The 57,671-nt window shown below is 44.5% G+C and carries 54 protein-coding genes (2 of these 54 only partly in view); 16 read left to right on the forward strand and 38 right to left on the reverse strand.

What is annotated here, in order from left to right; genetic code table 11:
- Positions 1–269 carry the 5' end (the start) of a DUF2705 family protein gene (locus PHILAsVB114_RS06575; protein ID WP_095698564.1) on the reverse strand. The gene continues 523 nt to the left of window position 1, outside the view, so the window shows 269 of its 792 coding nt (coding positions 1–269); it begins with the start codon at positions 267–269; its stop codon lies off the left edge, out of view.
- Positions 269–1,174, reverse strand: a complete 906-nt coding sequence (locus tag PHILAsVB114_RS06580; protein ID WP_095698565.1) for an ABC transporter ATP-binding protein — start codon at positions 1,172–1,174, stop codon at positions 269–271. The genes PHILAsVB114_RS06575 and PHILAsVB114_RS06580 overlap by 1 nt, the downstream gene beginning before the upstream one ends.
- A 35-nt stretch (positions 1,175–1,209) precedes the next feature.
- On the opposite strand from PHILAsVB114_RS06580, the gene metZ reads away from it, so the two are divergent.
- Positions 1,210–2,436: an O-succinylhomoserine sulfhydrylase gene (gene metZ / locus PHILAsVB114_RS06585; RefSeq protein ID WP_095698566.1), complete on the forward strand. Its 1,227-nt coding sequence runs from the start codon at positions 1,210–1,212 to the stop codon at positions 2,434–2,436.
- On the opposite strand, the gene PHILAsVB114_RS06590 is transcribed toward metZ, so the two are convergent.
- Positions 2,418–3,305: a heme o synthase gene (locus PHILAsVB114_RS06590; RefSeq protein ID WP_204246790.1), complete on the reverse strand. Its 888-nt coding sequence runs from the start codon at positions 3,303–3,305 to the stop codon at positions 2,418–2,420. The genes metZ and PHILAsVB114_RS06590 overlap by 19 nt on opposite strands.
- 89 nt (positions 3,306–3,394) lie before the next feature.
- Between PHILAsVB114_RS06590 and PHILAsVB114_RS06595 the strand changes: the two genes are divergently transcribed.
- On the forward strand, positions 3,395–3,736 hold the full coding sequence (locus PHILAsVB114_RS06595) for a hypothetical protein (RefSeq protein ID WP_095698568.1): 342 nt from the start codon (positions 3,395–3,397) through the stop codon (positions 3,734–3,736).
- 25 nt (positions 3,737–3,761) lie between these two features.
- Positions 3,762–4,232, forward strand: a complete 471-nt coding sequence (locus PHILAsVB114_RS06600) for a hypothetical protein (RefSeq protein WP_095698569.1) — start codon at positions 3,762–3,764, stop codon at positions 4,230–4,232.
- Here PHILAsVB114_RS06600 and PHILAsVB114_RS06605 read toward each other — a convergent pair whose 3' ends face one another.
- The 3 genes from PHILAsVB114_RS06605 to PHILAsVB114_RS06615 are packed head-to-tail and all read right to left on the reverse strand — an operon-like array spanning position 4,233 to position 7,720.
- Entirely contained in the window at positions 4,233–6,143 is a 1,911-nt protein-coding gene (locus PHILAsVB114_RS06605; RefSeq protein ID WP_204246791.1) for a primary-amine oxidase, read from the reverse strand.
- A gap of 13 nt (positions 6,144–6,156) precedes the next feature.
- Positions 6,157–7,338, reverse strand: a complete 1,182-nt coding sequence (dacB, locus tag PHILAsVB114_RS06610; protein ID WP_095698571.1) for a D-alanyl-D-alanine carboxypeptidase/D-alanyl-D-alanine endopeptidase — start codon at positions 7,336–7,338, stop codon at positions 6,157–6,159.
- Positions 7,339–7,351: 13 nt separating this feature from the next.
- The gene (locus tag PHILAsVB114_RS06615; protein ID WP_157906163.1) at positions 7,352–7,720 is read right to left on the reverse strand and encodes a hypothetical protein; all 369 of its coding nucleotides are present in this window, start codon (positions 7,718–7,720) and stop codon (positions 7,352–7,354) included.
- Positions 7,721–7,742: 22 nt separating this feature from the next.
- Here PHILAsVB114_RS06615 and PHILAsVB114_RS06620 point away from each other — a divergent pair, with 22 nt between their 5' ends.
- Positions 7,743–8,390, forward strand: a complete 648-nt coding sequence (locus PHILAsVB114_RS06620) for a TrmH family RNA methyltransferase (protein WP_204246792.1) — start codon at positions 7,743–7,745, stop codon at positions 8,388–8,390.
- A 4-nt stretch (positions 8,391–8,394) separates the two neighbouring features.
- Here the strand turns inward: PHILAsVB114_RS06620 and PHILAsVB114_RS06625 are convergent, their stop codons facing one another.
- Together PHILAsVB114_RS06625 and PHILAsVB114_RS06630 are read right to left on the reverse strand one after the other, a co-directional pair.
- Positions 8,395–9,348, reverse strand: a complete 954-nt coding sequence (locus tag PHILAsVB114_RS06625) for a tetratricopeptide repeat protein (protein WP_095698573.1) — start codon at positions 9,346–9,348, stop codon at positions 8,395–8,397.
- 53 nt (positions 9,349–9,401) lie between these two features.
- Entirely contained in the window at positions 9,402–10,784 is a 1,383-nt protein-coding gene (locus tag PHILAsVB114_RS06630) for a N,N-dimethylformamidase beta subunit family domain-containing protein (RefSeq protein ID WP_157906164.1), read from the reverse strand.
- Positions 10,785–10,879: 95 nt separating this feature from the next.
- On the opposite strand from PHILAsVB114_RS06630, the gene nicT reads away from it, so the two are divergent.
- Together nicT and PHILAsVB114_RS06640 are read left to right on the forward strand one after the other, a co-directional pair.
- The gene (nicT, locus tag PHILAsVB114_RS06635) at positions 10,880–12,067 is read left to right on the forward strand and encodes a Nickel transporter NicT (protein WP_095698575.1); all 1,188 of its coding nucleotides are present in this window, start codon (positions 10,880–10,882) and stop codon (positions 12,065–12,067) included.
- A gap of 183 nt (positions 12,068–12,250) precedes the next feature.
- Positions 12,251–14,326 carry a DEAD/DEAH box helicase gene (locus PHILAsVB114_RS06640; RefSeq protein WP_095698576.1) on the forward strand — a complete coding sequence of 692 codons (2,076 nt, stop codon included), beginning with the start codon at positions 12,251–12,253 and terminating at the stop codon, positions 14,324–14,326.
- Positions 14,327–14,378: 52 nt separating this feature from the next.
- On the opposite strand, the gene PHILAsVB114_RS06645 is transcribed toward PHILAsVB114_RS06640, so the two are convergent.
- Positions 14,379–15,299 (reverse strand): hypothetical protein, encoded by a 921-nt coding sequence (locus tag PHILAsVB114_RS06645; RefSeq protein ID WP_157906165.1) that lies wholly within the window; start codon positions 15,297–15,299, stop codon positions 14,379–14,381.
- A gap of 22 nt (positions 15,300–15,321) precedes the next feature.
- On the opposite strand from PHILAsVB114_RS06645, the gene PHILAsVB114_RS06650 reads away from it, so the two are divergent.
- Positions 15,322–16,947: a glycosyltransferase family 2 protein gene (locus tag PHILAsVB114_RS06650; RefSeq protein WP_095698578.1), complete on the forward strand. Its 1,626-nt coding sequence runs from the start codon at positions 15,322–15,324 to the stop codon at positions 16,945–16,947.
- A gap of 6 nt (positions 16,948–16,953) precedes the next feature.
- Here PHILAsVB114_RS06650 and PHILAsVB114_RS06655 read toward each other — a convergent pair whose 3' ends face one another.
- Genes PHILAsVB114_RS06655 through rfbF form a run of 6 tightly spaced genes read right to left on the reverse strand, consistent with a single transcriptional unit; the run spans position 16,954 to position 22,178 of the window.
- Entirely contained in the window at positions 16,954–17,907 is a 954-nt protein-coding gene (locus PHILAsVB114_RS06655) for a hypothetical protein (RefSeq protein WP_095698579.1), read from the reverse strand.
- A complete protein-coding gene (locus PHILAsVB114_RS06660; RefSeq protein ID WP_157906166.1) occupies positions 17,900–18,685 on the reverse strand; it encodes an NAD-dependent epimerase/dehydratase family protein in 786 nt (261 codons plus the stop codon). Before PHILAsVB114_RS06660 ends, PHILAsVB114_RS06655 begins: the two co-directional genes overlap by 8 nt.
- Positions 18,667–19,227, reverse strand: a complete 561-nt coding sequence (locus PHILAsVB114_RS06665) for a dTDP-4-dehydrorhamnose 3,5-epimerase family protein (RefSeq protein WP_095698581.1) — start codon at positions 19,225–19,227, stop codon at positions 18,667–18,669. The genes PHILAsVB114_RS06660 and PHILAsVB114_RS06665 overlap by 19 nt, the downstream gene beginning before the upstream one ends.
- Positions 19,191–20,417: a class I SAM-dependent methyltransferase gene (locus PHILAsVB114_RS06670; RefSeq protein WP_162287119.1), complete on the reverse strand. Its 1,227-nt coding sequence runs from the start codon at positions 20,415–20,417 to the stop codon at positions 19,191–19,193. The genes PHILAsVB114_RS06665 and PHILAsVB114_RS06670 overlap by 37 nt, the downstream gene beginning before the upstream one ends.
- Positions 20,410–21,402 (reverse strand): GDP-mannose 4,6-dehydratase, encoded by a 993-nt coding sequence (locus PHILAsVB114_RS06675; protein ID WP_204246793.1) that lies wholly within the window; start codon positions 21,400–21,402, stop codon positions 20,410–20,412. Before PHILAsVB114_RS06675 ends, PHILAsVB114_RS06670 begins: the two co-directional genes overlap by 8 nt.
- Positions 21,402–22,178, reverse strand: coding sequence for a glucose-1-phosphate cytidylyltransferase (rfbF, locus tag PHILAsVB114_RS06680; RefSeq protein WP_095698584.1), 777 nt, complete (start codon positions 22,176–22,178; stop codon positions 21,402–21,404). Before rfbF ends, PHILAsVB114_RS06675 begins: the two co-directional genes overlap by 1 nt.
- Positions 22,179–22,280: 102 nt before the next feature.
- On the opposite strand from rfbF, the gene PHILAsVB114_RS06685 reads away from it, so the two are divergent.
- Positions 22,281–23,267 (forward strand): class I SAM-dependent methyltransferase, encoded by a 987-nt coding sequence (locus PHILAsVB114_RS06685; RefSeq protein WP_204246794.1) that lies wholly within the window; start codon positions 22,281–22,283, stop codon positions 23,265–23,267.
- 22 nt (positions 23,268–23,289) lie between these two features.
- Here PHILAsVB114_RS06685 and PHILAsVB114_RS06690 read toward each other — a convergent pair whose 3' ends face one another.
- The 8 genes from PHILAsVB114_RS06690 to PHILAsVB114_RS06725 form a co-directional block, all read right to left on the reverse strand.
- Positions 23,290–23,937, reverse strand: a complete 648-nt coding sequence (locus tag PHILAsVB114_RS06690) for a VOC family protein (protein ID WP_095698585.1) — start codon at positions 23,935–23,937, stop codon at positions 23,290–23,292.
- A 61-nt stretch (positions 23,938–23,998) separates the two neighbouring features.
- Entirely contained in the window at positions 23,999–25,483 is a 1,485-nt protein-coding gene (locus tag PHILAsVB114_RS06695) for an alpha/beta hydrolase (protein ID WP_095698586.1), read from the reverse strand.
- On the reverse strand, positions 25,468–26,616 hold the full coding sequence (locus PHILAsVB114_RS06700) for a DNA polymerase III subunit delta' (RefSeq protein WP_095698587.1): 1,149 nt from the start codon (positions 26,614–26,616) through the stop codon (positions 25,468–25,470). Before PHILAsVB114_RS06700 ends, PHILAsVB114_RS06695 begins: the two co-directional genes overlap by 16 nt.
- Positions 26,613–28,676: a dTMP kinase gene (gene tmk / locus PHILAsVB114_RS06705; protein ID WP_095698588.1), complete on the reverse strand. Its 2,064-nt coding sequence runs from the start codon at positions 28,674–28,676 to the stop codon at positions 26,613–26,615. Before tmk ends, PHILAsVB114_RS06700 begins: the two co-directional genes overlap by 4 nt.
- Positions 28,677–28,789: 113 nt before the next feature.
- Positions 28,790–28,990: a type II toxin-antitoxin system RelE family toxin gene (locus PHILAsVB114_RS06710; protein ID WP_204246795.1), complete on the reverse strand. Its 201-nt coding sequence runs from the start codon at positions 28,988–28,990 to the stop codon at positions 28,790–28,792.
- The gene (locus PHILAsVB114_RS06715; protein WP_095698589.1) at positions 28,987–29,235 is read right to left on the reverse strand and encodes a type II toxin-antitoxin system Phd/YefM family antitoxin; all 249 of its coding nucleotides are present in this window, start codon (positions 29,233–29,235) and stop codon (positions 28,987–28,989) included. Before PHILAsVB114_RS06715 ends, PHILAsVB114_RS06710 begins: the two co-directional genes overlap by 4 nt.
- Positions 29,236–29,272: 37 nt before the next feature.
- A complete protein-coding gene (topA, locus tag PHILAsVB114_RS06720) occupies positions 29,273–31,999 on the reverse strand; it encodes a type I DNA topoisomerase (protein ID WP_095698590.1) in 2,727 nt (908 codons plus the stop codon).
- Positions 32,000–32,031: 32 nt separating this feature from the next.
- The gene (locus PHILAsVB114_RS06725) at positions 32,032–34,314 is read right to left on the reverse strand and encodes a sodium-translocating pyrophosphatase (RefSeq protein WP_095698591.1); all 2,283 of its coding nucleotides are present in this window, start codon (positions 34,312–34,314) and stop codon (positions 32,032–32,034) included.
- Positions 34,315–34,433: 119 nt separating this feature from the next.
- Between PHILAsVB114_RS06725 and PHILAsVB114_RS06730 the strand changes: the two genes are divergently transcribed.
- On the forward strand, positions 34,434–35,081 hold the full coding sequence (locus tag PHILAsVB114_RS06730; protein WP_095698592.1) for a DedA family protein: 648 nt from the start codon (positions 34,434–34,436) through the stop codon (positions 35,079–35,081).
- 1 nt (position 35,082) lies between these two features.
- On the opposite strand, the gene pyrE is transcribed toward PHILAsVB114_RS06730, so the two are convergent.
- On the reverse strand, positions 35,083–35,616 hold the full coding sequence (gene pyrE, locus PHILAsVB114_RS06735) for an orotate phosphoribosyltransferase (RefSeq protein ID WP_095698593.1): 534 nt from the start codon (positions 35,614–35,616) through the stop codon (positions 35,083–35,085).
- A 44-nt stretch (positions 35,617–35,660) separates the two neighbouring features.
- Here pyrE and PHILAsVB114_RS06740 point away from each other — a divergent pair, with 44 nt between their 5' ends.
- Both PHILAsVB114_RS06740 and PHILAsVB114_RS06745 read left to right on the forward strand, forming a co-directional pair.
- Positions 35,661–36,959, forward strand: a complete 1,299-nt coding sequence (locus PHILAsVB114_RS06740; RefSeq protein ID WP_095698594.1) for a DUF1800 domain-containing protein — start codon at positions 35,661–35,663, stop codon at positions 36,957–36,959.
- Between the two features lie 8 nt (positions 36,960–36,967).
- Positions 36,968–38,206: a DUF1501 domain-containing protein gene (locus PHILAsVB114_RS06745; protein WP_095698595.1), complete on the forward strand. Its 1,239-nt coding sequence runs from the start codon at positions 36,968–36,970 to the stop codon at positions 38,204–38,206.
- On the opposite strand, the gene PHILAsVB114_RS06750 is transcribed toward PHILAsVB114_RS06745, so the two are convergent.
- Genes PHILAsVB114_RS06750 through dnaK form a run of 4 tightly spaced genes read right to left on the reverse strand, consistent with a single transcriptional unit; the run spans position 38,203 to position 41,813 of the window.
- The gene (locus tag PHILAsVB114_RS06750; RefSeq protein WP_095698596.1) at positions 38,203–38,589 is read right to left on the reverse strand and encodes a heat shock protein transcriptional repressor HspR; all 387 of its coding nucleotides are present in this window, start codon (positions 38,587–38,589) and stop codon (positions 38,203–38,205) included. The two genes, PHILAsVB114_RS06745 and PHILAsVB114_RS06750, sit on opposite strands and share 4 nt — an antisense overlap.
- A complete protein-coding gene (locus PHILAsVB114_RS06755) occupies positions 38,586–39,506 on the reverse strand; it encodes a DnaJ C-terminal domain-containing protein (RefSeq protein ID WP_095698597.1) in 921 nt (306 codons plus the stop codon). The genes PHILAsVB114_RS06750 and PHILAsVB114_RS06755 overlap by 4 nt, the downstream gene beginning before the upstream one ends.
- Positions 39,507–39,516: 10 nt before the next feature.
- Positions 39,517–39,990 carry a nucleotide exchange factor GrpE gene (gene grpE / locus PHILAsVB114_RS06760; protein ID WP_095698598.1) on the reverse strand — a complete coding sequence of 158 codons (474 nt, stop codon included), beginning with the start codon at positions 39,988–39,990 and terminating at the stop codon, positions 39,517–39,519.
- The gene (dnaK, locus tag PHILAsVB114_RS06765; RefSeq protein ID WP_095698599.1) at positions 39,990–41,813 is read right to left on the reverse strand and encodes a molecular chaperone DnaK; all 1,824 of its coding nucleotides are present in this window, start codon (positions 41,811–41,813) and stop codon (positions 39,990–39,992) included. The genes grpE and dnaK overlap by 1 nt, the downstream gene beginning before the upstream one ends.
- A 145-nt stretch (positions 41,814–41,958) precedes the next feature.
- Between dnaK and PHILAsVB114_RS06770 the strand changes: the two genes are divergently transcribed.
- Positions 41,959–44,013: a (Fe-S)-binding protein gene (locus tag PHILAsVB114_RS06770; RefSeq protein ID WP_095698600.1), complete on the forward strand. Its 2,055-nt coding sequence runs from the start codon at positions 41,959–41,961 to the stop codon at positions 44,011–44,013.
- On the opposite strand, the gene PHILAsVB114_RS06775 is transcribed toward PHILAsVB114_RS06770, so the two are convergent.
- The 3 genes from PHILAsVB114_RS06775 to dcd are packed head-to-tail and all read right to left on the reverse strand — an operon-like array spanning position 44,010 to position 46,088.
- Positions 44,010–44,915, reverse strand: a complete 906-nt coding sequence (locus tag PHILAsVB114_RS06775) for a M48 family metalloprotease (RefSeq protein WP_095698601.1) — start codon at positions 44,913–44,915, stop codon at positions 44,010–44,012. The genes PHILAsVB114_RS06770 and PHILAsVB114_RS06775 overlap by 4 nt on opposite strands.
- A gap of 5 nt (positions 44,916–44,920) precedes the next feature.
- Positions 44,921–45,472: a LemA family protein gene (locus tag PHILAsVB114_RS06780; protein WP_095698602.1), complete on the reverse strand. Its 552-nt coding sequence runs from the start codon at positions 45,470–45,472 to the stop codon at positions 44,921–44,923.
- 37 nt (positions 45,473–45,509) lie between these two features.
- Positions 45,510–46,088 carry a dCTP deaminase gene (dcd, locus tag PHILAsVB114_RS06785; protein ID WP_095698603.1) on the reverse strand — a complete coding sequence of 193 codons (579 nt, stop codon included), beginning with the start codon at positions 46,086–46,088 and terminating at the stop codon, positions 45,510–45,512.
- Positions 46,089–46,157: 69 nt separating this feature from the next.
- On the opposite strand from dcd, the gene PHILAsVB114_RS06790 reads away from it, so the two are divergent.
- The 3 genes from PHILAsVB114_RS06790 to PHILAsVB114_RS06800 are packed head-to-tail and all read left to right on the forward strand — an operon-like array spanning position 46,158 to position 50,288.
- Positions 46,158–47,984 carry an acyl-CoA dehydrogenase gene (locus PHILAsVB114_RS06790; protein WP_095698604.1) on the forward strand — a complete coding sequence of 609 codons (1,827 nt, stop codon included), beginning with the start codon at positions 46,158–46,160 and terminating at the stop codon, positions 47,982–47,984.
- 21 nt (positions 47,985–48,005) lie between these two features.
- The gene (locus PHILAsVB114_RS06795; RefSeq protein WP_095698605.1) at positions 48,006–48,926 is read left to right on the forward strand and encodes an EamA family transporter; all 921 of its coding nucleotides are present in this window, start codon (positions 48,006–48,008) and stop codon (positions 48,924–48,926) included.
- Positions 48,927–48,956: 30 nt separating this feature from the next.
- On the forward strand, positions 48,957–50,288 hold the full coding sequence (locus PHILAsVB114_RS06800; protein WP_095698606.1) for a hypothetical protein: 1,332 nt from the start codon (positions 48,957–48,959) through the stop codon (positions 50,286–50,288).
- Here the strand turns inward: PHILAsVB114_RS06800 and dnaB are convergent, their stop codons facing one another.
- Together dnaB and PHILAsVB114_RS06810 are read right to left on the reverse strand one after the other, a co-directional pair.
- Complete coding sequence (gene dnaB, locus PHILAsVB114_RS06805; RefSeq protein ID WP_095698607.1) at positions 50,289–51,701, reverse strand: replicative DNA helicase; 1,413 nt, start codon at positions 51,699–51,701, stop codon at positions 50,289–50,291.
- A gap of 254 nt (positions 51,702–51,955) precedes the next feature.
- Positions 51,956–54,400 carry a GcvT family protein gene (locus tag PHILAsVB114_RS06810; protein ID WP_095698608.1) on the reverse strand — a complete coding sequence of 815 codons (2,445 nt, stop codon included), beginning with the start codon at positions 54,398–54,400 and terminating at the stop codon, positions 51,956–51,958.
- Between the two features lie 22 nt (positions 54,401–54,422).
- Here PHILAsVB114_RS06810 and PHILAsVB114_RS06815 point away from each other — a divergent pair, with 22 nt between their 5' ends.
- The gene (locus PHILAsVB114_RS06815) at positions 54,423–55,337 is read left to right on the forward strand and encodes a choline kinase family protein (RefSeq protein ID WP_204246797.1); all 915 of its coding nucleotides are present in this window, start codon (positions 54,423–54,425) and stop codon (positions 55,335–55,337) included.
- A gap of 45 nt (positions 55,338–55,382) precedes the next feature.
- Here PHILAsVB114_RS06815 and rplI read toward each other — a convergent pair whose 3' ends face one another.
- From rplI to PHILAsVB114_RS06840, 5 genes are all read right to left on the reverse strand, one after another.
- Positions 55,383–55,829 (reverse strand): 50S ribosomal protein L9, encoded by a 447-nt coding sequence (gene rplI / locus PHILAsVB114_RS06820; protein ID WP_095698610.1) that lies wholly within the window; start codon positions 55,827–55,829, stop codon positions 55,383–55,385.
- Between the two features lie 13 nt (positions 55,830–55,842).
- A complete protein-coding gene (gene rpsR / locus PHILAsVB114_RS06825; RefSeq protein ID WP_095698611.1) occupies positions 55,843–56,130 on the reverse strand; it encodes a 30S ribosomal protein S18 in 288 nt (95 codons plus the stop codon).
- 72 nt (positions 56,131–56,202) lie between these two features.
- Positions 56,203–56,715, reverse strand: a complete 513-nt coding sequence (locus tag PHILAsVB114_RS06830; protein ID WP_095698612.1) for a single-stranded DNA-binding protein — start codon at positions 56,713–56,715, stop codon at positions 56,203–56,205.
- Positions 56,716–56,797: 82 nt separating this feature from the next.
- Positions 56,798–57,082: a 30S ribosomal protein S6 gene (rpsF, locus tag PHILAsVB114_RS06835; RefSeq protein WP_095698613.1), complete on the reverse strand. Its 285-nt coding sequence runs from the start codon at positions 57,080–57,082 to the stop codon at positions 56,798–56,800.
- A gap of 139 nt (positions 57,083–57,221) precedes the next feature.
- On the reverse strand, positions 57,222–57,671 hold the end of the coding sequence (locus tag PHILAsVB114_RS06840) for a transglycosylase domain-containing protein (RefSeq protein ID WP_095698614.1). Its footprint extends 1,452 nt past the window's final position; the window shows 450 of its 1,902 coding nt (coding positions 1,453–1,902); its start codon lies off the right edge, out of view; the stop codon is at positions 57,222–57,224.

Below are 57,671 nucleotides of genomic sequence, written 5' to 3' on the forward strand. Positions count from 1 at the left end.
TCCTGCGCTGTCTGCGCCGCGAAAACACAGAGCGCAATGATTCCGAGTAGTCCTCCAACTGATGAGAAACCAGTGACTGAACCAGATGCTAGAACGAGTACTTCTCGCCCAATTTGTCGACCACGATCTCCGTTGCCATCTGGATCATCAATTAACAAGAACAGGAACGAAGTAATCAGCGCAGAGAAAAATAGCGCTGCGCCCAATGTGCCAAGAACCAAAGTAGGGCGACGAAGTTTGCGTAATTCGGCCAACACAACGCGGAACATTATTTCTCCCCCGTCATTTCAAAGAAAGTCTCTTCAAGGTTTGGTAATTGCGGAGTGAGTTGCGCCAAAGTTATCCCTGCATCAAATGCTGCGCGGTTAAGCGTTGCTGCCCAATCTGCATCGGCCTGCACATGCACTTCGCTATTTCTAATCGTTGCGCTGTGACCCATTGATGTTGCAATCCCAAGAATCTTTTCCAGATCTCCAGGGTTTTGTCCCTTAACAATGAGAACATTTTGTTGAGCAAGTAATAACTCTTCAATCTTTCCTGCAAATACAACTTCACCTTTGCGAAGCATGACTAAGTAATCGCTGATGATTTCAAGCTCAGATAACAGGTGGGATGAAACAAATACTGTTGTTCCTGTATCCGCCAATGAGCGCAACAACGCGCGCACTTCTTGAATACCTTCTGGATCAAGACCATTTGTCGGCTCATCCAACATAAGTAGTTTTGGATTTGGCAGTAAAGCCGCGGCAATACCTAAGCGTTGTTTCATGCCGAGTGAATAAGTCTTGTATTTAGATTTTGCGCGATCTCCAAGTCCAACTTGATCAAGCAAGGTTTGCACGCGCTCAATTGGAAATCCACCAAGTGTTGCTAAAACCTTCAAGTTCTCCGCACCTGTGAGTGCTGGATAAAAGGCTGGTCCTTCAATCATTGCGCCAACTTGTGAAAGATATTTTTCTGGTTCATCAATGGAAGCATCTAGTACTTGCCCGCTGCCACCGGTATGGGAAATCAAACCAAGCAACATTCGCATCGTTGTTGTTTTGCCCGAACCATTTGGTCCCACGAATCCGCAGACAGTTCCGAGTGGAACATCAAAGTTGATATGCGAAACAGCCATGCGATCGCCATATTTCTTGCTCAGATCGCGTACTGATATCGCCATAGTGGACATGTCCCCACTATCTCACAGGCGATTACACTTAATCCATGTCAAAGCGCCCCTGGGGATACCAACCCCGATCCGAGCGTCCAGATCCCAATTGGACTCTTGATCCACAAACACAAGCAGTGCGTGCAGGTCTTGCACGTTCTGGTTTTGGTGAAACATCTGAAGCGCTATACCTCACAAGTGGTTTTACTTATTCAAATGCAGAAGAAGCAGAAGAAGCTTTTATCGATGAAACAGATCATTTTGTTTATGGACGTTTTGGAAATCCAACAGTTGCAATGTTTGAACAAAGACTTGCAGCCCTTGAAGGCGCAGAGTTTTGCGTAGCAACTGGTTCTGGAATGTCAGCGATGTTCGCATCCGTTGCGTGCCTTGTTAAGGCCGGAGATCGCGTTGTCGCATCGGCTTCAATGTTTAGTTCGTGCCATGTTGTTCTCACAGAGATTTTGCCTAAGTGGGGCGTCACTGTAGAACTCGTTAAGGGCAATGACCCAAGTGCGTGGGCAAAGGCACTGAGTACTCCAACCAAGGCAGTATTTCTTGAAACACCAAGTAATCCGATGCTCGACATCGTAGATATCAAGATGGTCAGCGATCTTGCTCATAAAGTTGGCGCAACCGTGATCGTCGATAACGTTATGGCATCCCCTGTCTATCAAAAACCATTACAACTTGGCGCCGATGTGGTTATGTATTCAGCCACCAAGCACATTGACGGACAAGGCAGAGTTTTAGCTGGCGCAGTTCTTGGTTCATTTGCATATATGCAAGAACACTTCTTGCCATTTTTCCGCCACACTGGACCAACTATTAGTGCATTTAATGCGTGGATACTTCTTAAATCCCTTGAAACAATGCAGATGCGTGTTGAAAAGATGAATGCAAGCGCGCAAGAGATCGCAGAATTTCTTGAAACCCGCAAGGAAGTTAAGTCTGTGCGCTATCCAGGACTTAAATCCCACCCTGACTACGCCCTGACTCAAAAGCAGACAGGTGGCGCTGGCGGCACAAATATTTGCATCGAATTAAATGGCAACAAAAAAGATGCTTTCGCATTCGTTAATCGCCTTGTTCTCATTGATATTTCAAATAATCACGGCGACAGCAAGACACTTATTACTCACCCGGCATCAACCACCCACAAGCGTTTAAGTCCAGAGGTTCAGGCAGAAATGGGCATTACTCCATCGGTATTGCGTTTATCTGTCGGCCTAGAAGCAAGTGTGGATTTAATTAAAGATTTAACTCAAGCTTTTAAAAGCTGAGCAACCACTAGCAATACAGATAACAAACTTAAATACGTAATAGACCACTGGAAAATCTTTCCTGCAACCTTTGTGTAATCAGGGGTTCTCTCGCGAAGTTGAATTAACTGCCCCGCAAATACAAGTCCTAATCCAATAGTTAGAATAAGTGCCCACAACTGCAGATCTGCAAAACGAATCAACGCAATGGATGAAACAATCATCGCAACGGTGTGTAGCCACATTTCGCGGTGCACACGATTGCGAGTGGCAACCACAGGCAACATCGGAACATTTGCGGCTGCATAATCATCTTTATATTTAATTGCCAACGCCCAAAAATGTGGTGGGGTCCAGAAGAAAATAACCATAAAGAAAGCAACTGCTGTCCAGGAAAGTGAATTAGTAACTGCAGCCCACCCAATAAAGACCGGCATACATCCCGCAGCACCACCCCAAACAATATTTTGCGCAGTGCGACGCTTGAGTCCCATCGTATAAACAACAACGTAGAAAACAATCGCAATGAGAGTTAATAACGTTGCAAGGGGAGTTGTGAAAACCCAAAAGACAACTAAAGAAAGAATTGCAACAATCGTTGCAAAGATAGTTGCCTGCACTTTGTTCAAAACACCAGTAACCAATGGACGCTTAGAAGTACGCGCCATCAACTTATCGATATCACTTTCAATGATCATGTTGTATGCATTCGCTGCCCCTGCAGCCAAAGTGCCACCAATAATTGATGCAGCGGTCACAACTAATCCAGGAAGTTTTCCTTCAGCTAAAACGAGTGCTGGCACTGTTGTGACGAGTAATAACTCAACAACACGTAATTTCATTAAATCTAAATAGCCGCGTCCTTGTTCGGCAGCGGTAAATGTGCTCACTGTCATAGATTACCCGCCATTATTTTTCTCGCTTCACAGACCCTTCTAAGGAATGAGTAATACATTTCACTTAACGAAAGGTGCACACGATGGAACCCATGAAAAAGCCTGAATGGTTCGAACTCGCAGAAAGTGATGGCCCAAAGCCACGACCAGTCCTTAAAAGCGGTTTTAGAACACTTGCTCTTTCAATCCCTTTATTGGCAATAAGTGTTGGTGTTGTTGCAGCTCAAACAAGCAACGAATCCCCAGCGATCGCAGAAACAGAAAGTGTTGCTATAGCCTCTGCCGCTCCATCGATCACATCAAATGTTGCACAGCCTAAAGCTTCCATTGGCACACCACCGCTTCCACCTACTGGTGGAGACGATGATGATGACGAGTTTGAAGATGAAGACGAGGATGAGGACGACGAAGGTGATGACGACTAACTAGTCCCTCCACTACTATTTCGGTGTGAACTTTCCAAAAAAATCTATTTCCTTTGCCTTATCTCTTGGACTAATTCTGGCAGCAACATCAGCCCTGCCTGCAAATGCTTTTTCTCAAGGAAAAGTTACACCCGCTAAAAAACTTAAAATGAACAAAAAATCATGTTCTTTAATTTTAGCTAGAACAATAGTTTTTAATGATACACGCGTTGGTATAGACCCTGTCGATTATCCAAAACTACGTGCGGTTTATATGGCTTATGCAAAGTATGTAGATTCTTTTTATTACAAGACATTTGGTCAGGTCGCTTCATCTATGGGTTCATTAAGAGATGAAGTATGGCAAGTTGCGGATCGAAGTGGAGATTTAAATCGCGTCACAAAGACGTCAATGGATCCTTTTGAGATAGAAGATTTAACTTACGCCTTGAACAACAGTTTATCGATGATTGAATTCCACGCTGGAGAATTTACAAACGCTTGCGAGCTTCTTTAGTTAGTGTCCGCAATTGCAGTTGCTGCCACAACTGCAAACAGCTTTATTAGGTGCAACATCCATTGCAGGTGTGCGCTTAAAAAATCCCATTGGTTTTAAGGTAAAGCCCAGTCTTTCAACTGGCATTACTGGCCAATCTTCAATACGTGGAATGTGATTAAGACCAAAGACGTACCACATAACAACATCTGTGTTTTCAATAGATCTATTCGCTTGTGTCCATCGTGGTAAACCATCTCCACCTGGATGTTGGAATGGATAATCACCGGCTGGATATCTCTCTTCTTCAGTGTTCTTAGTTACCCAAAGATGTTGATACATAAATCCTGCACGCTTACCCAAAACAGATTCTGGAAGCGTTAATGGATAAGAGTTTCCGCCAGTAATAAGTTTGTAACCAACTGGTTTACCCATATGGTTTTTCTTATTTGGATTAACAATCTTCCAGTAACGAGACTTCATTAAGTCATACAAGCGCTGCGCACTCTTCTCATCTTTAAACACTGTTTCACTTGTTTCAAATGCTCCACCGTGTGGATTCTTAGGTCCCATTGGGTGCGCGAATGAATCAACTTCTATAACGCTGTTATTTGGTCCATCAACATCTAAATCAAGACGCGCGCAGAAAACATGTTGGTGATACGGAGCAAATAAACCAGGTTCGATTTCTGTGGCAGAAGGATGAACTGCGTGTGGGGTATCACCGAGAGTTAAAACAATTCCAGTCAGCTTGGCTTCGAATTCGATATTTCCATCTTGGTAGAAATACCAGTAGTAACCATATTCATAATTATTGATCGTAACAATTGATGAAAGCACAAAGCGACGACTGCGGCGCACTTCTGGATGTCCATCAATATCAACGTGCTTCCATAGAATTCCAAAGTCTTCTTCGTGCATACAAATAGCGTTTTTAATCTCGCGTACTTTGCCATCGCCTTCGGTGACGGCTGCATCTAAGTACGTAATTTCACCTAAGCAATCGCAACCTAGAGTAAGTGAGTTCGTAAAGTTTCCAAGGCCGTATTCACCCGTATCAAATGCATTCTTTCTGTAAGAACCTTGGCTTGGATCTCCGTATGGAATAACTAGTTCTGCAATAGATAAGCGGTGCCCGATTTTGCGCTCTGTGCCATTGTCATTAAAGCGAATGTCGTGCACAACTAAACCTTCACGCTGATCAAAGCCCACACGAAAGTTCCAGCGTTCCCAATCAATGCGCCAACCATTAACGCTAAAAGAAGGTCCTTCTGGTTGGTGAATTGATAATTCTTTTAAGTGAACAAGTGACTCCTGTTGTGATTCGCGGTATGGACCAGCTGTTTGTGGAATTGGTGTCTGTTCATCATCTTCAATACCAACAACTTCAAACTTATCAATATCTACAATTGCATGCAGACCATTAATTGGGTGAGCGTAGAAGTTTCCATCTTTATCGCGCTTGTGCCACATAGGTGTCCAGATAACACGGCGACCATCATCGATGTAATCAGGAATCTTGGCACCAATAGGCCAAGTTTCCATGTGAACATCATCAGTATTATTTATTCCACGCTTTTTCAGCGCATCAATGACTCTTTGATCTTTGCGCGCTATTTCAATTGCGCGATTAGATTCAATCGCTAGCACAGGAGCCTTTGCACCAGGAATGTCTTTGTAACTCTTTACTTCACCACTGGTTGAGATAACACCTTCTGAGACCATCGCTTTTTCTTGATCCCAGATTGTGATGCGAGCATTTCGAATAAAGGCATCGCCAATTTTCCAATTATTTAAAAACTCTTTTGAGGGCTCATCTAGTTGCAGCATCGCGATTAAATGGCGATGATCTAATTTCCATGCAGCGCGTGCGGCCTTAACGAGTGATTCTTGCTCTGCCGCCGATAGCGGATCAAGCGGATGGGCAGACACACAAACCAACTCTCTATGTTGTAGTAACCGGCAACAACTCTGGAAAAATTGGCGCTGCAATTTTTCCAAGAATTCGATCTAACGTGTCCCGAGCTCGCTCGGAGGCGCTATATCTGCGCGGAATCTTATCTGCGATTGCCACAAAAATGTATTGTCGGTCTTCGGAGTCAACGTAGCCGGCCAAACTCACCGTTCCTGAAAGGGTGCCAGTCTTGCCACGAACGAGGCCCACGGCTTGTGGGGCAGTTGTTAAGAAGCGCTTTTGCAAAGTTCCTGATACGCCACCTATAGGTAGGCCCTCATAGACCGATACATACTTCGGATCATTTCTAATCTTCATTAACAAATCAGCGATGGCTTTTGCTGTCACGCGATTTTGTTTTGATAAACCACTGCCATCGGCTACTTCTATTTTGTCTGGATCAATTCCAAAATTTGTCAGCACGGTGTGAAAAGTATCTGCAACGCCTTGTGTATTAAACGTTTCTCCAGATGTGATCGCAGCTAATCGTGCAAGGCGTTCTGCTAATACGTTATCGCTCCAGAGCAGCGTCCACTTCACCATTGTTTCAAGCGTTGGCGAAGCCGAAAGAACTAAAGGCTCAGCAGATTGCAACAGCGCATCTTCTGCCGTGATTTTTTCAGCAGTTGTGCGAATGCCGCGCTTTTTTAAGAATGCTTGCAAATTTGCCAAGTCCTGTGGAAATAAACCTGTATATAAAATCTTTAAGCGCTTTGCATTGCTCTGAGTTAATTCGTTGTAACGATTGATTGTATTAAAACCCAACCGTGGCAGAGATGTGCGTCCCATCTTCTCTGCTTGAGATTGAATCATTGAGATCCACGGATCGTATTCGCCGTTGATCACAATTGTGCCTGGATCAACACCCTTATAAATATTTGTATTAAAAACCTTCTGCGAATCTATATAACTCAGTACCGATGTTGCAGAGAGTAATTTAATTACGGAAGCCGGCTTGCGCGCTTGTGTTGAGTTACGTTCGAAGATGATTTCACCTGTCATTGCATCCACCACGATCATGGAGGGATCAGCTAAGAACTTTGAATCAGAAAGGTTCTGAAAAACTTTAGGGATTGCACTGGGGGCTAGTTTTTCTAACGCCTGCGCAGGGGTCGCAGAAATTACTAGCGCAAGGGCTAGTAAGAAGCCCAGTGGGCGCAAGCGTTTAATCATTTTTAGTGAGTAGTTACCAGGTGTATGCAATAACAATATTTGCAACAGTAAGGACCAGCAGGGTTGCCCAAGTCTTAGTTGTAAATACTGATTTCTTGTTCTGGCGATAGCCGATAAGCAAAATAATGAGAACTATTCCTAGTTTGACTGCAATCTTTGTGTTGTCATACAAAGGCCATTCAGCGGCATTTTCTTCATTGAGTGGGTACTGAACTCCCACCATTACTAGTCCTGCGATAAGTGCTGTGGCTGCGCTGTGAAGCACACCAGCATTGAATTTACGAGGCTTTTTAGATACCTGAAGGAGTAATAAAACTAATACTCCAAGAATTCCAAGCATGTGAAGGATGTATGCGACTGTATGAATAATTGAGAGGTCCATGGATTCAGTTTAGAGTGCAGACATGGAAAGACCAATGCCGCCAGCCACTATTGGACCAGGTGAATTTTTTCCTGTCATAGGTGTTGGCCCTCATGAGAAGCCTTGGCCCACCGGTGATCAATTCGATCCAGAGCTTCTTGAAAATGGCGACCGCAGAAATGTTTTAGATCATTATCGTTATTGGAAAGTCGAATCAATTGTTGCTGACTTAGATACTAAGCGTCACAAATTACATATTGCAATTGAAAATTGGCAACACGATTTAAATATTGGCTCCATCGTTCGCACAGCCAATGCCTTTAACGTCACCGCAGTTCACATCGTTGGAAAACGCGATTGGAACAAGCGCGGCGCCATGGTGACCGATAGATATCTCTCTGTCATTCATCATCCAACGATTGCTGATTTCCAAAAGTGGTGCCAAGAAAATAACGTGCCAATTATCGGAATAGATAACGTGCCAGGATCTAAGCAACTCGAATCAGCGCAGTTGCCAGAAACATGCGTACTTTTATTTGGTCAAGAAGGCTCCGGAATGTCTGAAGAGGGCATTGCTGTGTGCCCAGTTATTTATGAGATCAACCAATACGGATCAACAAGGTCTATGAACGCATCGGCCGCCGGCGCCATTGCGATGTATCACTGGGCTTTGCAGCACCTGCCACGATAGTTTTTTAAGCGCGCTCTTCTTCGCTATTTGTATCTTCAATCATCGCATCTTTAACAGACGCTAAACGGCGCTGGATCTCATCGGCCTCTTTATCGCGACCAAGGGTGCGCATAACTGCTGCCATACGAGATTCGATATCGACGATAAATTCGAAGTCCTTTGGGTCCTCCTCCGTTGCTGTCTGCAAGACAGTGTCTAAAGAATCTAACCCTTCTTCTAATTTGCCGAGTAACACTTGAGCTTTTCCGTATTCAAATAAAGCAAAGGTTTCGCGCAAGTGATCGTGGGCTGTTTCAAAGACATCCAGAGCCTTGCGCGCTGATTCAAGGGCGGCGTCGCCATCTGCGAGCTCGACGTAGCAAGAAGCAATCTTTTGATCACAGCGTGCCACATGAATAACCTCTTTATTGCTCTTATATAAAGCACGTGCTTCTTGGAAAGAACGAATTGCTTCGTCATAACGCTTGAGATCTCGGTATGCGCAGCCAATTAGATGTAAATCATTTGCAGCGCCAATTTCATTTCCATCAACAAGGTGCTCTTGTGCACACCCTTCCATGGTTGAAATAACATTGTCATAGTTTTTAGATGAGTACCACCACTCACCGAGTGTGCAAGCAAGTTCGAGTGCAATAGGAGATTTGTTCTCACGTAATATCTCAACAGCTTTGCTCATTGCAGTTGCTGCTTCATCCATGCGCTTGAGTTGGTTTAAGTTATAACCAATTGCTGAATACGCTTGTGCTAAACCTTCTGAAGGTGCATTCACACCCAGTGTTGAATAAATATCACACGCAGTCTCTGCAAGTGCAAGCGCTTCGTCGTATTGTCCGCGAGCATAGATTCGGGCACTAAGTTCGTAATAAGTACTTGCGCGTTCTGCGCCATCTACTTCTGGAATTCTGTCCCAGAGCATTTCCTCAGTTACAAGCTCGTCCTGGCCTTCATCTTCGCCCATCAGACCTCCCCGTTCTCCTGCCGAGTTATGAGCGCGACTCTATACGCAATTTCTTAGAGTTGGGCTGGAATATCAATTGTTGCTGGTCGCCATTTACCAACAGGCCCGCGCGTAAGTCCTTCAAATATCGCACCAGTGACCGCGGCTATTTGCTTACGCGTCTTGGTTGCAAATACGTGCCCCCATGGACACTGGTTATCGATCGCACAGACCCAACCATTGGTACCAATATTTAAGATTGCCGCCCCGCTCTCGCGTGTGTAATACGTAGCAACGGCTGAAATCTTTTTATCACCAACCGGCGGTGACGCCGCAAGGATTTCAACTCCCACACGTCTGCCATTTACCACCGGCGCATCAACTTCGCTTCCGACTACGCCAAGTATTTTCTCGCCGCTTTTGAGCACGTCAAAAGGCCACTGGGCAGCGCTTTTAACGACGTAATCACTTTTGACACCCATCGCAAAGTACTGCGCACCAAGTAAGTGTGACTCAGATTTTCTCACCACGGGATCTCGCCATGTGATGACATCACTCATCGTTCGAGTCTTTGGATCATAGGTAACTTTGTTATAGGCAGTATTGCCACCGAGTGAAACTAGATTGATTCCACTTGCAACCGATGCATCTATCGCACCACGCATGCGCTCTGTCCAGTACTCACTATGGCCGCCAACAACAATAGATTGCGTATTGCGAAGCGTCGTTGGATCAGAATCTAAATCAATATCTGTAATGTAATTAATCTCATGGCCTGCACGCTCTGCCAAATACAGCGCAGGAAACTCCATATATCTAAATTGCCCCGCGCCATCGCCATCATATGGTCGATTAAAAGTTACAACAGCAGCTCTGCTCTCACGTTTAGCATCAGGGCCTTTATATAAAGATGATCCACCCCACTGGTTATATGCCTGCCATGTAAAGACTGATGAAATAAAAGTAATCGCACTCTTTGATTTGTCATCTCGTATTACTAGCGGAACAAAAGAAGTCTTATGTCGCGGCGCATCAAGTCGAAAGAGGTATTGACCCGGTGGTGTATTTTCATTGACTTTAAATTTCCACAATATGTCTTTGATCTTTTCCACACCCACTAAACGTGCGCGAGCGCCACCGTAGTAACCCATGCGATAGATCGAAATTGTTGTCTCGATATCTTTTGATGCACCAACTAAATGCAGCGCAACGCTTTGTCCACATTGCGCACTCGTGGCACCAAACCAGCCTTCAACTCTTTTAACTTCCACGCGCCTAGAAAAATCTGCACTGCGGCGAACCGGTGCACCCAGATCCCACTGCTTTGCCCCAGGCTTTGCATTCTCGCGAGCAACCCACCCCGTATCTGTGTCCCAATCACAGGTCCCAGCTGACGCTGGCGCCATAGGCAGCAAGGAAGCCACCAGCGTTGTAATAAGTAGGAGAGCGCGCTTCACGTCCATGAGTTTATGGCCCATTTCAAATGGACACCCGGCTGAGCGTGACTTACCCTTACTACTTGCAAATGATTCGCATCTAGCCGAAAGTAGCCATGAACCAAGTAATCGCTCAAACCCAAAAGCCTGCCCTACGCGATCGCCTCACACAGGCTGAATGGCGTCGTATGGGCGCGATGTTTGGTTTCATCGCATTCCTGCATATTGCAGGTGGCTTATTAATGTGGAAAGCAACAAGTGGTCGCTACGAATTAAGCGATGGTTCTTTATTTGGTTGGGGCACAGCTGCCCTTGCATACGTTCTTGGAATGCGTCATGCCTTCGATGCCGATCACATCAGCGCCATTGATAACACCACTCGTAAATTAATGTCTGAAGGACAACGCCCACTAGCTGTTGGTTTCTTCTTCTCCCTTGGTCACTCATCCGTTGTGATGGCCTTGGCACTCTTGCTTAACTTTGGAATTAAAGCGCTCGGTGGTCAATTAAAAGATGAAGACTCTGCACTACACCACTACACCGGTTTGATTGGCCTGACTGTCTCAGGCACATTCCTCATGATCATCGCAATTCTTAACTTAGTCATCTTGGTTTCCATCATTGGTGTATTTATCGAAATGCGCAAAGGAACATATAGTGACGAAGAGTTGGAAAAGCATCTGAACTCTCGCGGTCTGCTTATGCGCTTTTTTGGACCAATCGCTCGTCGCATCGATAAGTCTTGGAAGATGTATCCACTAGGTATTCTCTTTGGTCTCGGCTTTGATACCGCAACAGAGATTGGTCTGCTCGTTCTTGCAGGATCCTCCGTTGTTGCAGGCTTGCCGTGGTGGGCAATTATTTCGCTGCCTCTATTTTTCGCAGGCGGCATGTCACTGCTAGACACCATCGATGGTTCATTTATGAACTTCGCATATGGCTGGGCTTTTTCAAAGCCAGTACGCAAGGTTTACTACAACATCATCATCACAGGTCTTTCTGTGGCTGTGGCCCTCTTTGTTGGTGGCTTAGAAATCTGCCAAGTAATTGCCGGACAGCTCAATCTGACAGGTGGATTCTGGGATTACGCCCTTGCTTTTAATTTAAACAGTGCTGGCTACTTCATTGTGGGCGCTTTTGTTGTTGTCTGGGCCGTTGCACTACTTATCTGGCGCTATGGAAAAATCGAAGAGCGTTGGCATAACAAAGCACACGCAGCCCAGCTAGCACGTGGTGAAAACACAGATCATGCTGCAGCAGGAATGGAATTAGGACCAATCCGTAACGCTTTTACGATCGACTAAAGCACACTTCTGGTCCACAACAGCAGTGGTAATGAGAACTGATAATCCACGGTATTATTAGCACGTTCTTTCATCCGAAAGAAAGCTCTTCCCTTAAAGTGCTTACAAAGCACTTACTTGCGAGTCTTAAGCACCAATCTTGATCGAGACGCGCTTGTCTCTCGATTGGTAAACGGATAAATCATGTCTCTACAACCACGTACCTCTGCCCCTGGAAAAGCACGCCGCGCAGCCTCAGCTGGAAAGCCACGCACAAAGAAGAGCGCTGCTAAATCCACTAAATCAACATTTAATCCAATAGATAAAGAAGTACGCGCAGTTAAAAAAGAAGCGCCGAAAACTACTCGCCGTTATAGCGATGGTCCAAAGGGAGTTGCCACACGTAAAGAAGAGCGCAATCTAGAGCGCTCCAAGCTACGTGCAAAGCGCTACCAAGAAAAGATTGCACCAAAGGCTAAGACAACTTCACGTGCCGATGAATTCGTAGCAAAGCGCACAGAACGCGCTGAGCGTCCAGAAAAAACAGAGCGCACATTTAAGAAAACTGAATACCGCTCCGGTGAATATAAGAAGACAACTTTTAAGAAGAGCGATAAGAAATCAGAGTTTAAAAAGAGCGAATTCAAGCAATCTGACACGCGTCCAACAACTCGCCGCGAAGCGGCGAAGGCAGATCCTGCCAATGATGGTCGTCCAAACTTTGTGCCACAAAAGCGCACCAAGTGGATCCCTGGTCAAAAGCCACGTAAACCAGAGACAGAGCGTCCTGACACAACACGTGCAAACAGAACTGAGAGAACTTTTAAGCCACGCAGCACAACTGACTCACGCACTGTAAACAAGTCATACAGCGGCAAGAAGTCCTCGACTGCCTACCCACGCACCCACACCCGTGAAGCAATTGATTTTGGTGCCAACGATAACTACATCACCGAAGAAGTAATTGAGACAAAGTCGCGCAAGACAACATCAGCGGCCGCAACGCTAACTGACACAGACGTAACTTGGACTCAATTAGGAATTTCTGCGCCACTAGTTAACGCCCTCAGCGCACAAGGAATCACATCACCGTTTCCTATCCAGATTGCAACACTTCCTGATGCTCTCAAAGGCCACGACATCTTGGGTCGCGGACAAACGGGATCAGGTAAAACTCTTGCATTTGGTTTAGCTCTTCTTAATAACCTACAAAATAAGCAAGCAAAGCCCCACAAACCACTGGCTTTGGTACTCACACCTACTCGCGAACTCGCACAACAAATCGATGAAGTTCTAACCCCTCTTGCTCGCGCAATCGGTCACGAATCAGTTGTTATCGCAGGCGGAATGCCATATGCCAAGCAGATCACTGCAATGCGCAAAGCAACTGCCATTCTTGTTGCAACTCCTGGTCGCCTTATCGATCTACTTAATCGCGGAGAAGTACAACTCGATAACCTCGAAATCACTGTCCTTGATGAAGCAGATCAAATGGCTGATATGGGCTTCTTGCCAGTTGTAAAAGAGATTTTAGATCAAGGAAAAATGGGCGGACAGCGTCTGCTCTTTTCAGCAACTCTTGATCGCGGTGTCGACTCACTCGTTAAGTCATACCTTAAGAACCCAAAGACTCACTCACTACAAAACGATCGTGCATCTGTTTCAACTATGGAACACCACGTTCTTGTTATGCACCCAGGTGATAAAGATTTAATCACCGCACAAATCGCAGCACGTAACGGAAAAACAATTCTCTTTGTTAAAACCCAACGTGGCGCAGATCGTCTTGCTGACAACCTCGCAAAAGCTGGCGTTCCGGTCGGCGCTCTGCACGGTGGAAAGTCACAAGCAGTCCGTACTCGCACACTCAAACTATTTAAAGAACAAGAAAACGCAGCACTCGTTGCAACCGACGTCGCCGCCCGTGGTATCCACGTCGATGGCATCTCACTCGTTGTCCACGTTGATGCACCAACAGATCACAAGGATTATCTACACCGCTCCGGTCGCACAGCACGCGCTGGCGAAGCTGGTGGAGTAGTAGTACTTGCAACTACAAAACAGCAAACATCAGTTAAGGGATTAACATCTCGTGCCGGTGTCACACCTAAATTCGTTGGCGTAAAACCAAATGACGCCGAACTAATGACAATCACCGGTGCCCAAGAACCAAGTGGAATCCCGTACGTAGCCCCAATCACTGAATCCCGTGGACCTTCTCGCTCCGGCGGAAAGCGCCCACGCCCTAATTCAAGTCAGCGTCGTAGACGGCCTAGATAATTCAAAATCTTTCAATATTGCTTATTTGTAAAAGTAATTTAAAATATAATTCTTACTTGTACATCGATGCCAATGCATCCCTTGCGTTCGTTGGAGAATTCTTTACACCTACAGGATTTTTGAAAATCAATGATCTTTTTATCCCACTTATATGAAACTTCGACAACGACTTCCACATGTGCTGGGTGGGATTATACAATTTATAAGTTGGATCTAGTAATTCTTCAAATTTATTTTGTCGGACACGATTCTCTGTCTCGATAAGTTTCCAGTAAGGTGCGAGCACTTGAATTTTCCAATCATTATCTAGTAATTTGCGCGCAATGCGGTACTCGTTCAAATATATTAGGCTGCGCCGGAAATGAAAATTTCTAATCCAATTAAAACTAGAAGAAAAATGATTAAATTTATCTTTTTCTAATTTTGCAAAAAGAAAATAGGGTTGTACGTGGTGTACGGGATTGAAGGATTCTGTTGGAAAAACCAAAACGTTGACTTTTGATTTTTCTAGAACGTTGATTAAGTCAAATATGCCATTCTTTTTCCACACCATTGAATTATTTAGATAAAAAAATGAGATTGTTTGGTTACCGTTTAAAGTTAGACTTCTGGCCATGTCGCGCAAAACTCCAAAATCTCGACCAAAACGATTTTTGCGAAAAATGTAATCTGTGTTTTCAGCAGAATTAAATTCTCCGTTACTAACCAAAATCGTTGAAAATCCCGAAGATTTTGCCTCTTCTAATACCTGTTTATCGTAATCATCCAATAATCTGCTTTCTGAATGATGTACGTATATGAATATGCGAGATAAATTGAAATCAAAATCTAGTAATTTAAGTTTATTACTATTTGATGATACTAGCCGATCCATAATCACGACGGGCCATAGCAAAAATGCCAATGTTCGCGCTAAAATACAAATTAAAGCGCCTCTCTCTGAAGACCTTGACGCCTGCACAATGTTTCCCATAGAAAGATTGTAGACTTCTTCCATGGCACGTGAAACTTCGCTAGTGGATTTAACAGAGCGGGCTTTATCAAGAAATATGGGATTCGAATATCACGCGCTAGATGCATTACGTTCAGAAATAGAGGAAAAGAACGTTCACTTAGAACGACGATTTTATCAACTTTTAAATTCCCGCTCATGGAAGTGGACATTGTTTCTAAGGAAACTTTACGGGGTTTTTGTGCGCGGGGATAAGCTTTTATTATCCTCACTAGTTCTAAGTTTTTTCGGTAATATTATTTCAGATTTTTCTAATATTTGTGTTTCAATTACGAAATTTATTCACTACTTTTTGTATTCGATATTTACAGTAAATGGGATCAAAGCAAGGTTTTTGAAGATAGAAGTGTCAATGCTCGACGATTTTCCCACCGCAAGGAACAGTTTAAAAAAATCACGATTTGTTAAATGCAGTTCCCAATCTGCCGATATCATACTTCACATCACTGAAGACATATTTTTTTCTCCTTTAACTATTTTTGAATTTGCACGTTCTTGGATTAAATATGATGATAATTCGACTCTTTACTGCGATGTTCTGGATACGCATCAAAAAAATATGTTTAAGAAGCCAAACTGGAATTCTGTTTATAACTCTTCCATAAAGTTGTTCCCTCCGATTTATTTAGAATCAGCAAAATTTACTAGTTTAAATCCTAAAAAATTGCAAACGGTCGTAATTCGTCCATTGGGAAAACTTGGCTTTATTAGAAATATGGCAGTGACTCCACCCGCGACTCCCAGAATTTCGCTTCCTTCGATTTCTCGAACTAGATCTATTTTTAGCATAGTAGTTCCTACAGCAAATAAGAGAATTTTTCTTAAGGGAAAAGAAAGGTGGCTAATTAGGGATTTTATAGAAGATGTTAATAGTACTCAAAAAGCTCAATTACCTGAGATAGTCGTTGTACATAATGAATTTATGAGTTCTACTGATCAGCGAGCATTACGTCAATATACCAATGTTCGACTAGTGTTATGTTCGCAAAAAACTTTGAATCTTTCTTCCAAAATTAATTTGGGTGTTAGAGAGGCGAGTTGTGAAAAATTAATCATTTCTAACGATGATGTTCGGTCTAAATCTTCTGAATGGTTAGATGCCTGTTTGTCTTGGTTGGAAATTGGTTCTACGGGTATCGTCGGACCTCGAATTTTTTATGAGAATGGGTTGTTGCAGTATGCGGGTGTTGAAGTACTTCATGGAGTTCCACAAATTATTGGGTACAAAAGAGCCGAAAATAGTCTTGGGCTTGGATTTTCTTATGTAGTCCCACGAGAAGTTAGTGCTGTTACGGGTGTATTAATGGCCACTAAGAAATCTTTATTCATGAAAATTAAAGGCTGGGATCCTAAACTTAAGATAAATTACAATGACATTGATTACTGCCTTCGCGCCCAAACGTTAGGTTTTAAAGTTATTTACGAACCTCGGGCGCAAATATTTCACCTAGAAAGTGCTAGTCGCGATCTTGGTGTTTCCCATATCCCAGAGGAAAATTTCTTTATTGAAAGATATAAAGATGTGCAACCCAACTGGCCATCTTTAATCTACGACAGTGCAGAAAACGCAAATTTGAGTTTTACATGGAGGCAAAATTATGCACTTTAGTTTTGGTTAACCATGAGTAATTTTTGATAGCACTTTTTGCATTCGGAGATTTAGTTTGTGAAAACTTCTTGATTCGTGATCTGTAACGATTGAATCAACTCTTGGAACACGAAAAGTTGATTTTATATCTTTATCGCCGAAATCAAAGTAGTTTTGATCGGCGCTCAGAACTAGAACTCTCCAACCAAGTGAAAGTGCTCGTCGTGTAATGCTTTGATAGCCTGATTCGTATCTAAATGCGTCGGATTTCACTGTAGGAATGTCGTCTATTATTGCGATTAGAAGTTTCCTTCTAATCGCAATCCCTGTAGTTCTAAGATGGGGATTAGGGAATTCAGGAAAGAAATTTACATAATTGAATGGTTCCGTATCTCGTTTTGCATAAATTACCAAATTACGAGCAATAGTCAATAAGTTTTTACTTAAGATTTTTTCTGAGATTGAAATTTTACGAATTTTAAGTTTTATTCCTCTGATTTCTGCTGTGATTTTATCTTTTTCTTTAAGCTCGATGTGAAGTTTGGATTTTAGAATCAAGTCTAAAGCTTCAAAATAGGAAGTTTTGATGCTTTCTTTAGAATACATAGATCCCACAATCCCAACTTGTGATTCCTCAAATTTCTTCAACAAGAGTGCATCCCAATTTTTTATGTTTGGTTTACTTGATGCAGTCATTAGTATTAGTACTTCGCAATTACTATTAATTGCAATGAAGTGGTGAGTCCCTATATCGTAACCGCCAGATGGTACAAAAATGATTTTGATCTGGGGTATTTGTGTTTGATGCACAAGTTGCTGTACCTCTTTATGAAACTTTTCAGAAGATTCTTTTAAGGCAATCACTACATCAGTTCTTGTCGACACCTCGAACTTGACAAGTGAGTCAAGGAAGTCGATTAATTTGTCTATCCCGTCGGCTTCTCTTATGGCATAAGATATTATGGAAAAAGGTTTACTCATGTTGCGCTCCGGTTAAGAATTTTTTTGTATAAGTTGGTGCCCATTTGAGTTTTTTTAAGTTTTCAATATTCGCTATGTTGCCCTGCCTCATGGGTTTGAATCCCGTTTTCGGTATGGGTAGATTCCTTAAATCACAAACGATTCTAGCAATTTGAATATTGGATGTAAGCGCTCCTGATCCAATATCAATTTCACCTGATGTTTCATTTTCTAAACATTTTATTATCCCTAATGCAACGTCTTCTACTAAAATAAAATCATTCGTTGATTGAGGTGATTCAATAGTAAAGTTTGAAGTTTCTGATTCTAAAATGCCTCGTATTATTCTTGGCCTTTGTTGGATTATGCTAACTATATAAAATGGACGTAACCAGATTACCTGCCCTGCTCTGATTAGATCGCGCAGCGATTCTTTCAATTGAAATTTAGCCGTGGCATATTTATTGGACGCTGGTGGATGATCGTCTTCTCCTGTTCCGACTAAGTAAACTTTTAAGCCTGCTTTTGCCGCTGCCCTAGCAAGATATTCTGTTTCTATTTGCCATTTTGAATGAGTTTTTAGATTGTCATAATCATCATGTTTATTGGATTGCCAGGCTAAGTCCAATATCCCCCCGCAATTACTGGTAATCGCTTCTTTGATCATCAAATCACTTGATTCTGTTACTTCTAAATTTATACGATTCTTAGTGAGCTTAAATTGAATGTTTGTTGGCATTGACAAGATTGCCTGACCAATAAAGCCCGTATGGCCCACCATTAATATATGACTGGCCATGGTAAACCTTCGGTATCGGATTTGGATATTTGCGTAACGTCAAGTGGCCATTTAATGTCAAGTGAAAAATCTTTCCAGTTTAAGGTTCTAGCTAGGGATTCATTAAAAACATCTGTCATTTGATAACTTATCAAAGTTTCATTTTCTAGTGTTTGAAATCCGTGAGCCACTCCAGGTGGAATTAATACGCTCAAGCCATTATCTTCCGTTAATTCGAATTCTATGTGTTGTCCATAAGTTTCACTATTTTTGCGTAAATCGACGACGCAATCAAAGATTGCACCCCTCAAGCATGTCACATATTTCCACTCTTTTGACGGAGCTGCCTGAAAATGAAGTCCACGAATAGTTCCTTTACTTGAATTAAAGGATACAGATGATTGAATAAAGTTTGCAGAACAGATTTTTTCAATTTCATTTTGATCAGATATTCTTTGAAAATATCCCCGGTCATCTAATTTTTTCTTATGCATAAAAAAACTTACGTCTTGTATTGATGACAGGATCATTGGAGCCTTCTCAACTCTGGTAGTGCTACCCATAATTCTCCTATAAACTTTGGGAAATCATTCCTAATGCTGAAGGCTATTTCCATTGAGATGTTCCAAGGAAAAATGACAACATTGCCTTGGGTGTCGCTTAAAACCTCTTTTGGGCTAGTGATTGGAATTCTGCAGCCTGGAATGTATCGCCCTTGCTTCGAAAGTGAATTGTCAATTACGGAAAGAAAATTTCGACTCTCTACTTCAGCAGCGTTCAGCAATACCGTCGCTTTGGCAGCAGCGCCGTAACCGACTAAAGGAATTTTTTGATCTTTAACCCAATCTGAGAAATTTTCTATCGCAGATGTTGATCTTGAGGCAAATTCTTTATGCACTAATTCTTCACCAATTCCGAATTCAAATTCTTGAGATTTGAATTCCTCTACAGCAGGTTTGGCAAAGGTGCTACTTGAACTTAGCCAATATCTGTAGGAACCTCCATGTGTATCTAAAGTTTCAACATCGAAAAGATTAAGATTGTGTTGTTTTGCCAAAAAACTAAGGGCGGTGGCAGAAAGATATGAAAAGTGTTCATGATAAATAGTGTCAAACAAATTATCGCGCAACATTGTAAGCATGGAAGGTGCCTCGATAGAAATAACTGCACCCTGCTGTGCTAAAAGAGTTAATCCATTCATGAAATCGTTTATGTCTGGCACATGAGCTAGAACATTGTTTCCGATCACAAGCTTGGGGATTTCGCCCTTAGCAATGAGGTTTTTTGCACATTCGGTGCCAAAAAATTCTGCGCGCGTTGTAATACCTCGATTGTTCGCAAAATCAGCGACATTGCTGGCTGGCTCAATACCTAACACGCTGCAGTTAAGTTCCTGAAAATACTGCAGCAAGTAACCGTCATTACTTGCTATTTCGACGACTAAATCATTCTGGTTAAGTTGTAGTTTCTTAAAGGCGGCTTGTGCAAAGGTTTTTGCATGTTTTAACCAAGTAGAACTTGTTGAAGAAAAATACGTATATTCAGAAAAAATCTCACTCGGACTTACATATTCTCCAATTTGACCAAGCGAGCAAATTGGACAAACTCGAAAATCCAAGGGAAATTTAGCGTCATCTCCTTGAAAGCTTTGAGGAGGTAGCGCATTAGATAGTGGTTGAACGCCTAAAGAGAGAACCACATCTCCTAAAGGAGAACTACAGCTTCTGCAAAAATTCTGTCCACGATTAGTCATTGATAATCTGAATTTCATTAATGATTGCCTGATACCAAAGAGAAGTTTGCTTTAATCCAGATTCCAGAGTGCTTGTCGATTTCCAACCAAAATCCTTAAATGCATTCTCAGAAGAAAGATGCTGATCGTGAATCTCATTCCGAGCGGAATTCAAATAAAGAGGCTCTATGTAGTGGCCTACAGCTGCTTGGCAAATTTCTCGATAAATTTGATTCACCGTATAAGCCATATCGTTTGAAAAATTATAGGCAGTTCCTGGTTTTATGTCTTTCGATTTCTCAACGAGCAATAAATACGCATCTACTACGTCTTCAACGTAGATATAGTCTCTGAGAAAAGTTCCATCACTTCGTAAAATTGGTTGTTCATTCATAAAAATTGATTTAAAAGTTCCAGGAACTATGCGACTCCAATTAATATCCCCTGCGCCATAAATATTGCCGCATCTCGCAATAGAAACCGGCATTTGGTAGGTAGTGCCATATGATTGTGATAACAAGTCGGTGCATGATTTTGAGACATCGTATGGCCCATCACCATGCAGTGGAAACTCTTCCGTATACGGAAGTGTTTTGGCTGTTCCGTATGCTTTATCACTTGATGCAACAACAATCGCTATTAGATTTTTCGCGTGGAGGCGAGCAGCTTCCAATAAAAAGTAAGTTCCTTGGATATTTGACTCAAAAGTTTCTAGCGGGTCTTCAAACGCTCTTCCGACAATAGTTTGAGCTCCGAGGTGGATAATTATTTGAGGGTTTGCTTCGATTACGGCTTGGAATATCAAATCCTTGACGGCGAGATTTCCATTTATGACAGAAACATGATCTGCAAAATTTTTCTGTGCAAACAACGATGTTTTTGGTGTCTCGAGTACGAAGGCAAATACATCTGCGTCAAGGGTGAGTAATTTTTCAATCAAATGCGAGCCGACAAGCCCTGTAGCTCCAGTGACAAGTACGCGCTTTTTTTTCCAAAAACTACTCATTACCAAACTTTCCAAGGAGCCGTGCCCTGCTCCCACATTTCTGTAAGCATTGTTGTTTCGCGATAGGTATCCATTGGTTGCCAAAAACCCTTATGTTTAAATGCCATCAATTGACCTTCTGCGGCAATTTGTGAAAGTGGCTCATTTTCTAGAACCGAATTGAAATTTAAATAATTAAAGATCTCTGGCTCGAAAACAAAGTAACCTGCGTTAACCCAATTTTCTCCCTTTGGTTTTTCCTGAAATTGATTTACTTTGCCACCATTATCTATGTCCAGCACCCCGAATCTTGAAGCCGGCTGAACAGCGCTCAAAGTTGCAATTCGTCCGTGTGACTTATGAAATCTTAACAATTCGTCGATGTCTATGTCGGCCACACCATCACCATAGGTACACATAAATGTTTCATTTCCGACATACTTTTTTATCTGATGAAGTCGTCCACCTGTTGGTGTAAGCGGGCCAGTGTCGGATACTGTAACTGTCCAACCAAATTCTGGCAATTTTCCAAGTAATTTCGTGCTACTACTTCCGTTTCCATTAATCTCAATCGTAAAATCTAAATTCATCGTTTCAAAATTTCGAAAATACTCTCGAATTACTTCAGCCTTGTAGCCAGTACAGACGATAAAATCTTGATGTTTATAATGTGCAAACGTTTTCATAATGTGCCATAGGATCGGTTGCGAACCGATTGGAACCATCGGTTTAGGGCGAAATTCGGTTTCTTCCCTCAGTCTTGTGCCGAGTCCCCCGGCAAGTAGCACAACTTTCATACTTTAATCCTACCCTTGTCACTTGCCACAACCATGTCAGATAGTAAAATATGTAGGGTGATTCCAGCTATTTCGTTTCGTGTCCGAGTTGCGTAGCGCAAAATGAAGTCAACCCCTCAAACTCCTAATCGTTTACAAAATCTATGTGACGAACACATAGGAAAAGTTTCTGATAAATGGGAATCTTATATTGATATTTATGATGAACTATTTCAAGAGATTTATGGTTCTGTAGAATCCATTTTAGAAATAGGTATTCAAAATGGTGGATCTTTGGAAATTTGGAGTTCTTATTTCCCAGTTGCGAGAAAAATATTTGGAATAGATATTAATCCTAAGTGCAAATTATTGAAGTTTAAAGATGAAAGAATTAAAGTATTTGTTGGAGATGCAAATACGCGTGAAATGGTGAATATGATTTCGGAAGGAAGCACTTTTTTTGATATTATTATTGATGATGGATCTCACGTAAGTTCCGATATTATTCGTACCTTTGCATTATATTTTCCGAAATTAAAATCCGGAGGAACTTATATAATTGAGGATCTCCATGCAAGTTACTGGGAATCCCATCAAGGAGCCCTGAATTATAATTTCTCATCTATTGAATTCCTAAAAAAATTAGTTGATGTTGTTAATTTTAGTCATTGGGGGACAGATATGTCGCCTAGCGAAATATTGCAATCATTTATTAATCTTTACAACTTAGATCTTGAACCTGATTTATTGTTAAGTATCGGGAGTGTGTATTTTCAAGATTCTATTTGCGTCATTACAAAATCATCTCCTGCCGAGAACCCTCTCGGCGTTCGCAGGATTTTCGGCAAAGATGCCTCTATAGATGATTCTGTAATTTCATTCAATCATTCAACCAGTGCAACCCCCACGCAATATACAAACTCACTTTTTAATTTATTTGTAGATGATGAACTCATTTTAAAATTTGCCCAGAATACTGCTGAATTGACTACAAAAATTGAAAACATAGAGGATGAATTACGGGTAATAAAATCATCGGCCTCTTGGCGTTATACTAAGAAGTTACGCCAAATTAGATATTTAATGTCTAAATTTTCTCAGAAAAAGTGATTCTTAATTATTGAAAACTTTCTTAGTCCAACCGCACAACACCACTTGGCGTCATAACGTGCACGGCAACAATTCCAGAATCCCCGTCATTCGCCGAAGCAGAAACCCATTCAACTTCAACGTCTGATCCAATAGCCGCATGAAGCTCTGAACCAAGCCATTCCTCAATTCGAGATTCATCGCCAGCAATTTCAACTTTAACAATCTTTGCAATTGCTTTTCCATCTGTTGATGGGTGATCAAGTGAAAGCCATTCAATAAAGAATGGGAGTTGCTTGTCTTCTAAAGTTCCAAGAACGCCAATTTGCTTCCACGCTAAATCTTTTCCATCTGGCTTTGTACGGTGACCATCTACGGCTGCGCGGCCTAGGCGCTTTTCAATCTTTGAAACATCATCAACTGCAACTACCCATGTAAGCCAACCGCCACCTTCTGCAGCGCGCTGTGAAACTGCTTTACCAAAAGGAGTTGAATCAGATGAAGGATGATCAAGTGGGCAAACAACTTCTAGATAGTGACCATTTTGTAATGGAAGCGTGAAGTTACGTGTGCCAAAACGTGGATGAATACCGCCATCAACAAATGTGCTGCCAAGGCGAGCGCCAAGGCGTTGAACGGTGTCGGCTAGTTGATCATGGGAAGTGACATATGAGACATGGTCTAAGCGCATGGGTAAATCTAACCCTATGAAAAGGGGTGCTTTTTACCATTTAGCGTGCGTGAAACAAGAGTTACAGAGCGGTACTGAGGTCACATTTCAGGTCCGTGGCAGGGATATTGCCGGTGATGAAATAAGTATCGACTGACTTGTCAACGCAAGCTGATCCTCGGCCGTGACCGGTGTGGCCATCGCCGTCCAGAGTAATAAGTCGTGAATTTGTAATCAGCTTGTGCAGTGCAACCGCCCATGAATATGGCGTAGCAGGATCACGGAGTGTGCCGATAACAATGATTGGAGTTGTCTTTACCTGCTTAATCTTTATCGGTTGCTTAATGCCCTTGAAGTACTTGCAAGAAATCCCTGAGTACGCCAGATACGGACCAAATACAGGAGCTTGTTCTTTAAACATCTGCGCATCCTGCGCAATCTGTTCATTCGTTCTCGCATCGTTCCAATCCAAACAATCAATAACAAATCCCGAATCACCTTCATTACTCGGATAGGTTCCATTGAGTTGTCGGCCTGTGTATGCATCGGCAAGAGTAAGGAACATAAATCCGTTGCCTGTCTGTGCTTGCTTGAGTGCAATGCGCAGCATTGGCCAACCAGATTCGTTGTCATAGAGCGCCGACGCCGTACCAAGCACAACAAGTGATTCTGTCGCAATGCGCTTTGAACGAGTGGTCAGTGGTTTCTTTGCAACCGAATCAAACAAATCCGTGAAGTATTGCTTTGTCGCATCTTTTGGTAGTGGACAGGTATCTAGTTGCAAGCAATCCTGAATAAACGCATCCAGTGCATTGTCAAAACCAACTGCTTGTGTGAGCGATTGTTGTACTGGCGTTGCATCTGGATCTATCGCACCATCTAGAACGAGTCTGCCAACTTTGTCTGGAAAGAGTTGCGCATAAATAGTGCCCAGGTATGTGCCGTAAGACTTGCCGAGATAATTTAGTTTGTCATCGCCCAGCACTGCACGAATTACATCCATATCCCGTGCTGCGTTTTCTGTGCTGTATGCGGTTAAGTTCTTTGTATTTTTCTCACACTTAGCAACATAATCCTGTGCATCTTTAACTAATGATTCAAACTCTGCTGGATTATCTGGCTTTGAATCCGATGCGTAATTAGCATCTGTTTCATCATCTGTTAAGCAGCGAATAGGTGCACTACGCCCAACCCCGCGTGGATCAGAGCCCACGATGTCAAAGAGTGCCAGCAGCTGCGGGCTAACTATGTATTCAGCGCTATAGGCGTATTCCACACCGGAAGCACCAGGTCCCCCTGGGTTAACAAACATTGACCCAATGCGATCTTCTTTATTGCTTGCTTCGTGCTTAAGAACTGAAATCTTAAACGTTCCAAGTTTTATGTTTTCATAGTCAATCGGCACCAACACATCTGTGCACAGCATCGTGTCATAGCAGGTGCGCCACTTAATCCGTTGCTCTTGAAAATCCTGCAGCGTCTCTAGCTTTACCGGCTTCACTTGTTGAACACAGCCACTGAGCATCAGCGCAGCAATAGCGAGCGCGGTGATTAAACGAGTTCGCACATTAACGCTTCTATTGTCAGCAGCGGTGCTGCATTAAATCCCAGAGCCTTGCGAGCCTTCATAACCGCATCCAAACGCTGAATCGTCTTGTGTGTAGGAACAACACTTGCAATTGCGTTTATCTCTTGCGCCATTTCTAGATTAATCAGCGCATCAATGTGTCCTGACTGAACCATCATGATGTCGCGATATAACGTAGCAATATCAAGCAGGGCCGCATCGAGTGAATCTCTGACCATGCGGGTTGTGCGAGTCTTTTGTTCTTTCTCCAACTCCTTTAGCGCCTTTGATCCACCACTTGCCATTCCGCGTCCTGTGGCGCCTTTGCCGTATGCCTGTGCAAGTTCGTCCTGTTCTTTCTCATCGCGTATTTCTGCAGCAGCCTTTGCATCCTCTGTTGCAATATCAACAAGGCGCTGTGCGGCCTTAAATGCATCAGATACGTTATTGAGTTGTGTGACAGATTTTAAAATCTCTTTACGGTTGCTGCGCACATGTTCGTTTGTGGCAATGTATTTTGCGCGACCGATGTGTCCTTGGCTCACACGCGCTGCAAAGTCAGCCATTTGAGGTGATATGCCATCGCGCGATTGCAAAACAGCAGCAACATCTTTTGTGCTTGGCGTAACCAACTGCATGTGACGACAGCGTGAGCGAATAGTGGGCAAAACATCATGAAGTGTGGGAGCACAGAGCAACCAGACTGTGCGATTGCCAGGTTCTTCAATTGCTTTTAAAAGCGCATTAGCTGCTGATTCGGTTAACCGATCAGCATCTTCCATAACAACCACGCGCCATCCACCCATAGAAGGCGCCCATGCAACGCGTGTTAGTAATTCTCTTACTTCATCTATCTTGATAGACAGTCCTTCTGTGCGAATGATTTCAACATCTGGATGTCCGCCATTGGCCGCCGATAAACACGCGTTGCATGTGCCACAACCAAGATCAGGACAGATGAGAGCTTGTGCAAAGGCCACAGCAGCACTGGAGCGACCGCTGCCAGGTGGGCCTGTAAAGACCCACGCATGTGTCATCTCTTGTGTCTCTTCACCATTTTTTGCAGAGAGCACTGCGCCTTGTAACTTGGCAATCATGTGCTCTTGTCCAACGAGTGTGTCAAAGACGCTCATAGCTTTCTCGATGCGCGACGCTTCGTCTTTGTCTTTTTCTGCTTTTCAGAGTTGCGCTTAAGCGCTGGTAATTCACCAACTCGAGAAATAATCTGTTCATGGATGTCATCGATATCTTGCAGACCATCAACAATTAAGTAGCGCTCTGGGTCCATCGCAGCGATTTGTAAGAACTCGTTTCGCACACGCTCATGAAAAGCAAGTGGTTCTGCCTCCAGGCGGTCGCGGCTTTTTAGTCTGCCAAGACCAACATCTGCTGGCATATCAATAATGATTGTCAGTGTGGGAAAGAGTGATTCTGTGGCCCAACGTGAAATACGCGCCACTTCATTTGGTTGCAGCACGCGACCAGCCCCTTGATATGCAATGGATGAATCAAAGTAACGATCAGTGATAACAACGTCGCCGCGATCAAGTGCTGGACGAATAAGTGAGAAAACATGGTGCGCGCGATCGGCAGCGTAAAGCAACGCTTCAGCCCGTGGTGAGATTGCACCTGTTTCGTGTCCTAGCAAAATCTTGCGTAAGCCTTGTCCTAAATCTGTGCCGCCTGGTTCGCGTGAAAGAACAACTTCTTCGCCTTCTTTTTCTAGCCACTTCTTAAGTAATTTTGATTGCGTAGATTTCCCTGTGCCTTCTCCACCTTCGAAAGCAATGAATACACCTTGAACAGGAGCACCTGTAATTGAACCGAGTTCTCCTTTAAGCGCATTTGTTATATCTGACCACAAAGAAACATTGGGGCGATCTTTCATATGGTTATATGAAATAGAGCCGATGATTGCGGCCACGATGCCTGCTAGTAAAAATGTTATCTGTGCGCCGTTATAAGTTAACTCTGAGTTACGAAACTTATAAGTGTGCTGGCCAAAGGCTGCTGCAATAAGTGGCGAAATAGCAAGAACTGCAACGAGTGTGACCCGAATAAGTGATTGCACGAATGCAAATGTGCGACCCCGCACATCATCATGTACTTCCATGCCAAGCATGGTGAAGCCTGTGACCCAACAAAGACCTGAGAATGCACCGAGGAAAATAACTGTAATAACTGAAAGAACAAGGTTTGGAATCAGTGCAAGTAAGACAAGGAATAAGCCAGCAGTTGTTAGCGATGCTCCAAATAGTCGACGACGAGAGAATTGTGCAAAGACTTTTGGACCTGCTGCTATACCGAGTGCAAGGCCCGTAAAGACTGCGCCAAAGAGAACTCCGTATGCAGCTTCACCGCCACCTAGATCGCCCACAAAGGTGCGTGCAAGACCAATGACGGCCCCCGCTGCTGCGAATGCACCAACCATGCCAACAATAAGTCCACGAATGATCTTTGAACCAGAGACTGCTTTCCATCCTTGCAAGAGTGATTTAGCAACTCCTGCTTCTGTGCCCTTCTTATCTTCACTTGCTTGTGGAATCTCGTGTAATCCCCAAATTGTGTATGCAGCAAATGCAAAAGATGCAGCGTTTATATAGAGCGCAATATCAACTGCGTTGCCAGCAAAAGTTGGCAAGAACGCACCGATAGCGCTGCTAAAGAGTGCGAGGATAGAAAAGATAATCGCAGCAACAGGGGCGGTGCCATAGGCGGCTAATAATGAAACTTGATTAGCACTTTCTAATTTATTGCGTGGCACAAGATTGGGAACCGATGCATCTTTGGCAGGTGACCAAAAGAGCGTGATGCACTCGACCAAGATGGTTGCTGTGTAGAGCCAAAAGTAATTGTGAACGATTGGAATAGATATATAGAGCGCTGTGCGCAAGATGTCGCAGACAACCATAAGTTTGCGACGATCAAAGCGATCTGCAATAACTCCTGCAAGTGGTCCTAAGAATACTGACGGTAATAAACGCGCAATAAAAACACCTGCTATTGCAAAGTTTGCTTTTGCATAGCTATCACCAGAGAGTTGTTGAGCGAGTGCAGTCGTTGCAAGTAATCCAAGCCAATCACCAAGGGAAGAAAACACCATGGCGTTCCAAAGTTTGCGAAATGCGGGAATCGCTAAGACTCCACGCGTTTCATCCTGCGCCGGGGCAGCAGGTCTTGGAAGTGAGGACATGGGGACAATCCTATCTAAGGCTCAGACAGGGCTAATTGAGCCTATTTAATGCCTTTTGCTCTGTAGATATCACGGCGGTGCCCAATTTTAATTACTAATACTTCAAGCCGATTTTACTCAAAGGTGTAAATCACTCTGTAATCCCCGCTTCGAACACGATAGCCCTCACGGCCGCTGAGTTTTGTAGCTTTTGGCGGAAGTGGGTTCTCTGCAAGCAGCACAAAAACGCCTGCGATTCTTAATTGATCTTTCTTGGGAATCTTGTTTAGAGCTTTGACTGCAGAAGAAGAAATGTGAACTGTATAGCGAATCACGCAATACCTAAGTCGGCCTTCACTTGAGCCCAAGGAATCATCTTTGATTTACTTGCAATCGCTTTATCAAAGTCAGCGATATCTTCTAGTTCTTCCATTGAATCCAGAAACTTTTCAAAGAGCGAAGGGTTAATTAAAACCGCTACTGGCTTGCCATGCTTAAGTATTTGAACAGGCTTCTTTTGCGCATCTTCAACTGCTTCGCTGAAGTTCTCGCGGGCCTCTGTGACTGAAAGTTTTTCCATATTCAGATTGTACAATACTTATGCCTATTTGTACAAATCAAGAATCTTTCTTTTTAGCGGCTTTCTTCTTACCAGTTGCTTTGACTGTGTTCTTGGTCAGAGATGGCGCTTTAGCCTTTGGGCTCTTTGCTGCAGCCTTCTTACGTGACTTCTTTGGCGATGGACCGTTCTCTGCTTCCCACGCACGGCGACCAGCAAGTAATTCGAGTGCGCGATCAAGTGTGAGGGCTTCTAGAGTGTCACCGCGACGCAGCGTTGCATTTGTTTCACCGTCTGTTACATACATACCGAAGCGACCATCTTTGAGAATAACTTCTTTCTCTGTTGCAGGATCTTTCCCAAGTTCTTTTAGTGGTGGCTTAGCAACACCACGGCGACGCTCTTTTGGCTTTGAGTAAATCTCTAGGGCTTCATCCAATGAAATGGAGAACAGCTGATCTTCTGATGTGAGTGTGCGCGAATCAGCGCCAGCCTTTAAATAAGGGCCGTAGCGTCCGTTTTGCACAGTGATGTCATCACCGGCGCTATTAGTGCCCAGCACACGTGGCAATGAGAGCAATCTGATTGCATCTTCATATGTAACAGTATCTAGCGTCATTGTTGAAAGAAGGGATGCGGTCTTTGGCTTTGGCGCATCTGCTTTTTTGCGCTTTTTCTTAGCACCCTCTGGAGCAACTTCTACTGGGAAAACTTCTGTGATGTATGGACCAAAGCGACCGGACTTAGCAATGATCGGCAAGTTAGTAACAGGGTCCACACCGAGGTCGCGTTCACCTGATGGTTTTGCAAGAATTTCAATTGCAGCTTCCAGTGTTAATTCATCTGGCGCCATTGTCTCTGGAATGTTTGCAAGCTTGCGTGTTTCACCTTCGCCTTGTTGTAAATAGGCGCCATAGCGACCAACACGAATTTCGATATCTGGGGCTAAGCGCATTGTGTTTACTTCGCGCGCATCAATTGCACCCAAATCTGCTGATAATTCGTTAAGTCCTGGCTGGCCATCGTGACCATAGAAAAAATCTCGTAGCCAATCAACACGACCAGCTTCACCTGCTGCAATCTTGTCCAGATCTTCTTCCATGCTCGCTGTGAATTCGTAATCAACTAACTTAGTGAAGTGAGTCTCTAGTAATCCTGTGACAGAGAAGGCTAAGAAGGTTGGCACAAGAGCGCGACCGCGCTTATAAACATAACCGCGATCTTGAATTGTTTGAATAATTGATGCAAACGTTGAAGGACGACCGATGCCAAGTTCTTCCAACTTTTTCACAAGTGTTGGCTCTGTGTAACGAGCTGGTGGCTTTGTCTCATGGCCTTCGCAGTTGTATTCGTTGACCTTTACCGCTTGTCCGACTGTCATTGCAGGCAAGCGCTTATCTTCTGACTCTTCATCTGTTTTTTCTTCAACAATGTCGTCATAGGCGGCTAGAAATCCTGGGAAAGTAATTACCGATCCGTTAGCGCGGAAAATAGTTTCTTTCTTATCATTTGTCGTTGCATCAAAATCAACGCGCATCTGCATTTTCTTAGCATCAGCCATTTGCGAAGCCACAGTGCGCTTCCAAATAAGGTCATATAACGCGAATTCATCGCGCGATAGCTCTGGTGCTAGCTCGCCAGGTGTCTTAAAGGAATCTCCTGCAGGCCTAATCGCTTCGTGTGCTTCTTGTGCATTCTTTGATTTTCCTTGATACACACGTGGTGAATCAGCAACATGGTCTGCGCCGTATAAAGCTTTTGCAGAAGCACGAGCTGCGCTGATTGCTTGCTGGGATAAGTTAATTGAATCTGTACGCATGTATGTGATGTAACCATTTTCATACAGACGCTGCGCCACACGCATTGTGATTTGTGCGCCCCATCCAAGACGTGATCCGGCATCTTGCTGCAGAGTAGAAGTTGTAAATGGCGCCTTTGGTTTTTCCGTACGCGGGGATTCTTCCATTGACTTAACAGTCAGCGGTGTTCCTTTAAGGGACTCAACAAGTGAACGTGCTGCCGTTTCGTCCAGCAGTAAAATATTTGCAAGTGATTTTTCTTTCACTGCGCCATCTGCGCCAAAGTCAGCAGTTGCAGCAACTTTCTTGCCATCGACAGTGAGCAAGCGCGCGGTGAAACCAAGATCTGTTTGTGCGTTTAGGTCCCACCAAGCAGATGAAATAAAAGCCATGCGTTCACGTTCTTTTTCAACAATCAGACGAGTAGCAACTGATTGCACGCGCCCTGCAGAAATACGTGGCATAACTTTTTTCCACAAAACAGGTGAGAGTCTGTATCCATATAAACGATCGAGCACACGACGTGTTTCTTGAGCATCGATCAGGTGATAATCCAGGTCTCGCGTGTTCTCTACAGCAGCTTGAATCGCCTCTTTTGTAATTTCATTAAAGACCATTCGCTTAATGGGAATCTTTGGTTGTAAGACTTCAACTAAATGCCAGGCGATTGCTTCGCCCTCGCGGTCTTCATCCGTTGCCAGTAATAACTCGTCGGCGCCTTTCATTAACTCTTTGAGTTCGGCAACCTTCGCTTTTTTATCTGGGTTAATGACATAGAGCGGCGCGAAATCATTTTCGATATCTACGCCCTCTTTTGCCCACGCAATCTTTTTGTATTCCTTAGGAATATCAGCGGCTCTCTGAGGTAAGTCACGAATATGGCCGACGCTAGCCTCGACGATGTATTCATCGCCGAGGTAGCCGCCAATTTTGCGTGCTTTAGCTGGTGATTCAACAATCACCAGCTTTTTCAGTTCTTTAGCCATGAAGTCCTAACAACGGGGGAAGTGGACGGTTTTTAGTACTCGATCGACGTTGATTGACGACGGTTGCGCACAAGAGCGGCAACAATAATCAACGTTGCAACAACACCGATTAAAGTGTTGATGTTTGAGTTTCCACCGAGTGCGAATGAAACGATTGCTGGTGTAACAAGTAGACCAACAAGGTTCATCACCTTAATAAGTGGGTTAATCGCAGGACCTGCAGTGTCTTTAAATGGATCTCCGACAGTGTCGCCAACGATTGTTGCGGTGTGGGCATCTGATCCCTTGCCACCGTAATTTCCATCTTCAACCATCTTCTTTGCGTTATCCCACGCACCGCCAGAGTTTGAAAGAAATACTGCCATCAGTGTTCCGGTGCCGATTGCACCAGCGAGGTATGCACCGAGTGCGCCAACTCCAAGACCGAAGCCAACTGCAATTGGTGCCATCACTGCTAGCAATCCTGGTGTTACAAGTTCGCGCAGTGAATCGCGTGTACAGATGTCTACAACGCGGCCATACTCTGGCTTTTCAGTGCCTTTCATGATTCCAGGATGTAACTTAAATTGATTACGGACTTCCATAACCACAGCTCCTGCAGCGCGTGATACCGCGTTGACTGCAAGACCTGAGAAGAGGAATACAACGGCTGCGCCGATAATCAAACCAACAAGGTTGCGTGGATTAGCAACATCTAGCACGCCTTGATATTCAAGACCGAGGTTTGCAGCCTCTTGTCCTGCATCTTTAACCGCTTGTTTGATTGCATCTGTAAATGCACCAAAGAGAGCAGTGGCTGCAAGAACAGCAGTTGCGATTGCAATTCCTTTAGTGATCGCCTTTGTTGTGTTACCAACAGCGTCAAGGGATGTAAGAATCTGTGCGCCTTCGCCCTTAACATCGCCAGACATTTCTGCAATGCCTTGTGCGTTATCTGAAATTGGTCCGAAGGTATCCATTGCAACGATGACACCAACTGTGGTCAAAAGACCAGTACCAGCTAATGCGATTGCAAGCAGGGATAGAACAATGGAGCCGCCACCGAGTGCGAAAGCACCAAAGACAGCGGTAGCAATAAGAATTGCGCTGTATACAGCTGATTCAAAACCAACTGCAATACCAGCCAAAATCACTGTTGCAGCACCTGTTTGTGAAGAAGCGGCAACATCATTAACTGGACGCTTACCAACTTCTGTAAAGAAGCCGGTCAGAACCTGAATTGCTGCAGCTAGTGCGATACCAATTAGTACTGCGCCATATGCAAGAACGCGTGGGTTTATGTTTCCAGCAGATTCAATTGCTTCTTGTGATAGTCCAGTGAGTAACTTAAAGTCAGATGGTAGGTAAGTAAATGTTGCAAGTCCTGTGAGAACTGCAGAGATCAGAGCAGATATGAAGAAGGAACGATTAATTGCTTGCATCGCATTCTTATCTGTTGGACGAAGACGGGTAAGGAAAATACCGATTACCGCAGTAATGGTTCCGATTGCAGGAACGATCAGTGGATAGATAAGTCCGGCATCTCCTAGTGCTGCTTTACCAAGAATCAACGCTGCAACAAGAGTCACTGCATAAGACTCGAACAAGTCAGCTGCCATACCAGCGCAGTCACCGACGTTATCTCCCACGTTATCTGCAATTGTTGCAGCGTTACGTGGGTCATCTTCTGGAATATTCTTTTCAACTTTACCCACAAGGTCTGCGCCAACATCTGCAGCCTTTGTGAAGATACCGCCACCCACGCGCATAAACATCGCGAGCATTGCAGCGCCAAAACCAAATCCTTCAAGAACCGCTGGTGCGTTTTCGCGGTAGATGATTACAACAAGGGATGCGCCAACTAGTCCAAGACCAACAGTTGTCATACCAACTACGCCGCCGGTACGAAATGCGATCTGTACTGCCTTTTCGCCATTTTTATTACGGGCTGCTTCTGCAACGCGAACATTTGCGCGCACAGCAAGCCACATGCCGTTATAGCCAACCAGTGCTGAGAAACCTGCACCGAGTAAGAAAAAGATTGAACGTCCAATACGGATATCCATATCTCCTGGCAGTGCGAAGAGAAGAACAAAAACAATTCCTACAAAGTATGAAAGTGTTCGGAACTGGCGCGCGAGATATGCGGCGGCGCCTTCCTGAACTGCTTCTGCGATTTCACGCATTTTGGCTGTGCCATCGCTCTGCGCCAAAACTTGGGCGCGAAGTGCCCAGGCGATGCCCAGGGCGATCAATGAAATTGCTAGAACGGCGTAGACGTAGTTCAGGTTTGAGCCTTCTACGGTCACTAGTGATTGGGAGCTGGCAGCTCGCATGTTGTCTCCTCCAGGAGCAATAGGGCCCGATTGGCCCACAAAGTTGTAGCAGTCTACGCACACCGCCCCTGAAAAACGCAAATACACCTATCTATTAGGTATCCCAATAGGCTTAACTCATGAACTTATCCACCCTCTTTGATGCCCACTCAATTGTTGGAGATCTTGGATTAGTCGGAGTTCTAGCCATCATCTTCGCCGAAACAGCTCTGCTGATCGGCCTGGCATTTCCCGGAGACTCACTACTTTTCATTGCCGGTGTCGCCGCATCTGGTTCGGGTGCAGCGATTTTGGGAGGCGCAGCCCTTGATCCAGTGGCGCTCTTTATCGGTGCGCCGATTGCAGCGATTCTTGGAGCTCAAGTTGGACATATTTTTGGCGCGACCTATGGTCGTAAATTATTTGATCGACCAGATGGACGCTTTTTTAGTCGCAAGAGAGTAATTGCCACAGAAAAATGGCTACGTAAATACGGCACAGGACGGGCAATCATCTTGGCTCGCTTTGTTCCATTCGTAAGAACGTTGATTAACCCACTCTGTGGAATTGTAAAGATTCCAGCACGAACATTTTTTGTCTGGAACTTTATTGGCGGAATTATCTGGACACAATCCGTGATTTTCTTAGGTTACATCCTGGGAGAAAAACTAGAGGGCTCAGTTGATAAATACATCTTGCCAATTGTTGGCTTAATCGTCGTTCTATCTTTAATTCCTGTCGTAATCGAAATCTTCCGCGAGCGACAGACCAAAAAACACCACAGCTAATCTATAGACCTAGATCTGCTAATTGAAACGCAGCGCGGTATTCATATCCGGCTTCTTTAATCTTTGGTTCTGCGCCACGCTCAACAATTACTGCGATACCAACAACAATTGCGCCAGCTTCTATGAGTGCTTCAACTGCGGTTAGAACTGAACCACCAGTTGTTGATGTGTCTTCAACTGCTAAAACTCTTTTGCCAACAACATCTGGTCCTTCAATGCGTCGTTGTAATCCATGTGCTTTTTCTGCCTTGCGCACAACAAATGAGTCAAGCTTTCTTCCTTGCTGGGCTGCAACGTGCATCATCGCTGTTGCGACGGGGTCTGCGCCTAACGTAAGACCACCAACTGCTTCGTAATCTAAATCTTTTGTTAAATCCAGCATTACTTGACCAACAAGTGGCGCTGCAACAGAGTCCAGTGTCACGCGACGAAGATCTACGTAGTAGTCAGCTTCTTTTCCTGAAGATAAAATCACTTTGCCGTGCACAACGGCTTTCGTAATTATCTGTTCTCGGAGAGTTTCCTGTGGATTCATGTTCACACCCTATATCTCCATCTATTGCCACTTACTCTGCACTCATGGATAGCACGCGCCTTGTAACAGCCCGCCTTTATCAGCGCTTCGGATTTGGTCCGAAACCTGGTGAGTTTTCGGCAGCTCTGCGGGCTGGTAACACTGCTACACGAACAAATTTATTGACGGTGCCTTCATTTGATAACGGAGCACAACGTGTTGCCGAACCAGTATTAACAGATTTAGGAAAACGTCCCGAACCTAATGATCCACAGCAACAAATTTTTGGTGCACAGATGCGCGAACAAAGTAAAGCCTTAGCGGTTTGGTGGCTCGATCGAATGGCCTTAAGTGATCACGCACTAACAGAGCGAATGACGTGGTTCTGGCACGGGCACTGGGCAACTGCAATTGATAAATTAAATTATGCACTACCTATGTATATGCAAAATCAAACACTGCGTAAACACGCCCTTGGAAATTTTAGAGATCAATCACTTGCCATGATCAATGATGGCGCTTTACAAATTTGGCTAGACGGACAAGAAAACACCGTACGGGCACCGAATGAAAATCTTGGACGCGAACTAATGGAGCTGTTTATTCTGGGTGTAAATCGTTATACCGAAAGCGATGTAAAAGAAATGGCTAGAGCGCTCACTGGCTTTCAAGTCGTGCGCAGTAATGGAACTGTGACATTTAATCCACGTAGATATGATCCCAATCCAAAAACTATTTTAGGTAAGACAATTGCCTACGATGCAACCAGTGCGACCAACCACCTTGTAGATCAAGCTGCTTGCCAATTATTTATCAGCGAACGCCTCTGGTACAGATTTATTTCTAGTCAAAATCCCCTGCCAGATCAATCCAGCATTCAAAGTGCTTTTAGCCAGCGCAGTATTTCTGCAGCTGTCAGTGCACTTGCAGATTTTGAATACCTCTCAGATACACGGTATTCACAGGTTAAATCCCCTGTTGAATGGTTTATCTCTTCGTGCCGAGCACTCTCAATTACACCTTCTCAATTAACGAATCCAAATAATCTTTTAAATTATTTAAACAATTTGTCACAAGTGCCTTTTAGCCCCCCAAATGTTGGTGGCTGGCCAACTGATGAAGCCTGGCTTTCATCTGCGAGTGCTCAATTTAGATTTGCTTTTGCGCAGTGGTTTATTAAACAAGGTGACATCTCTCCAATTTCTAATCTTGCGCGCAAAGATCGCGTAGCAGCAATTGCCGATTGGTTAGGTATCGCTGAACTAAGCGATCGAACAACAACTGCTTTGCAGGGCGCTGATAACGATCCAAAACGGTTAATCCTTCTGGCTTTATGTAGCCCTGAATACATCGTGAGCGCATAGGAGATGTCATGGACACAATAAGCCGACGTAAATTTCTAACCCTCACCAGTGGAGCAGCCATTGGTGCAATGGTGCCGCTGCTATCCCTGCAAGATATTGCCCAAGCAGCCATCGACCGACCTTTGCCTGCAAACACACCAATCTTGGTTGCCATCACTCTCTATGGTGGAAACGATGGATTAAACACATTGATTCCATATTCAGATTCACTCTACTTCTCATCTCGCCCAGATATTTCATATCCTGCTGAAAAATTATTGCAACTAGATTCATCTCTTGCACTTAACCCATCAATGGGTGGAATAAAAACTTTATGGGATGAAAAGAAAGTTGCCATCATCCGCGGAGTCGGTTATCCAAAACCTGATCGTTCTCACTTTTCTTCAATGGCTAAGTGGCAAACGGGTAATCCTTTAACCCACATAAGCACTGGCTGGTTGGGACGTTGGATTGATACACAACCTACTGATCCAATGCTTGCAATTAGTTTGGGTTCTGTCTTGCCACCACTTCTAGCCGGTGCAAAGAAATCTGGGTCAGCACTACCACTTGGTGGATTAATCATTCCTTCTGGTCAATTGGCCATGGATTGTGCGCAACTCAGTGCGCCATCTTCTAACGACTCCAAGTTGATGGCACTTGCCGCAAGCACAATGAAGAATCTATTTAATATCTCTGATTCAATCACGCCAGTTCTTAAGAAAAATGTTCCTGGCAGTCCAGTTGAGCTGCCAACCATTAATGGTGGCAATGCTGGAGGAGATACCAACTTAAGCCAGCAATTAGATATTGTCGCAAAATTAATTGATGCCGGTGCGCCTACTCGCGTGTGGTCGGTTTCTCTTGGCGGATTTGATACACACGCCAATGAAGCCAATGCACAGGCCGCACTTCTCGGAGTTGTCTCTGATTCGATTTCACGATTTATGACACAACTTAAGAGCACAACTCGATCACGAGATGTTGTTGTCATGGTTTACAGCGAATTTGGTCGACGTGTAGTTGGCAACGCATCTCAAGGCACAGACCACGGATCCTCTGGCCCTGTCTTTGTTATCGGAGACAAAATAAATGGTGGCTTCTATGGCGATCAACCATCGTTATCAAAACTTATAGATGGTGACCTAGCTGTCACAACTGATTTTAGAAGTATCTATGCAACTATCTTAGAAAAGGTTTTAAAGACTCCACCTGAGAAAATTCTTAATGGTTATAAAAAGAAAGTTCCTTTTTATAAAGCTGTTTAACTCTCTTCTTTATAGACAATAACTGGGTTTTTACGGCGTATTGCAAGTCCTTTAGGAGGGTTCTCCTTCAGCAACGCATCTACTTCCACACGAAGGTGGGCAACTTCAATTGCCATGTTCGCCATTGCAGATTCCAATTCAATGATGCGTTTAATGCCAGCATGGTTAATGCCTTCGCCAATAAGTCTTTGCACGGTGCGAAGAGATGCAATATTTTGCAATGAATATCTGCGACCACGACCACTTGCGCGCTCAGGGGAAACCAATCCCATGCGATCGTATTGGCGAAGTGTTTGTGGATGTAAACCAGATAGTTCAGCAGCTATTGAGATGACATAGAGCGCTGCGTCATCACCCGGTTGTGTTGTTTTTTCTTCGCTCATTGTGATGCCTTAGCGATAAATTCAGCGCGCACATCTTCATGTGCTGTGGCTTCTGCAAATGCTTTCAGCGCTTCTTCTGCTTTACCTTCTGTGTGACGTGGTACTTGCACTTCAACTGTCACAAGTAAATCTCCTGTTGTGCCATTTTTTGATATCCCGCGACCTTTAACGCGAAGCACTCGACCATTAGATGTTCCAGGTGCAAGGCGCACGGTCACATCATCGCCAGCAATTGTTGGTACTTTAATATCTGCACCAAGGGCTGCTTCAGTAAATGTCACAGGCAACGTCATAGTGATGTGTTCGCCTTTGCGTGAAAAAATAGGGTGTGGCTTTACGTGAAGCAAAATAAACAAATCTCCAGGACCTGCTTCACCATTAGCGCCTTTCCCTTTAACGCGAATCTTTGCTCCATCGTTTACTCCTGCAGGAACGCGCGCAGTAATGTTTTGTGCAGGGGTTCCATCTATAGAAAGGCGAAGTTCTAGCGTTGTGCCAAATACTGATTCGCGAAATGAAATCTTTGATTCGGTCTGTAGATCTTGTCCTTTACGCGGTCCACGTCGTCCGCCACCAAATAGATTTGCGAAGATATCTTGCGGATTGCCGCCGCCGAACATGTCACCGAAATCTCCGCCTTGAAAATTTTGTCCGCCAGTTGGCGCGCGAAAGCCACCGCGTTCAAATAGTGAACGTGCTTCGTCATATTCATTCTTTTTTTTAACATCGGATAAAATGTCATAAGCCTCAGAAACAGCCTTGAACTCTTCTTCTCTTTTTGCATCGCCCTTTGTCTTATCTGGGTGTAGTTCACGCGCAAGAGTGCGGTATTTCTTCTTTATTTCATCAGGGGTCGCCGACTTTGATACGCCCAGGATCTTATAAAAATCCTTTTCGTATAAATCTTTAGCGGCCACTTTTTTTCTCTTAGCTCTCTGGATCTGTCACTGTTACGCGAGCAGGACGCAAGATGCGCTCTTTGAATCTATATCCTGGTTGCAAAATCTTTGAGGCAGTTGGCACAGCAACATCTGCTGATGTGTCATGCATTAGCGCTTCGTGAATATTTGGATCAAAGGCTTCGCCTTCGGTGCCGTATTTTTCTAATCCGATGCGCGCTGTGACTGTGTTGATTTGATCAGCAACAGCCTTGAAGCCACCACTTAATTCGCCATGTGATTCTGCGCGATCAATATCATCAAGGACAGAGAGAAACTCTGCGAGTACAGAACCAATTGCAAGTTCGTGCGCAAGGGCTCGATCGCGTTCTACGCGTTTTTTGTAATTTGCATACTCTGCTTGTAAGCGTTGTAAATCAGATGTAAGGGCTGCAACCGGATCAATCTCTTGATCCGGTGCAGCCTCTGTTACAACTTCTTCAACGCTAACGTCTTCAGACATTACGCTTCTTCGACGATCTCTGCGTCTTCAACGCCATCTTCGGCTTGTGCACCAGGTGTGCCTTGCGCAGCGTTTGCTGCGTAAAGCGCGGCGCCGAGTGCTTGGCTAAGAGTTGAAACTTTCTCCGTTGCAGTTTTGATCATCTCAAAGTTGGCACCACCGAGTGCTGTCTTTAGTTCAACAAGTGCTGACTCAGTTTCAGTTTTCTTCTCAAGTGATTCACCTTCTGTGAACTTATCAGCGTTATCTGCCAAGAACTTTTCAGTTTGGTAGACAAGTGAATCTCCAGTGTTACGGATTTCTGCTTCTTCTTTACGCTGGCGATCTTCTTCAGCGTGTGATTCGGCGTCTGCCATCATGCGTTCGATTTCATCTTTGGAGAGTGCAGAGCCACCTGTAATAGTCATGCTCTGTTCTTTTCCAGTTCCGAGATCTTTTGCAGATACGTGAACAATTCCGTTTGCATCGATATCAAATGTCACTTCGATTTGTGGAATTCCACGTGGTGCAGGTGGAAGACCTGTTAATTCGAACATGCCTAGCTTCTTGTTATAAGCAGCCATTTCACGCTCGCCTTGATAGGCCTGGATCTGTACCGCTGGCTGATTGTCATCTGCCGTTGTAAAGATTTCACTGCGCTTTGTAGGAATAGTTGTGTTGCGCTCGATCAAGCGTGTCATCACGCCACCCTTGGTTTCGATACCAAGTGAGAGTGGTGTTACATCTAGTAGAAGTACATCTTTAACTTCTCCCTTTAAAACACCAGCTTGTAGGGATGCGCCAACTGCAACAACTTCATCAGGGTTTACGCCCTTATTTGGTTCTTTCCCGCCAGTTAATTCGCGGACAAGATCGACAACTGCTGGCATACGAGTTGAACCGCCAACTAGTACAACGCTTTGAATGTTTGCAATAGGAATTCCAGCATCTTTTAGAACTGCTTGGAAAGGCTTCTTGCAACGCTCGAGAAGAGCTGCGGTGAGTTTCTGGAAATCAGCGCGTGTGATTGTCTCATCCATAAACAACGGATTCTTTTCAGCATCGACTGTGATGTATGGAAGATTAATGGATGCGCTCTGTGATGATGAAAGTTCGATCTTTGCTTTTTCAGCAGCTTCGCGAACGCGCTGCATCGCCATCTTGTCTTTAGTTAAATCAATTCCGTTTTTGGAACCAAATGTTGTAACCAAGTGATCAACGAGTGCTTGATCCCAGTCATCACCGCCAAGGTTGTTATCGCCATTGGTTGCTTTAACTTCAACAACTCCATCGCCGATTTCTAGTAGTGAAACATCAAATGTTCCGCCACCGAGGTCGAATACAAGAATGGTCTGTTCTTTATCAGCCTTGTCTAAACCGTATGCGAGCGCAGCAGCTGTTGGTTCGTTAATGATGCGAAGCACATTAAGACCAGCAATTTCGCCAGCTTCTTTTGTTGCTTGACGTTGTGCGTCATTGAAGTATGCAGGCACTGTGATAACTGCGTCCGTCACCGTTTCACCAAGGTATGCCTCGGCATCACGCTTTAACTTTTGAAGCACACGTGCAGAAATTTCTTGTGGTGTGTACTTCTTGCCATCGATATCGATGTTCCATGAAGTACCCATGTGGCGCTTTACTGAACGAATTGTTCGGTCCACATTTGTTACTGACTGACGCTTGGCGACCTCACCGACGAGGACTTCGCCGTTCTTTGCGAATGCGACGATCGATGGGGTTGTGCGGGCGCCTTCAGCATTAGCGATGACGGTGGGTTCGCCACCTTCAAGGACTGAAACGCAGCTATTTGTCGTTCCGAGGTCAATTCCAACTGCTCTAGCCATCTTTTTACTGCTCCTTTTATAGTTTCTTCTTTAAACCTGAGTCGAACTATACCTAAAAGGTTGAGTCGATGCGACTCAGGTTTCTCACTCTGGATAACAGGGCATCCGCCCGACTTATTCCCCAGCGCCGACCTAAGATTTGCCCATGACTCTCGCACTTGCAGCCCTGGCTTACGGAATCACTGTTGTTGCCCTGGTTCTTCTAGCCATCCGTGTTCGCCAGCTCATTGCGGTCTATAAGAAGGGTCAGCCAGATCCAACTCGTTCGGGCAATCGTGGTGCGCGTTTAAAGAACATGCTCACTGAAGTACTTGGTCACACAAAGATGCTTAATTTTACTGCCACAGGAATTGCGCACTGGTTTGTGATGATTGGTTTTGGCGCACTCTTTGGAACACTCGTAACCGCATACGGTCAAATTCTTAATCCAGATTTTGCACTTCCGTTCATTGGTCACTTTGCACCATATGAGTTATTCACTGAATTCATTGGTTGGGCAACAGGAATCGGAATTGTCACACTCATTGGTATTCGCCAAGTAACTCGAATTAAAAAGAGTGGACGCACTTCACGTTTCTATGGTTCTGGAAACTGGAAGGCGTATTACGTTGAAGCAACAATTCTGATTATAGTTTTCTGTGTTACCGCGCTGCGCGGATTAGAAGGCGCACTCTCTGAATACACATCTTGGAACTGGCACTTTGCGTTGACATGGCCAATTGCTGAACTCTTTAAATCTATGTCGCTCACACAGCTACACATGTGGGTTGCAATAGTTGCAACAATAAAGATTGTTGTTTCAATGACATGGTTTATCGTTATTGCAACAAATCTCACAATGGGTATCGCATGGCACCGTTTCTTGGCATTTTTTAATATTTATTACAAGCGCAACGCAGATGGTGGTCACTCACTCGGTAACTTGCCTGAATTACTCTCACATGGCAAGCCAGTAGATTTCGAAGATCCAGCAGATGATGATGTATTTGGTCTTGGCACACGTGGTGACATCACGTGGAAGGGTTTGCTGGATATGACCAGCTGCACCGAATGCGGACGTTGCCAATCGCAATGTCCTGCCTGGCACACAGATAAACCGCTCTCACCAAAGCTTTTGATCATGGCGATGCGCGATCACGCATTTGCAAAGACAGTTGAAACAGAGAACATGGTCGGTGAAAACGCCCCTATTTCTCTCGATGTTCTCTGGTCCTGCACAACATGTGGTGCATGCGTAAATGAGTGCCCAGTAGATATCGAACACATCGATCACATCGTTAACATGCGCCGTTTCCAAGTATTAGTTGAATCAGAGTTCCCTTCACAATTAAACGGAACATTTCGTAATCTTGAAACAGCTGGAAATCCTTGGGGATCAAATAAAAATGATCGCGAAGGTTGGATTTCAGAGATGGATTTCCCAATTCGCGTTGTCGAGGGCACGCTGCCTGAAGATGTTGAGTATTTGTTCTGGGTTGGTTGTGCTGGCGCATATGAAGAGCGTGCGAAGAAAACCACTAAGGCTGTTGCAGAGTTGCTGCACATCGCAGGCGTTGAGTTTGCAGTCCTTGGAAAGCGCGAGACTTGCACGGGAGATCCCGCGCGTCGCGCCGGAAACGAATTCTTGTATCAAATCTTGTCAAAGGAAAACATCGACACCTTCACGCAAGTATTTGAAACTCGTAAAGATAAGGGCACAAAGAAAGTTGTTGTTACTTGCCCTCATTGCTTTACAACTATTGGTCGCGATTACGCGCAAAGCGGTTATGAATTACAGGTTGTCCACCACACGCAACTACTCAACCAGCTTGTGCGCGAAGGCCGCTTGATTCCAGTAAACAAATCAGAGAAGTCTTTGACCTATCACGATCCTTGTTATTTAGGCCGTCACAACCAAGTATTTGAAGCACCACGCGAATTGCTCCAAGCAACTGGTGTAACAATTACTGAGATGCCACGTAATCAAGAACGTTCCTTCTGCTGTGGCGCCGGTGGTGGTCGTATGTGGATGGAAGAAAAACTTGGAACTCAAATTAACTTAAACCGCGTTGATGAAGCACTTGCAACTGGCGTTGAAGAAGTCGCTGTTGCCTGTCCGTTCTGTCGCGTGATGGTCACAGATGGTGTTGCAGCGCGTGAGTCACAGGTGCAGGTATTAGATGTTGCGCAAGCGTTATTGCGCGCTGTAAAACCTAACTAAGACAAGCTCTCCATCGCACGAAGAGTTGCAATGCGCTCTTCAATAGGTGGGTGGGATGCAAAGAGTTTAGAAACAGATTTTGCATCCAGTGGTGATTCAATCCAAATATGAGCCACGGCCGTTGATCTCTGCTGCACAACAGTTGAGTCGCGCGCGAGTACTTCTAGAGCCGAACGCAGCCCTGCAGGATTTCGTGTGAAAGAAACTGCTGTGGCATCAGCTAGCGACTCTCGCTTTCGTGAAATTGCAGATTTAAGCAACATTGCTGCAAGGGGCGCCATTATTAAAACAGCTAAAGAAATGACTAAAGCGATTGGATTTGAATTGCTATCGCGATCTCGACGTCCACCGAAGAACATCATGCGCATTAAGAAATCAGACAAGATTGCAATTGCTCCAGCAGTCGACGCTGCAACGGCTGAAACTAAAGTGTCTCTATTTGCCACGTGCGACATCTCGTGGGCAATAACTCCCTGAAGTTGGTCGCGATCCATCGCATCTAAAATTCCTGTTGTAAATGCAATAAGTGCGTGTTCTGGGTTTCGACCAGTAGCAAATGCATTTGGCGCCGGGTCAACCACGATTGCAACCTTTGGCATTGGCAATCCACTGGCAATGACTACTTCGTGAACTAAGTTAAATAACTTTGGATTATCATCTTCAGTAATTAACTTAGCCCCTGTCATTGTCAGCACGAGTCGATCAGATCCGTAGTAAGAGCCCCAGACTGAAACAAGTGAGAGTCCGACTGCGATAGGAACAATAAATGCTGAAGAGCCACCAAAGTAAGTAAGAGCTGCGTAGGCAACAACCCACATGAGCACGCCAAAGAGTGCAAGCAGTGCAAATGTTTTTCGTTTATTCGCAGCTTGTAGACCGCGAAAATTGCCGACTTCAGCCATCGAGATTAGAACTTAACGTTTGGCGCTTGTCGTGATTGTGGATCTTCTACCTCATAGAATTCGCGTTCGCTCACCTTTGCAAAGCCTGCAAAGAAGTTAGTTGGCACTGTTTTCACAGCAGTATTGAGTTCGCGCACGGTGTCGTTATAGAACTGACGAGCAAAGGAAACTTTGTTCTCAGTTGTTGATAATTCATCTTGTAATGACAAAAAGTTTGCAGATGCTTTGAGATCTGGATATGCCTCAGCAACTGCGAGTAATCCACGAAGTGCTTGAGTCAGCATTCCATCTGCTGCTGCAACATCTGTGAAAGATGTGGCAGAAGTTGCTTTTGCACGAGCAGAGACAACCGCGTCAAATGTGCTCTTTTCATGTTCGGCGTAACCCTTAACGGTTTCCACCAAGTTAGGAATCAAATCTGCGCGGCGCTTGAGCTGTACTTCGATCTGCGCAAAGGATTCATCGACTGCGACGTTGAGGCGAATGAGTCGGTTGTATTGAATGACTAGAAAGGTGATGAGTAATGCGATGACGCCTAAAGCAATAATGATTTCCATGGTGATAAAACCTCCTGAGGCCTTGAGTTATTCCCGGCTACTTAATTTTTGAGCGGTGAAAGTTCTTGAAGGAACGACTTGCGGTAGGCCCGCGTTGTCCTTGATAGCGAGATCCATACTTTTCAGATCCGTATGGGTGCTCAGCAGGTGAAGAGAGTTTGATCAAGCAGAGCTGACCGATTTTCATTCCTGGAAATAACTTCACCGGCAGGTTTGCAACATTTGAAAGTTCGAGAGTGATGTGACCAGAAAATCCTGGATCAATAAATCCTGCTGTTGAGTGGGTAAGTAGTCCAAGTCGACCAAGGGATGACTTTCCTTCAAGGCGTCCGGCGATGTCATCTGGCAATGTGATTACTTCATATGTGCTTGCCAATACGAATTCACCTGGGTGCAAAATAAATGGTTCATCGCCTTCGGCAATAACTTCGCGGGTCAGTTCTGCTTGCTCAGTGGAAGGGTCAATAACTGAGTACTTATGGTTTTCAAAGACGCGGAAGAATTTATCCAAGCGAACGTCTACAGATGATGGCTGGATCATCGCTTCTTCGAATGGCTCAACGCCGACTCGGTTGGCAGCTATTTCTGCGCGGATATCGCGATCACTTAAAAGCACGTGCGGACTCTACCAATTGGGGCCCTGGATGAGTTGCAGAAGTTACTGGCGGGTAGCACAATTTGCCCCATGAGCCATTACACAGCCAATCTGCGCGATATTGAATTCTGCCTCTTTGACCTCTTGGGCGCAGAAAAAATTCTGGGTACTTCTGTCTTTTCGGAGCTCGATCGCGAAACAACGATGGGCATGTTAGATGAGATGAAGCGCTTAACTGAAAATGATCTAGCCGCTTCTTTCGTTGATGGCGATCGCATCGGAACGGATTTTAATAAAGCAACTGGTGATGTGAAACTTCCTGAAAGTTTTAAGAAGTCATACAAAGCATACATCGATGGCGAGTGGTGGCGCATTGATACTCCGGTGCCACTCGGCGGAACAAAGATTCCAGCCTCTGTGCGCTGGGCAATTGCTGAAATGGTTTTGGGTTCAAACCCATCCATTCATATCTACGCATCTGGTTATGCCTTCTCACACGTTGCATTTATGTTGGGAACGGAAGAACAAAAGCACTTTGCAAAATTAATGGTTGATCGTCACTGGGGCGCAACAATGCAACTCACCGAACCAGATGCTGGTTCAGATGTTGGTGCTGGTCGCAGCAAGGCTGTTCAACAAAGCGATGGCACATGGCACATCACTGGCACTAAGCGATACATCACTTCAGGCGATGCTGACATCTTCGAAAACATCATGCACTTCACTCTTGCTCGTCGCGAAGGTGGCGGACCAGGAACAAAGGGTTTATCACTCTTTTTAATTCCTAAATTCATGTTTGATCATAAAACCGGTGACCTCGGAAAACGCAATGGTGTTTATGTCACAGGTGTAGAACACAAAATGGGATTAAATGTTTCTGCAACGTGTGAAGTAAATCTTGGAGAAAAAGAACCAGCTGTTGGTTATCTCCTCGGTGATGTGCACGAAGGTATTGCACAGATGTTTAAAGTCATTGAATTTGCTCGAATGATGGTTGGCACAAAGGCAATTGCAACTCTTTCTGCTGGTTACCAACAAGCACTTTCATACGCCAAAACTCGTATTCAGGGTGGCGACATGAAGGTCATGAATGACAAAGCAAGTCCACGTGTATCAATTATTAAGCACCCAGATGTTCGTCGCTCATTGATGGTTCAAAAGTCTTATTCAGAAGGCATGAGAGCCCTTGTTCTCTACACCGCATCCATTCAAGATGAAATCGAATTAGCACGCGAAGCGGGCAACGCAGATCGCTTAAAAGACATGGAAGCACTTAATGATCTTCTATTGCCTGTTGTTAAAGGCTTTGGATCTGAAAAATCATGGACACTTCTTGGCACAGAGTCCCTACAAACATTTGGTGGCGCCGGCTTCACACAAGATTGGCCACTAGAACAATATGTGCGCGATGCAAAGATCGACACCTTGTATGAAGGCACAACTGCTATTCAAGGTCTTGATTTCTTCTTCCGTAAAGTTGTTAAAGATGGTGGACGTGCACTTGGTCTACTCGGTAAAGAAATTGCAGATTACGCCCAAGCAGGCGGTGCACACCCAGAAGAAAAAGCTGCACTGCTCAAAGCAGTTGGCGATCTCAACGGAATCGTTGGCGTACTTGTTGGCCATGCAATGGCGTCACAAGAGAGCCCAATTGAAATTTATAAAGTCGGCCTCAACACATCCCGCTGCCTCATGGCAGTTGGCGACATCATCACTGCATGGCTATTACTTCGCCAAGCAGACATCGCTGCTGAAAAACTTAAGGGTGATGCTGGCAAAGATAAAGACTTCTTCACTGGAAAAATTGCTTCTGCAAAGTTCTTCTGCCTGAACTATTTGCCACACATCACAGCAGATCGCAAGATCGTTGAAGGAACTGATGGCGCAATCATGGAGATTCCAGAAAGCGCTTTCTAACTAATCCGCTAACCTTGCCTGATGTTCACACGTCATAAGGGTGAAGTACTCCTTGTAATAGGTGCAATCGCCTTTGCCTTTAACGGCATCGTCTCCAAGTTACTTTTGCAGGCTGATCTATCTGAATGGCGCTTGGTCCAAGTTCGAACCGGTGGCGCGTTTCTATTTCTCTTTACCTATGTCTTACTAACTAATGCAAAATCCTTGAAGGTAACAAAGAAAGAGCTTCCGCTTCTCATCACATATAGCGTCTTTGGTTTTGCATTAGTTCAATTCGGCTATTTCATCGCAATCTCTCGCATGAATATCTCAATGGCCCTGATCATTGAATTCACAGCCCCAATCTGGATTGTTCTTTGGATCAAATACGTGCGTAAATCATTTGTTCCAAAAGATATGTGGATTGCAATCTCACTCGCATTCATCGGCATGCTCTTGCTTGCACAAGTATGGAAAGGCATGACACTGGACCCTCTTGGTCTGTTTTCAGCTTTTCTCACTGCCTTCGCACTTGCCACATACTTCATTCTCGGTGAGCGCCTCGGCCACTCCCGTCCCACCGCATCTCTTAACACACTCGGTTTCGGTATCGCATCTGCCATCTGGGCAATTGCATTTCCACTCTGGTCATTTCCAACAGAGATATTTACACAAACAATTAACTTAAGTGGACCCCTCGAAAGCTACAACGCACCTGGTTGGACACTAATTCTTTGGGTTGTCCTACTCGGAACAGTTCTTCCTTATCTCTGCGTCCTTGCCGGAATCAAAATACTTTCGGCGTCAACAAGTTCTGTCATCGGAATGCTTGAACCAGTCTTTGCGGGCATATTCGCATGGATTTGGATTAACGAAACCTGGAACGCCATCCAACTAATTGGTGGCGCCACAGTTATTGCAGGTATTTATATTGCAGATAAAACTAGGTCAAAAGTCGCTTAGATTTAAAGATAGCGCCCATAGACTTAGAGAATGAGTTTGCTTTTAATCTCTTTGAGCGTATGCGAATTTGCTCTGGTCGCCGGATTCGCCGTTCGAAAGCTAAAATTGATCCAGGCTGCTCCTTCGCTTGTTTGGTTTGCCTTGATGACGCTCCCTTTTATTTACCAGTTCCAGTTTTTTCCTACTTCCCCAAGAATGTCGCAAAGTATTGGCTTGTTGATAATTTCTACAGCTCTTGCACTTGGAGATTGGTTTTCGATTAAAACTGATAAATCAGATGGAATTCAAGATAAAACTCCGTCTTCACATTCAAGAATAATTCATCTTCTAACATTCTTGGTTATTTTCATACCCGCTTTTCATTATTGGGTAGCGGGCACTATCCCAATTTTAGACCAATATTTTGGTGGAGTGACACCTAATCAGGTTTCGCAAGATCGAGAAGATTTCGTGAAACTACTTGATGTCCCGTATTTACTGAAAGTTCTATTCCATTGGGTTTCAGTAATTTTCGGACCAATTTGTGTTTTGTGGTTTTACTTAATGAAACGAAAATTGGTCGCCGCTCTAATCTTGGTATGGATTGTGTTTTATACGCTGTCCTCAAGTGCTGATGGACCAATTGTCATTTTCTGCTGGGCGCTAGTTTTTGCTGCTGGATTTGCAATGTCTAACCGTTTAAATATAAACAACTATTTAGCTGTTGGGATTTCTTCGGCGTTATTGTTTGTAATTGCCAGTGGTATTTGGTTGGGTGAAACTGCAGTTTCACGTGAAAGTGAGTGTGGTGTAGTCGCAACACAAGGTTTTACTCCTGGTGATGTTATGCGAAGTTGTTCTGCCGAGAATGAAATAATTCTTAATCCTATAGTGAATCGACTTGGTTATAGAGTTTTCTTGACACCCGTAGAAGTTTCCAATCATTGGTATGACTATTTTGATGGTTCTCCTTCTGAAAAAAGAAAATTACTTGATGTATTTGAGAGAGAAAATTCAAAACAAGCCTCCAACAAAGTTGGGGTGTGGGCTTATACCGATAGATTCCCTGCACATTACGGAAAGTCCATCAGCGCAAACGGCTCGATTGATGCAGATGCCTTTTCGCTCGGTGGCAACTTTTTTGTTCTCATGGTCGCATTTATTTTATTTTTTATTCGTATTTTTGTAACTTTTCCAATTCCAGGAGATTCTCGATTAGTGAGAATTCTTCAAGGAATTGGTTTGGGTCAGTTGGCATTCCTTCCAAATTCTGCACCTATGCAGGCAATATTGCTACCGCAAGGATTGGGTTTGATTTTGTTCTTGTTACTTGTTTTGCGAGGTAAAGGTTTATGGACCGCTTTTAAATCAAAAATCAGTTAATTACTCTTCGCTTTGTCTTTGCTGCGTAAAGTCAGTTCCGCTTCCTGGGTTTTGAGCCATATCCACAAAGCGTGCGAAGTGAAGTTGGGCAGCAACGGTAAGTGTTCGAGTTGGTCCGTTACGGTGCTTAGCGATGATCAAATCAGCTTCACCTGATCGGTTTTGTGAGTCATACATATCATCGCGATGCAGAAGAATTACAACGTCAGCGTCCTGTTCGATAGAACCAGATTCGCGAAGGTCAGAGAGCATTGGCTTCTTATCAGAGCGTTGTTCTGGTGAACGGTTGAGCTGTGAAATAGCGATTACTGGGACATCTAACTCTTTCGCCATCAACTTCAAGTGACGTGAGAATTCGGATACTTCTTGCTGACGGTTTTCAACGCGCTTGCCTGATGACATGAGCTGTAAGTAGTCAATAACAATCAGTTTGAGATCGTGGCGTTGCTTCAGGCGACGCGCCTTTGCGCGGATTTCCATCATTGAAAGATTTGGTGAATCATCAATAAATAGCGGTGCATCAGAGATCTCGCCCATACGACGTGCAAGACGTGTCCACTCTTCATCAGATAGTTGTCCGGAGCGGATGTTATTTAAACCAACGCGCGCTTCTGCAGACAACATACGCATTGTGATTTCTGAGCGCGACATTTCCAGAGAGAAGATGACGGATGTTTTGCCATCATGAATTGATGCATGCCGTGCAATATCTAATCCCAGTGTTGATTTACCAACTGCAGGACGCGCCGCAAGGATGATCATGTTGCCTGGGTGTAATCCGTGTGTGAGCTCATCCAGTGATTTAAATCCAGTCATAACACCTTCGATGCCAACACCCTTAGAGATGTTTTCAATCTCATCGAGTGCTTGTGGCAAAAGTGTTGAGAGTTGGACGTAATCTTCTGATGATCTGCGCTCTGTGACTGCATACACTTCTGCTTGCGCTTGGTCTACCGCGTCATCTACTTCGCCTTCAACTGCGTAACCGAGTTGAACAATCTTTGTTCCAGCTTCAACGAGTCTGCGCATAATTGCGTGCTCGCGAACAATCTTTGCGTAGTAACTTGCGTTAGCTGCAGTTGGCACCGATGAAATAAGTGTGTGTAAATATGGCGCACCACCGGCGCGTGCAATGTCACCGCGCTTTGTAAGTTCGGCAGAGACAGTGACCGCATCAGCTGGTTCGCCGCGACCGTAGAGATCAATGATTGCGTCATAAATTAATTCGTGTGCTGGTCTATAGAAATCGCGTTCACGTAAAATTTCAACAACATCTGCGATTGCATCTTTACTTAAGAGCATTCCACCGAGTACAGATTGTTCTGCAATGAGATCTTGCGGTGGTGTGCGTTCAAATGCAGTTGCATCTTCGCGTTGTGTATTTCCGCGGTTAGGTAGTTCTGCGATACTCACAAAGACCACCTTTCCATAGAGCACTGACAGGGCCGTGGCCCATGCTCGAACCGTAGAGATTTACGCTCAGACAAGCGAAAATCGCTGCCTCGCGCTGTGGATGAACCTGTGGGTAAGTAGGTGAATAACCCCGTTTCCCTGTGTAAATACCTGTTGATTAACTGTGGGTAACTTTGGGGATTGCAGCAAACGCGCAGGTCAGAATCGTTTTAGCGTGTGGAGGAAAGTATTTTTAAAGTTCTCAACTATTGAGATTACAAACGAATCTTTGAATTTTCCGGATCAAATAGCGGTTCTGCGCAAATAACTCCAGTTGCCCATGTGCCAAAGAATTCAACATCTACTGATGTGCCAGCTGTTGTGTGCTCCATTGGTAAGTACGCATAACCAATTGCTTTATTAATTGTGTAACCCTGTCCGCCGCTTTTCACGCGACCAACAACGCTGCCGTTAATGCGCACTGGCTCATTGCCCAGCGGAACTTGGCGGATGTCATCAAATGTCATAGCAACAAGTTTTCTTGATTGCTTGGCGGTGTCTAGCGCGTCTTTGCCAATGAACTTTTCTTTTTTCTTCGAAATCGCAAATCCAAGTCCTGCTTCATATGGATTTGTTTCAGTGTTAATTTCCCCAGCCCATGCGCGGTAACCCTTTTCAAGACGAAGCGATTCGATAGCGCGGTAACCACAAGGCATTAATCCTTCACCATCGCCAGCTGCGACCAACGCTTCCCAAACTTTTTTGCCCTCTGCCACGGGTGCATAGATTTCCCATCCAAGTTCGCCAACGTAAGTAAGGCGTGTGGCACGTACCTTTGTGCCAGCAATATTTATTTCGCGTGAGTGCATAAATGGGAAGTTAGCGTGCGAGAGATCGTAATCTGTGGCCTTGCTAAGAATCGTTCTTGCCTTTGGCCCCATCAAGGCAAAGCAAGCGAACTCTTCTGTGACAATTTTAATTGTCACATCGTTAAATCCACCTTCGCGCTTTTGCTTTTCTAGCCAACCAAAGTCATGTGTTGAAAAGGCGGTGCCAGTAATAATGAAGAATTCTGTTTCACCAGTTTGTGTAACTGTGTAATCAGATTCAATTCCACCGCGAGTGTTAAGCGCTTGCGTATAAACAGTGCGGCCAACGCCTTTGACAACATCATTGGCACATACCCAATTCAAAAACTCTGCTGCTTGTTCGCCACTAACGATCGCCTTTGCAAAGCTAGATTCATCAAATAAACCAGCGTTTTCACGCGTTGCGCGGTGCTCTGCTGCAACCGCTGAAGACCAGTGTTTGCCAGCCCATCCGTATGGTTTTAACGAATCATCGCTTTCGTGATTGGCGTAGTAATTAACGCGCTCCCATGAAGACTTTTCTCCAAAGACAGCAGTGTTTGCTGCGTGCCATTCATAAGCTGGTGATTTCTTACCTGGACGCGCACTCTGACGTTCTTCACCTGGGTAGTGAATGTCGTAATACGCCTCGTAGTTTTCACTGATGCGCTTGAGTGTGAAATCAGGTGACTTGTACGAAGCACCAAAGCGTTTGATGTCCATGTGCCAGAGATCCATTGTTGGCTCTCCTGCAACAACCCATTCGGCAACAACTTTTCCGATGCCACCAGCGCCAGCAATTCCGTGTGCACAGAAACCTGCTGCCACAAAGAATCCGCCGACTTCGCTTTCTCCTAAACAGAATTCGTTATCTGGTGTAAATCCTTCTGGTCCATTAATAAAACTCTTAACGCCAATTTCGCTCATCTTTGGAACACGGCGTTGTGAGTTAACTGCAATCTCTTCGAAGCGATCCCAATCTTCACCGAGTAATTGGTTATTAAAATTAGCCGGAATGTCATCAAAGTTTTGATAGTCAGCAGACCACGCCTTTGAATTACGTTCATACCCACCCATTAACAATCCCTGTACTTCTTGGCGGAAATAGATCAACGAATCAGGGTCGCGAAGTGAAGGCAGAAGTGGTGCGTTTGCATCCATGAAGTTATCGGTAATTAAATATTGGTGACTCATCGGAACAATCGGAACGCGCACATCAACCATGCGCGCAATAGATGGTGCATACATGCCACCGCAGTTAACGATTACTTCGCACTCGATAACGCCTTTATCTGTCGTAACAGATTTAACGCGACCTTTTTCTGTTTGAATTGAAAGCACTCGAGTGTGTGTAAATATCTGAACACCTGCGGCGCGCGCACCGGCAGCCATTGCCATCGCAAGTTGTGATGGATCTACTTGCCCATCTGATGCTAAATAAGAAGCACCGAGTACTCCTTCTAGGTCCATCAGTGGAAATAGTTCTTGTGCTTCTTTAGGGCTAATTTCTTTAAGATCTAAATTAAATGTTCGCGCCCAACCGATTTGTCTGCGGATTTCTTCCATGCGCTCTGGAGTTGATGCCAATTTAATACTGCCGCATTCGCGCCAACTTGGGGGAGTATCGGTTTTTTGTAAACGGCGATATAAATCAACTGAGTGCATATTCATCTTGGTAAGAGTTGGATCTGCGCGAAGCTGACCAACTAGACCTGCTGAGTGAAAAGTAGATCCGCTGGTTAATTCATTTCGATCGAGCAAAATGACATCTTTTTCGCCTAATTCGGCCAAGTGAAATGCAACTGAGGTTCCGCCAACTCCGCCGCCGATAATGACAATTTTTGCCCGGCTAGGAAGTGGTGACTTACTCATAGCCTAAATGTATCCTGAACTAATGCCAGGTGCCACAGATCTTGAATCAACCTTTGGCGCGCTGCTGAACCAAGTGCCTTTGGTAAAAAACAGAACATCCGTTGTTGAATTATCGGGTGGTTTAACAAATAGAAACTTAGCTATCGAATCCGATGGCACACAATACGTTGCACGTATTTCTAGTAATTCATCTGACTTGTTAAACATCAATCGTGAAGATGAATACAAGAACACCATCATCGCAGCCGAGGCTGGCATCGGTGCAACGGTTCATGATTACTTGCCGGGCCAAGGACTTTTACTCATTAGTTTTATCAAAGGTAAAACTTTTGGTGCCCAAGATATTGCCAATAATCTGCCGCGAGTAGCGAAGGCTACAAAGACGCTGCATGGCGCAAAACCATTTGTGAGTGATTTCAATATGTTCACTCTGCAAAAGCGTTATCTAGATATTGTGCAATCCAACAAATTTATTTATCCAGATAAGTATTTAGATTACGAAAGCCATGTTGCGGATTTAAAGAAGGCTCTGTCAGTGTTGCCTTCAGAGATAGTGCCGTGCAATAACGATTTGCTGCCAGGTAATTTCATTGATGATGGCGAAAAGGTCTGGCTTATTGATTATGAGTATTCAGGCAATAATGACGCCTGCTTTGATCTTGGAAACATATGGGCAGAAGCATTCTTGGAATACGACGCGTTGGTTGAATTAATTGATGCGTACTACGGCGCACACCGACCAGAAAAGATTGCACGAGCATGGTTGCAATCATTGATGGCAAAGTATGGATGGACTCTGTGGGCTGCGATTCAGGCATCTATTTCAGATATTGATTTTGATTTTCGCGCATGGGGTGGCGAGAAGTTTGATTTAGCCCAAAGCCAATTTACTTCTGATTTATTTAAGAAATCTCTAGTAGCCGCAGCAACAAAGTAAAACGGACCCACCGCAGTTGCGGTGAGCCCGTTTAATTACTCTTAATTAAGCAGAAACAACAGTGATGTCTACGCTTGCACTAACTGCGTGTGCAAGTGAAACCTTCGCTGTGTGCTTTCCGATCTTCTTGATGTGTCCAGTGATCTTGATGCTGTGACGATCAATGTCATTGCCTGTGGCTGACTTGATTGCTGCTGCAACATCTTTATCTGTTACTGAACCAAATAGTCGTCCACCTGTTCCAACTTTGACCTTGATGGTCAGAGGTGCTTTTTCAAGTGCTGACTTAATCTCTTTTGCGTGATCGATATCGCGAACTTCGCGAGCGCGACGTGCACGGCGGATGCCTTCAATCTGCTTCTCGCCGCCTTCTGACCATGCAATTGCGTTTCCGCGTGGCAACAAGTAATTGCGTGCGAAACCATCTTTGACGGTGACAACATCTCCTGCTGCACCAAGCTTTGGAACTTCACGAGTAAGGATTAGTTTCATGAGTCAAATCTCCTTATCGAGCACTTGATGTGTAAGGCAACAGCGCAACTTCACGGCTGTTTTTGACAGCAGTAGCGATTGAGCGTTGGTGTTGTGTACATGCACCAGTTACACGACGAGCACGGATCTTGCCGCGATCAGAGATGTATTTACGCAAAGTAGCAATATCTTTGTAATCGATATATTCAACTTTGTTCTGGCAGAAGCTACATGGCTTCTTCTTAAACTTCTTATTAAGGGCAGCAGCTTTCGCGCCCTTATTCTTTGGCTCTTTTAGAGCTCTGTTATTTCTTGCTCCCATTGTGGTGCTCCTTTTCGGGCCCTTCAGTTATGAAGGAATGGATGGATAGGTGGACTAGTTGTTTAAACCTTTTTAGAAAGGTGGTTCGTCGTTGGTGGTGGTTGCCCATCCGCCGCCGGCTGTTGTTGTAGAGGCTGCAGCCCATGGATCATCTGAGAAAGTTTCAGTAGATGCAGCAGGTGAACCAAATGAACCAGTAGATGCACCACCGGCAGCACGTTGTGTACGTGTCACCTTTGCAGTTGCACTTCGTAGTGATGGACCAACTTCATCAACTTCAACCTCAAAGACGGTGCGCTTTTCACCCTCTTTAGTTTCATACGAACGTTGCTTCAGACGACCGGACAGAATTACGCGCATTCCTTTTGTCAGTGACTCTGCAACATTTTCTGCTGCTTGACGCCAGATCTGACATTGTAAAAAGAGACTCTCGCCATCTTTCCACTCATTGGTTTGCTTATCTAAGTAACGAGGTGTTGAGGCAACACGAAATTTCGCTACGGCCGCACCTGATGGCGTGAAACGTAACTCCGGATCATCGACAAGGTTGCCGATCATTGTGATTGTTGTATCTCCTGCTGCCATTTCTTTTCCTCTTTCTCTACGTATCTACTCTGGGGTCCGTGCTAAACGGATACTCATCAAAGTATCGGATTCCTCCGATAATTTACTCTGGACGAATAACCTTTGTGCGTAAGACTGACTCATTCAAATTAAGTTGGCGATCCAACTCTTTGATGGCAGCTGGCTCGCAGTGCATATCTACGACTGCGTAAATTCCTTCGGCTTTCTTCAAAATCTCAAAAGACATACGGCGGCGGCCCCACACATCGAGCTTGTCGACGCGGCCACCACTTTCTTTGATGATTTTGAGATAAGTCTCAAGGCTTGGTGTGACTGTGCGTTCTTCAAGTTCTGGATCAAGAATGACCATTAATTCATAGTGACGCATGCGTTAACCCGACCTCCTCTGGACTAAGACGGCCACAGTATTTCTGTGACAGGAGGGTTAGTGCTTGTAGTGCTGGCCAAGAGTAACTGCTCGGCGGGTGAAGTAAAAATCACGCTCAGATTTGTGCGTGTAAGCGGACCTACTTCTTCTTAGGGGTCTGCACGCCGCCAGAAGTCATCACAATCGGTTCAAGACCGCCGACATTAGATGGTGCTGGAAAATCCATTACTGGTTCGCCTTTGAGTGCGCCCTTCATAAACGCTGTCCAAATACGCGCAGGAAAAGATCCACCGGTAACAGATGTCAGTCCGCCAATGCCGTTCAGCGTTTGTGTTGCATCATCTCTAAAGAATGAAACAGATGCTGCAAGTTGCGGTGTGTAACCACTAAACCACGCTGACGCATTTGATTGTGATGTTCCAGTCTTACCAGCTGCTGGTCTTCCAAGTGCAAGCGCTGCAGCACCTGTTCCACCATTAACAACTGATTTAAGTGCGTATGTTAAATCTGCCATTACTTCTTTAGAGAAAACTTCTTCTGTCTGCGCTCTGCCTTCATAGAGCACGCCTTTATTAGAACCTAGAACGCT

Source organism: Candidatus Planktophila limnetica (assembly GCF_002288365.1).
In the GTDB taxonomy this organism is placed as follows: domain Bacteria; phylum Actinomycetota; class Actinomycetes; order Nanopelagicales; family Nanopelagicaceae; genus Planktophila; species Planktophila limnetica.

Coding starts and splice junctions, on each gene's coding strand:
- PHILAsVB114_RS06615 (WP_157906163.1), bottom strand. CDS start 7,720: ATGGACCTCTCAATTATTCATACAGTCGCATACATCCTTCACATGCTT.
- PHILAsVB114_RS06770 (WP_095698600.1), top strand. CDS start 41,959: ATGACTCTCGCACTTGCAGCCCTGGCTTACGGAATCACTGTTGTTGCC.
- PHILAsVB114_RS06640 (WP_095698576.1), top strand. CDS start 12,251: ATGTCTCTACAACCACGTACCTCTGCCCCTGGAAAAGCACGCCGCGCA.
- metZ (WP_095698566.1), top strand. CDS start 1,210: ATGTCAAAGCGCCCCTGGGGATACCAACCCCGATCCGAGCGTCCAGAT.
- PHILAsVB114_RS06700 (WP_095698587.1), bottom strand. CDS start 26,616: ATGAGCGTCTTTGACACACTCGTTGGACAAGAGCACATGATTGCCAAG.
- rpsF (WP_095698613.1), bottom strand. CDS start 57,082: ATGCGTCACTATGAATTAATGGTCATTCTTGATCCAGAACTTGAAGAA.
- PHILAsVB114_RS06775 (WP_095698601.1), bottom strand. CDS start 44,915: ATGGCTGAAGTCGGCAATTTTCGCGGTCTACAAGCTGCGAATAAACGA.
- PHILAsVB114_RS06745 (WP_095698595.1), top strand. CDS start 36,968: ATGGACACAATAAGCCGACGTAAATTTCTAACCCTCACCAGTGGAGCA.
- PHILAsVB114_RS06595 (WP_095698568.1), top strand. CDS start 3,395: ATGGAACCCATGAAAAAGCCTGAATGGTTCGAACTCGCAGAAAGTGAT.
- PHILAsVB114_RS06800 (WP_095698606.1), top strand. CDS start 48,957: ATGAGTTTGCTTTTAATCTCTTTGAGCGTATGCGAATTTGCTCTGGTC.
- nicT (WP_095698575.1), top strand. CDS start 10,880: ATGAACCAAGTAATCGCTCAAACCCAAAAGCCTGCCCTACGCGATCGC.
- PHILAsVB114_RS06655 (WP_095698579.1), bottom strand. CDS start 17,907: ATGAGTAAACCTTTTTCCATAATATCTTATGCCATAAGAGAAGCCGAC.
- topA (WP_095698590.1), bottom strand. CDS start 31,999: ATGGCTAAAGAACTGAAAAAGCTGGTGATTGTTGAATCACCAGCTAAA.
- grpE (WP_095698598.1), bottom strand. CDS start 39,990: ATGTCTGAAGACGTTAGCGTTGAAGAAGTTGTAACAGAGGCTGCACCG.
- PHILAsVB114_RS06625 (WP_095698573.1), bottom strand. CDS start 9,348: ATGGGCGAAGATGAAGGCCAGGACGAGCTTGTAACTGAGGAAATGCTC.
- PHILAsVB114_RS06790 (WP_095698604.1), top strand. CDS start 46,158: ATGAGCCATTACACAGCCAATCTGCGCGATATTGAATTCTGCCTCTTT.
- PHILAsVB114_RS06620 (WP_204246792.1), top strand. CDS start 7,743: ATGGAAAGACCAATGCCGCCAGCCACTATTGGACCAGGTGAATTTTTT.
- PHILAsVB114_RS06795 (WP_095698605.1), top strand. CDS start 48,006: ATGTTCACACGTCATAAGGGTGAAGTACTCCTTGTAATAGGTGCAATC.
- PHILAsVB114_RS06670 (WP_162287119.1), bottom strand. CDS start 20,417: ATGACTAATCGTGGACAGAATTTTTGCAGAAGCTGTAGTTCTCCTTTA.
- PHILAsVB114_RS06690 (WP_095698585.1), bottom strand. CDS start 23,937: ATGCGCTTAGACCATGTCTCATATGTCACTTCCCATGATCAACTAGCC.
- PHILAsVB114_RS06740 (WP_095698594.1), top strand. CDS start 35,661: ATGGATAGCACGCGCCTTGTAACAGCCCGCCTTTATCAGCGCTTCGGA.
- rfbF (WP_095698584.1), bottom strand. CDS start 22,178: ATGAAAGTTGTGCTACTTGCCGGGGGACTCGGCACAAGACTGAGGGAA.
- PHILAsVB114_RS06645 (WP_157906165.1), bottom strand. CDS start 15,299: ATGGGAAACATTGTGCAGGCGTCAAGGTCTTCAGAGAGAGGCGCTTTA.
- pyrE (WP_095698593.1), bottom strand. CDS start 35,616: ATGAATCCACAGGAAACTCTCCGAGAACAGATAATTACGAAAGCCGTT.
- rplI (WP_095698610.1), bottom strand. CDS start 55,829: ATGAAACTAATCCTTACTCGTGAAGTTCCAAAGCTTGGTGCAGCAGGA.
- PHILAsVB114_RS06810 (WP_095698608.1), bottom strand. CDS start 54,400: ATGAGTAAGTCACCACTTCCTAGCCGGGCAAAAATTGTCATTATCGGC.
- PHILAsVB114_RS06750 (WP_095698596.1), bottom strand. CDS start 38,589: ATGAGCGAAGAAAAAACAACACAACCGGGTGATGACGCAGCGCTCTAT.
- PHILAsVB114_RS06715 (WP_095698589.1), bottom strand. CDS start 29,235: ATGGAAAAACTTTCAGTCACAGAGGCCCGCGAGAACTTCAGCGAAGCA.
- PHILAsVB114_RS06815 (WP_204246797.1), top strand. CDS start 54,423: ATGCCAGGTGCCACAGATCTTGAATCAACCTTTGGCGCGCTGCTGAAC.
- PHILAsVB114_RS06725 (WP_095698591.1), bottom strand. CDS start 34,314: ATGCGAGCTGCCAGCTCCCAATCACTAGTGACCGTAGAAGGCTCAAAC.
- rpsR (WP_095698611.1), bottom strand. CDS start 56,130: ATGGGAGCAAGAAATAACAGAGCTCTAAAAGAGCCAAAGAATAAGGGC.
- dacB (WP_095698571.1), bottom strand. CDS start 7,338: ATGATTAAACGCTTGCGCCCACTGGGCTTCTTACTAGCCCTTGCGCTA.
- PHILAsVB114_RS06675 (WP_204246793.1), bottom strand. CDS start 21,402: ATGAGTAGTTTTTGGAAAAAAAAGCGCGTACTTGTCACTGGAGCTACA.
- PHILAsVB114_RS06665 (WP_095698581.1), bottom strand. CDS start 19,227: ATGGGTAGCACTACCAGAGTTGAGAAGGCTCCAATGATCCTGTCATCA.
- PHILAsVB114_RS06780 (WP_095698602.1), bottom strand. CDS start 45,472: ATGGAAATCATTATTGCTTTAGGCGTCATCGCATTACTCATCACCTTT.
- PHILAsVB114_RS06685 (WP_204246794.1), top strand. CDS start 22,281: ATGAAGTCAACCCCTCAAACTCCTAATCGTTTACAAAATCTATGTGAC.
- PHILAsVB114_RS06660 (WP_157906166.1), bottom strand. CDS start 18,685: ATGGCCAGTCATATATTAATGGTGGGCCATACGGGCTTTATTGGTCAG.
- PHILAsVB114_RS06730 (WP_095698592.1), top strand. CDS start 34,434: ATGAACTTATCCACCCTCTTTGATGCCCACTCAATTGTTGGAGATCTT.
- PHILAsVB114_RS06650 (WP_095698578.1), top strand. CDS start 15,322: ATGGCACGTGAAACTTCGCTAGTGGATTTAACAGAGCGGGCTTTATCA.
- dnaK (WP_095698599.1), bottom strand. CDS start 41,813: ATGGCTAGAGCAGTTGGAATTGACCTCGGAACGACAAATAGCTGCGTT.
- PHILAsVB114_RS06830 (WP_095698612.1), bottom strand. CDS start 56,715: ATGGCAGCAGGAGATACAACAATCACAATGATCGGCAACCTTGTCGAT.
- PHILAsVB114_RS06580 (WP_095698565.1), bottom strand. CDS start 1,174: ATGTCCACTATGGCGATATCAGTACGCGATCTGAGCAAGAAATATGGC.
- tmk (WP_095698588.1), bottom strand. CDS start 28,676: ATGTCCTCACTTCCAAGACCTGCTGCCCCGGCGCAGGATGAAACGCGT.